The organism is uncultured Algoriphagus sp. (genome assembly GCF_963974365.1).
In the GTDB taxonomy this organism is placed as follows: domain Bacteria; phylum Bacteroidota; class Bacteroidia; order Cytophagales; family Cyclobacteriaceae; genus Algoriphagus.
Genome location: NZ_CAXBBX010000008.1, coordinates 230,686 through 277,286, shown reverse-complemented (window position 1 = coordinate 277,286; position 46,601 = coordinate 230,686). Strand labels below are relative to the sequence as shown.

Genomic DNA, 46,601 nt, shown 5'->3' with positions numbered 1-46,601 from the left:
GATCCTTTTCAACCTTTTTCAGAAATCCCTAATTTAGTCGGACACTAGTGATTTTAAACTTGTCAACTTTTCTCCACCCTTGGAATAGGTTCCGACATTTATACCAGAGGAAACAAATAAAAACCTGTCATCGCTCAATGGCTGGATAGTGGGAGGGTTAAAACCGATAGAATTTGGGCCTTCTTTTGAGAATTGATACCTATCTGTCAATTCCAATTTTTGTAAATCAACCTCGTTTATAGCTGTTTTATTATAGTCAAAATGGTAGAATTTCTGTTCGTCTAATGAAACTGAAGAAAACATCGAACCATTCGAAAGGTCAATAATATTATCTCCCGGATTCACCACCACAGTGTCTACTGAATAAGTCAGATTTTCCAGAATATTTTTAGCCTCAGTCGATTCGGATTCTTTGTCTCCACAGGCAGAAAGTAGAGCGAGAATAGAAATGGTCAGTAACTTTTTCATGGATTTAAAAATCAAAAGTGAACACTGCGAAGCCCAATTCATCCTCCACGTTTACATAAGCCCACAGTTTGCCGTCTTTGAAAAAATGGATAGAAAGATTGTTTTTCATGCCTTCAATCTTGGTTTCTCCTACTACATTGAAGTCTTTGTCATAGGCAAAAAGGTAATACTCATAGGTCTCTGGAGCATCCCTGCTTTCTCCAGAGAATGTCTTCATTCCTAGTCTCAAAAATAAATTCCGTGTCGCATCCCATTCTGGCTTCATATAGGAAATTTGAGATAAAACCTTCCTTATCTCTTCACTAAATTCCTTTTCAGAAGACACATTATTCTTGACTTCTCCAGTCAGGATATTAGGAACTACCTTATGGTTGACCTCAATAAACTTCATGCTGTTGCTCTCCTTATCAAATGAATAAATACTACTCATCGCAGTGCAGGAGATCAAAACCTTACCCTCGTGGGACACGATATCTACCGTCGGTGGGAAAGACATGGTATTACCATTTTCAGAGACTGTGATGGTGTACTTTTCAATAATTCCCATCTCAGGTGCAGGAATTTTCTCGGCGGTTTCAGATGCTACGTCTATTCTGTAAAGATTACTACCTTCCGAAATCTCAGCGCTAGGCCAGGAGAAGAATTGTTTTGCTTTAAAGTCGAAAGAAGCATTCCTGTAGAGCGTAAAAAAATCTTCTGCCAGATTAGTATCTATCCCAGCTGGTTTGGTTTTCAAGGATTCCAGTTTCTTTCCGTTCTTATCAAAAAGTGCAATATCCCCCACTCCCATTGCATATACCTGGTCGCTAGGGCCTATTTCCAAATTGATAACAAACCTGCCAATTCCATTTGGGCCTTCCTCCTCAAATTCAGTTTTACTGATCAACTTGAGGTTTTCCAAATCTACTTCTACAAGTTTCAAAGGTCTATTTTCGAAATAAAATAACCGCTTGTTATCTTCACTCAGATCTTGAGAGCGAAAGCCAGAGCCCATGTTGAATAAATCATCCCCCGGATCCACAACCAGTGTATCCATCGAATAAGTCATGTTTTCGAGGATGTTTCCTGGTTCAGCATTTTCGGAACCGCCTTTTTCACTGCATGCAGCGAAAATCAACAGGCAAAGAATAGTCAGTAGTTTTTTCATAGTTGTTTTTTAAAATCAAAAGTGAAAACCGCGAAGCCTAGCTCGTCTTCGACATTTACTTGGGACCAGAGCTTTCCATCTTTGAAAAAGCCAAATGGGGTTTTGGATAATCCTTTCAATCGAGTCTCACCGATTAGCTCCAAATCTTTGGAATAAGCCATAAAGAATATTTCATAATCCTTTGTCCAGCCTTCTTGATCAAACCCAATAGCTCTACTTGCAAACCTGAAATAGCGCTGAGACTTTTCATCCCAGATGAAGCTCCAGTAGCTGATTTTTTGGGTTAGCTTTTTTAATTCTTCCTCATACTCGGCTCTGCTCCCCACCTTGTTTTTTACCTCTCCTGTTTTTTCTAAGGGCACAAGCTCATGTGGAAATTCCCTATAAAAAAGGCTGTCTATGTCAGGGTCGTAGATGTAAGTGCCATTTCCCACAGTACAGGAAATAAGCACAAGCTCATCAAACTGTTGTAGGTGTAGAAATTCACCTTTTTGCTCGCTATCGCTTCTAACCAGGTATTTGTTAGCCCATTTAAACGCTGTGAGCTCCACCATCTTTTTCCTGTTTTCCAGTGAATCAATTACAGTGAAATAATAGTCTCTTGCTTCAATGTTCATCGGCAAAGAATACAAGTTGAGACGCTTTGAGTCCAGAATTACTCTATTTCCAAGGGAAAAAGGCTCGACAGGAAATCCTTCTACCAATTTGTCTTGATCAAGATTCCAAGTTTTGATTTTCAGGCCTCGGTCAGTAATAATAGAAGGTCGATGAAGGGTTGGGAAAAAGAAGCTACCATCAAAAAGCGCATAAAAGCCAAATGTAGGACCTGGACTATTTGGGCCATCTTTCTCTAGAGAAAAGGAACCTATTAAACTCAGTTGATCCAAATCGATTTTCTGGATTTTAAGGTTATTGGAAAAGTAAAAATAGCGGCCGTCTGGCGATGAAGAGGTATTATAACCGAAGGAAAAATCTAAAATTTCATCTCCACTATCCACCAGCACTGTATCGACCGTAAAGGTCATATTTTCAAGAATATTCTTGGGCTCCTCGATATTAGAAACTACCTCAGATTTAGACTTTTCATCACAGGCTAAAAATAGTGCAAGAGCTGAAATCGTAAGTAGTTTTCTCATGGGTTCAGTAGTTAAAAGTGAATACTGCGAAACCGAGCTCGTCTTCTACATTGACGTAAGACCAGAGCTTGCCGTCTTTGAAGAAACCAGCTTTAGGGATTGTTTCAAGATTATCCAGCTTCGTTTCTCCTTTAAGGGTTAGCTCCTTATCGTAGACGAACATGAAGTATTCATATTTTTTTGGGGAATCAACGTTGGCGCGAGGAATTCCTATGCTGGCAAACCGAAAGTAACGTTCTGTCTTTTCATCCCAATAGAAACCCCAATAGTCTATTTGGGTATGAAACTTTTCTCTTTCGGCTACTAGCTCCTTGGGGCTGTGCACTACATTTTTGACTGTAATGTCTTTCTTTAAGGGAGTTAATTCATGGGGAAACTCCTGAAACCATAAGCTGTCGAGCTCTGGATTGTAGATATAAATACCATTTCCTACGGTAGAGGAAATTAAAACTAGATCGTTTGGTTGCTCAAGTCTTACTTGTTCCCGTCTTCCATCGCCTCCATCTCTACCACTGTTATACTCAACTTTATATTTTTCTAATTTATCAAACTCCGGGAGTTCTACTGTTTTTTCTACATGACCGGAGGAATCTATCACAGCAAAATGTTTCCTCTCCATTTTAAACATAAGTGGCAATGAATAGAACTTATTTCGCTCGAAATCCACTTGAAGCTCATATAAAAGATTTAGACCGAGAGGGAAGTCTTTTAGAAGGTCCTCTTTATTAAACTCAATATTCCGAATTCTCTTTCCGGTCTTGGAAAAAACCGAAGTAGAACCTAATAAATCCTGAACCCAAAAATTTCCATTTGGAAGATTTTTAAAATGATATATGAACCTTCCTGTTCCATCAGGTCCTTCTTCTTCAAATGGATAATTGTTGACCAATTTTAAGGTGTTCAGGTCTATCTCATGAAGGATGAACCTTGAGCGATCAAAGAAGTAAAACAGGTTTTTACTTTGGGAAAGAGAAACATAAGTTGATCCTAAATGCTTCAGATTAATAATCTCATTACCAGGATCCACCACTACAGAATCCACAGAGTAAGTCAGGTTTTCGAGAATATTTTTCTGTTCTGTGGATTCGGATTCTTTCCCACCGCATGATGCAAGTAGGATTAGCAAGGAAATCGTAAGAAGCTTTTTCATTTGCTTAAAAATCAAAAGTGAATACTGCGAAACCGAGCTCGTCTTCTACATTGACATAGGAATAGAGCTTGCCTTCTTTGAAGAAATAGCTTCTGGGGAATTCCTTGTATTCCTCTAAGCGGGATTCTCCTAATAGGTTTAATTTCTCATCATAAACTAAGAGATACACCTCGTATTTTGCTGGATCTTCCCTTCTTTCACCCAAAAGAGACCGGCTTGCCAAACGGTAAAACCTTGAGGTAGATTGATCCCAATTCATTTCCCAATAGCTGATCTGTCCTGCAACTTTTCTATATTCTTCATACCATTCCTGAGATGAACTCACATCATTCTTGATATCACCTGATTTTTTGTTTGGTATAAGCTTATGTGGGAAGTCTAAATAACTAAGACTGTCTATCAATGCATCATACAAGTAAATTCCGCTTCCGACGGTACAAGTAATGATGAATTTATCTTTGAATTTGGTAAGATTATAGATCTCTGTAAAAGCAGCTCCACCATCGCCTTCTATTTGAGTGACGCGAAAATTTTGAGACTTCTCCATTTCCGTTAACGGCAGAATCTGAACAGATTGAGAAGTTGGATTTGTTATCGCAAATTCAAACTTGCCAGTAGTAATATCGCCCGGCAGTGAATAAAGTTTCTCAGTATTAGAATTCCAATTCATCTGATTGAGAATAGCAAAACCGTTGATAGATTCGGCTCCTACTAAATCACTCGGTTTTAGGTTGAAAGAACGAATCTGCTCTCCTTGCAAATTAAAAATTCCCAGATTCTGAAAACTAGTAATTAGAATAGACCCATCAGCTTGTAGTTGAAAAGAATTAACACGGCCGGTTCCATTAGGACCTACCTTCTCGAAAGGATAACTTTCTTTGAGAATCATTTGCTCCAAACCTATTTCTTGAAAAAAACTTCGATCAGAGTCGTACAGAAAAAGTGATTTCCCATCTACTGATCGATCAAAGCCCCCCATCCCATATTTCAGGTTGATAATTTCACCTTTGGAATCCACCACTACAGTATCCAGAGAGTAAGTCAGGTTTTCGAGAATATTGTCTGATTCAACTTTCTCAGAACTGCCTTTTTCAGTGCATGAAAAAAATAAAGGGAGCCAAAACAAAAGAAAGAGTTTTTTCATTCTTTAAAAGTTTAAGAATGAAAAATAAAGAAAATTAAGAATAAAACTTAGTTAAGATTTCTTAACATTTATGCTTTCAGGCACTTGAGTGCCTATGCTGTGCTTCTCTTATGTGTAAATTGCTGATCAGCTTTTTTAATCTGCGAAGATCAATGGAAAGCAATTGGTTAAAAACAACTCTTGTATCGCCCCATTCGGGGCTAAAAAAAATTATCGTTTTTATGCCCCGCACTGCGTACGGGGTCATGAATAGTTAGGCTCCTTCGGAGCTATTTCTAAGAATGGACCACTTTCATTACCTAGATTTGGGTAATACATTAATCGCCGAAATGCTACGTGGAAACTTTATTGTATGCAGTTAGTATAGAAATCAAGAACATTAAAATCAACCGAAATTCTCTTTCTCTTACTAAGGAAAAGATCCGAAGGATCGATACCATTCATAACCCTCGGCATAGCCGGGGGTACACAGATAAAAGCTATAAGGTAGCCCTGAAGGGGCAAAACTAATTTCTATTTCAAAAAGTACTTCTCATCGATCTCAATACCATGTTCAATCAAAATCCTTCGATACTCATCCTCAAAAGTCTCTGTTTTGTGATGCTCCTTTTGGCCCTTGATGTAGGTAATTATTCTATCTTTTTCATGAATAGAACAGGTAAAACATCCATATCCATCTGCCCAACCAGTAAACTTTGGATGTGCTTTTGCTTGCTTGACCCAAGCACTCGAGTACGCTTTTAAATCCTGCATAAAATCTGCAACAGCATTTGAAGGATGGATATCTATCAGCATATGAATATGGTTCTCAATGCCGTTAATTTGATAGAGTTTAGATTTTTTGTTCTTAACTATTCCCCACAAATAATTATAAACATCTTTTGAATCTGGATTCAAAGTAGGCTTATTCATTTTAGTGTGAAAAATGATGTGGTAAAACATCTTCCGGTATGAAGTCATGGTCTAAAAAGTTTATTTTAAGGAAGTTATAGATTTTCATCGAAGTGTCGCCCCATTCAGGGCTAAAAAAATCATCGGTATTCCACCCCGCACTGCGTACGGGGTCATGAATCATTAGGCTCCTTCGAAGCCATTCTTCGAAAGCAAGATTTTCATTCCGCAAAAATCCGAAAGATTGAAACTTTTCTTACGTGTCCACCATAGCGAAACCATCGGTGAAGCCGAGGGCAAGTAATGAATTATGAAGTTGAAATCCCGAACGGGGCGAAACTGATAACAAATGCTTTTAGCTCAATCTACCGACTCCATAAGCGTCCTGAATGGCATTGCTTTCTCCCCATACCTTGCCTGTGTTTCGTAGCGAAGAGCATTGGCAAATCTACTTTCATATTCGATTAATTTCTTAGTATTTTCTGCGAAAAACTGAATACTGTAATTTGTAATACTATCATCTGGGCTATTGAGCAGCCTGAAGAATTTATGCTCAACAAATAGCCCCGTGGCAAAAATAGCGGGGATATGAGTGTCTTTCATCCACTGGACAAAATCCTCTTCTATGTCGTTGGATACGGTAAATGTGATGTTGTAAAGAATCATATCAGGGGATTTTGGCAAGAATTTCGTTTTTTTGCAAACAGAGTTGAGATTCCAAAGTTAGGAATCCCAACACAAAAACTGAATTTCCTTCCAGCAAAGCTTCCCAAAATATGCATAAAATAGCCCAGGCGCCACCAGAGGCTCAGAATAAGCGATTGATTATTGCGAAAATTATAGTGGTCGCCTTATATGCAGTAGGTACGATTGGCTTGAGTCTGCCTGAGTATCGTGACTATTTCCTGATGCTTACTCCCGCCCAGTTGTTGCTGACCTTAGTATTACTCTTGGGATTTCACAAAGGATGGTCTGATGCTTTTCCTATTTTTGCGGCAGCAGCGTTTTGGATTGGCTTTGGAGCAGAACTGATAGGAATCCATACCGGATACATTTTCGGTGATTATGTCTATGGTGCGACGCTGGGACCCATGCTTTGGGAAGTTCCCATTATTATCGGAGTGAATTGGTTCGTGCTCGTTTATCTTACTGGAGCGGTATTTTACAAAGTAACTGACAATGATACTTACGCTGCCCTGCTTGGAGCTACGGCAATGACCGTCATCGACTACATCATGGAACCAGTCGCGGTTGCCTTGGATATGTGGTACTGGAAGTTTGAAATCATTCCTTCAGGCAACTACCTCACTTGGTTTGTAGTCGCATTTTTGATTCATTTGATTTATAGAAAAGGGAATTTTGAAAAGGGAAATCCACTGGCCGCCTTAATGCTAACTGCGATGATCCTTTTTTTCGCGATTCTTAATTTCACTTTGGGTGTTTAATTTTTCTGTAGAAAAAGCCATTTATTTTGATTTATCCTTAAACAAAAATTCACGACTTAGGTTAGTACTATGATGATTGAAGCGATAGGTTTTGGCATTTTGGGATTTGTCTTGATGGAGTTGTCAGGATGGGCAATTCACAAGTATCTAATGCATGGACCTCTTTGGATGATTCACAAAACACATCATGAGCATTCTGATTCATTTTTCGAGTTGAACGACCTGTTTTCACTGCTATTTGGGAGTATCGCCATAGGATTGATATTCGTGGGTGTGGGGGAATTAGATTATAGATTTTGGATGGGTATAGGGATCAGCACCTATGGCATGTTATATTTCTTTCTCCATGACGTATTGATTCACAGAAGATTGAAGTGGCTAAACAGACCAAAAAGTGCATTTTTGAAAGGGATCTTCAAAGCTCATCAAGCACATCATCACAGTAAGAAAAGGGATGGAGCAGTTTCCTTTGGACTTTTTATAGTGCCAAACAAGTATTTTAAAAAGCAAGAACCGTGAGCAACTACTCGATTAAAGACTTAGAGCAACTTTCTGGTATCAAAGCACATACACTTAGAATCTGGGAGCAGCGCTACAACCTACTCAATCCTAAAAGGACTGATACGAATATCCGTTTTTATGATGATGAGAATCTCAAGCTGATCCTGAATATTGCTATGCTGAATAACCATGGCATCAAAATCAGCAAGATAGCTGCCATGAGTAGTATGGAGATCAGCAAAGAGATCATACGCCTCACAGATCAATCCGTTGATCACAACGATCAAATCCAGGCCCTCACCATTTGCATGATAGAGATGGATGAGGATAGATTTGAGAAAGTTCTCACTTCTAGTATTATCAAATTGGGATTCGAAGACACTATTATAAAAGTGGTATATCCATTTCTTACCAAGATTGGGATTCTTTGGATGACTGGAGCCATCAATCCTGCCCAGGAGCACTTCATTTCCAACCTCATTCGCCAAAAGCTGATCGTCGCTATAGACGGGGAAGTAGGAAATAATTTTGGGAAAACCTTTATGCTTTTCCTTCCTGAGGGAGAGCTTCATGAGATTTCGCTTCTTTTTAGTTCTTACCTTATCAAAAAGCATGGCCATAAAGTGATCTATCTGGGACAAAATACGCCTAATGAAGATTTGCTTTCAGTTTATAATATGCAGCAGCCGGATTATTTATTCACCGTAATTACCTCCTCGCCTACACCAGATAAGGTTCAGGATTATTTGAATATGCTCGCTGCAGAATTTTCAAACACAACCGTTTTTGTCACAGGGCTACAAGGCGTAGAAAAAGCCTATTCTATTCCTTCAAACATCTGTTTGCTTACTTATGCCAAAGAAATCAAAAGATTCTTAGTTCGAATGGAAGAAGATATTGTTTAAAAATGAAAGTAAATAATTAAACAAAAGTATTCCTCGTGAATACTTTTTTTATGCCCAAAATTGAGCCAAAATAGCCACCAAACCCCATTTGAAGTTTATTTGACAATTTTTTGTTTATTTTTTCCAAAATTTAATTAAACAAAATCTTGTTATTTTGTTTAAACATTATTAGGTTTGTTTAAACAAAAAGACAAAGCCATGACTTCAGTCGAATTCAGTTACTCATTAAATCAGCTATCAGGCGTTCTAAAGCCTTTTGCGCTTAAATTGACCAGAGATATAGATGATGCAAATGACTTGCTTCAGGATACAATGGTGAAAGCCTATACGAATCAGGACAAATTTGCCGAGGGCACGAATCTCAAAGCTTGGCTTTATACGATTATGAAAAACACCTTCATTACCAACTATCAGAAAATGGTAAGAAGAGCGACTTTCGTAGACACCACTGACAATCTTCATTACATCAACTCGAGCGCTACTTTGATAGAAAATTCCGCATACGGGGAATTTGCAATTGATGATATCTACCAAGCTATAGACAAACTAGATGAGATATTCAGTACACCATTTTTGCTATATTATCGAGGATTCAAGTACCATGAGATTGCTGATAGACTAAGCATTCCGATAGGAACTGTAAAAAATAGAATTCATATTGCCCGAAAGTACCTTAAGCAAGATTTGATGGTATATAAGCACGTAAATTAAGCAAATGACCCAAAAACATGCGGTGGTAATAGGTTCTGGGTTTGCTGGCCTTTCAGCCGCAACTCATCTTGCTGCCAATAATTTTAACGTTACACTGCTGGAGAAAAATGATTCTCCGGGAGGACGGGCTAGAAAGTTTTCTAGCGAAGGTTTTACATTCGACATGGGCCCAAGCTGGTATTGGATGCCAGACGTGTTCGAAGAATACTTTTCACATTTCGGCAAAAAGCCCTCCGACTATTACGATTTGCTACGACTTGATCCATCCTACTCCGTGATCTACGGAGAAAATGATGTGATGGAAATTCCTGCAAATTTGCAGGATTTCAAAGCAATGCTGGAGCAGATCGAACCAGGGGCTGGAGCGCAGTTAGATAAATTTTTGGCACAAGCCAAGTACAAGTACCAGGTCGGAATTCACGATTTGGTCAAAAAACCAAGTCGATCACTTTTGGAATTCACTTCCCTTTCACTTCTGAAGGACGTGATGAGAATGGACATCCTTCAATCCATGTCTACTCATGTTCGGAAGTTTTTCAAATCGGAGAAGATAATTCGCTTAATGGAATTCCCAGTCCTTTTCCTTGGGGAAACTGCCGAAAACATTCCAGCGCTTTACAGCTTAATGAATTATGCAGACATCGCACTTGGCACTTGGTATCCCATGGGAGGAATGCATGAGATTATTAAGGGAATGGTTTCTTTGGCAGAGCAAAAAGGTGTCTACATCCGATATAATGCAGAGGTAGAAGAAATAGAAATAGAGCAAGGTGTCGCGAAGCGAATTAGACTAAAATCTGGTGAATTGGTGAATGCTGATGTGGTCATCGCAGGTGCAGATTACCATCACGTAGACAAGCAACTAATCAATCCAAAATATAGTAACTACTCTGAAGAATATTGGGACAAGCGAGTACTAGCACCCTCTAGCTTACTTTTCTATTTGGGAATCGATAAAAAACTGGCAAACCTCAAGCATCACAATCTATTCTTTGATGAACCGCTTGGTCCACATGCAGATGCGATCTATACTAATCCAAGATGGCCAGAAGCTCCGTTATTCTATGCATGCGTTCCTTCGGTCACAGATTCCAACGTTGCACCTGAAGGAATGGAGAATTTGTTTTTACTCATTCCACTTGCACCGGACTTGGAAGACTCAGAAGAGATACGGGAAAAATATTATGACCTAATTATGGACCGACTAGAAAAAATCACCAGCCAGGAGATACGTTCGCATGTGATTTTCAAACGGTCTTATGCTCATGCCGATTTTAAAGCAGATTATCATGCGTACAAAGGAAATGCATACGGCTTAGCGAATACGCTCAAGCAAACTGCTTTGCTCAAGCCTTCGCTGAAAAACAAAAAAGTGAGAAATCTGTTCTACACTGGTCAGCTTACAGTTCCTGGACCTGGCGTACCTCCATCCCTTATTTCTGGATATGTAGTCGCAAATGAGGTGATCAAAGAGACCGAAAATAAATAAAGTATATTTAACATCATGAATGCAAAGGAGTTATACGACCAAACAAGCCTAGATTGTGGCAAGCTGATCACTCAGCGCTACAGCACTAGCTTTACCCTTGGGATTCAGACGCTGGACAAGAAATTCCACGCGCCCATCTACGCTATTTATGGCTTTGTGCGCTATGCTGATGAAATCGTAGACACTTTTCATGAGCATGATAAGTCCAAATTACTGGCAAAATTCAGACAAGAAACCTATATAGCAATTGAAACCAAACTATCTCTAAATCCTGTACTGCACGGTTTTCAGATGATGGTCAATAAATATGAAATAGACCTAGACCTGATCGAGTCATTTTTCAAAAGCATGGCAATGGATCTAGACTTCAGCACATATAATGACAGCAGATACTTAGAGTACATCTATGGATCAGCCGAAGTAGTAGGATTGATGTGCCTGAAAGTATTTGTGGAGGGAGATGAGGCTCTATACCAACAATTAAAAAGTCCAGCCAGAATGCTAGGTTCTGCTTTCCAAAAAGTGAATTTTCTCCGTGACATCAAAAGTGATTTCGAAGAGCGCGGGCGGATTTACTTTCCTGGTGTTTCCTTTGAAAACTTTGACAAACCTGCCAAGGTGCTAATTGAGGAAGATATCCAGAAGGATTTTGATGAGGCACTTATAGGAATTGCTAATCTTCCTGATGGAGCAAAGCTAGGTGTGAAGGTAGCTTACCTGTATTACCAGAAATTATTTGACAAAATTAAGGGGCTTTCTGCCAGCAAAATCACGCACGAGCGCATTAGAATCCCTAACTCTCAGAAGTTCACCTTACTCATCGGAACCTATTTCGGAAGTAAATTGGGATTGAGTTGACCATGGAGAAGTATCTGTATTTAGCCGTAAATCTATTTGCTATTTCTTTTCCACTCATTCGCTCCTTCGAGCCTAAAATCAGGTACGCCAGCAAGTGGTTTGCGCTTTTTCCAGCCCTACTGCTCACAGGAGCATTCTTTTTGATTTGGGATCATTGGTTTACCGTAATAGGTATTTGGGAATTCAACCCAAGATATTTGCTAGGATTTTACATTTTTCAGCTTCCAATTGAGGAATGGCTCTTTTTCATCACAGTTCCTTTTGCCTGTATTTTCATCTATGAAGTGCTAATTTACTTTTTCCCAAAAGACATCTTCAAGCCGGCAGGAAAGCCTTTCATATTTGTCATGATTCCCCTTTTATTGCTATTGGCATTTTTGAATACCGATAAGATGTACACCGCTGTGAATTTTATAGTAGGTGCAGTTGCATTAGCGACTCATTGGTTGATTTTCAAAGACAAATACTTAGGCAGATTTCTATTTGCCTACCTCGTGCACCTCATTCCTTTTATACTTTGCAATGGCGTCCTAACAGGAGGTGTGACTTCTGAGCCAGTTGTGATTTATAATAATGCAGAAAATTTGGGGATAAGGATTTGGACTGTTCCTATCGAAGACACCGTATATTCTATGACACTTCTACTTATGAATGTGTCTTTCTTTGAATATTTCAGAAAGAGAAAAACAATTCGAGAAGCTTAAAGTTATCCAACTATGAAGAATCTTCACGTTCAGATTGATGTGCACTCAGGCTTTTGCTTTGGGGTGGTTTATGCCATCGAGATGGCCGAAGACATGTTGGAGGAAGACGGGCATTTATATTGTTTGGGTGACATCGTACATAACGATGAAGAGGTAAATCGTCTCAAACGAAAAGGCCTGAAAATTATTGACCATGAGGTATTAAAAGACCTTCGGGACGAAAAAGTCCTGATTCGTGCACACGGTGAGCCTCCTTCCACTTACGAACTAGCGATCAAAAACAACCTGACCTTAATTGACGCAAGTTGCCCGGTCGTTTTGAAACTTCAGCATAGAATTAAAAATTCCTTTGACAAAGGTGACTCCATTTATATCTATGGCAAGCAAGGACACGCAGAGGTGATTGGTTTGCTAGGGCAAACAAATAATAAAGCGATCGTATTTCAGGACATTTCTGAGTTGAATCTAGAAACACTCCCTAAGAACATCACGCTCTACAGTCAGACGACCAAAAGCACGGATAAATTCTATGAGATCAATGACGTGCTGAAGGAAAATGGAATTACCATCAATACCAATGACACGATATGTCGTCAAGTGTCCAATCGAGACAAAGAATTGCGGGACTTCGCTTCCAAATTTGACAAAATTGTTTTTGTAAGTGGCACAAAGTCTTCCAATGGTAAAGTGCTGTTTAATGTCTGCAAAGACACGAACCAAAACACCTTTTTCGTTTCTAATTCAGATCAAATCGAAGGTAGTTGGTTTGAAGAGAATGATCGTGTGGGAATCTGCGGAGCGACATCTACACCAATGTGGCTAATGGAACAAGTGAAGGAAAGGATCCTTACTTTTTGATAAAACATTGCCAACTTGCTGGAATGAATCCGGAAAACTCACGCTCATCGGTTGACCCAAAAGGGATTTTAATTGCTTTGACAATTATTGTACTCTGGTTTTCAAGCTTGATCTTCCTGTTAAATTACCCGATTTCATGGTCAAACCCATTGGTCTATTTGGCTATTCTGATTCAAATGCATTTGTATACTGGACTTTTTATCACTGCTCATGATGCGATGCATGGCTTAGTATCTTCGGACAAAAAAGTGAATAATACGATTGGCTGGTTTGCGGCATTACTTTTCTCTTATAATTTCTACGGAAAGCTATTTCCAAAACATCACGAGCATCACAGGTTTGTAGCAACAAGTCAGGATCCTGATTACCACGAATCTGACAATTTCCTAGCCTGGTATTTTAGCTTCATAAAGCAATACGTGTCCATCTGGCAAATCTTGTTGATGGCTATCACTTTCAACATTCTGAAGCTCTTTATACCTGTGGAAAACTTAATAATTTTCTGGATGCTCCCCGCCGTGTTATCCACCTTTCAACTTTTTTACTTTGGCACATATTTGCCACATAAGGGCGAAAGTGACAACAAGCATCATTCAAGCACCCAAGCCAAGAATCACTTATGGGCATTTTTAACCTGCTATTTCTTTGGATACCACTACGAGCATCATGATTCTCCAGGAACACCATGGTGGAGACTTTGGAAGATCAAAGAAAATCAATCTGTCAGCCAAGGCCATTCCTAACTACTCTTACCTGAAATACTAAATGAGGTCAATTCTATTCATATTCACTTTTTTCATTATTTCTACCCATGTTTTTTCCCAAGGAATAATTCGGGGGAAAATCACCAACCCAGTAAATAATGACGCTGTGGCCTTTGCCAATGTACTTATTTTGGGTACTGAACTTGGAGCGATATCAGATGAAAATGGATTTTATGAAATAACTGATGTCCCTCCAGGCTTGTACAACATACGCGCTAGCTTTGTAGGATTTAAAACAAAAACTCAGTTCGAAATTCAGGTAGCCTTATCCCGGCCAGTCCAGTTGGATTTTGAACTGTTAGAAGATGCCTCAGAGCTTTCGGAAGTGGTAGTCAGCTCTGAATTTTCTAGGTCCGAAGAAACGCCACTTTCTGTGCGAAGGCTCAATTCAAACGAAATAGAGCGCTATCCAGGTGGAAATCGTGATATTTCGAGGGTTATCCAATCCTTGCCGGGAGTGGCCAGCACACCTAGTTTTAGAAATGATATTTTGATTCGCGGCGGCGCACCGAACGAGAATAAGTTTTTCATCGATGAGATAGAGGTACCCGTGATCAATCACTTTGCCACGCAGGGTTCCTCTGGTGGACCCGTTGGAATTCTGAATGTCAATCTGATCAAAAACGTCGATCTGATTGCTGGAGGTTTTCCTGCCAATCGCATGGATGCGTTAAGTTCATTCTTTGAATTTCAGCTCAAAGAAGGACGCAGAGACAAAATGGCAACTCAGCTGACTGTCGGTGCATCCGAATTGACGCTTTCGAATGAAGGCCCGATTGGTGAAAAAACTACGTATCTGCTTTCGGCAAGGCGCTCGTATTTGCAGGGACTGTTCAAGCTAATTGGATTGCCATTTCTACCCACATTCAATGATTTTCAGCTGAAAACCACGACCAAAATCAATGACAAAACTGAACTAACCTTCATAGGCGTCGGAGCGATAGACAAGTTTGTTCTGAATGAAGATGTGCCGGATAATGAAAGCGAAGAAGATCGCGAAAATAGACTCTATCTTTTAGACGTTCTTCCTGTCCAAGATCAATGGAACTATGCAACTGGCGTGAAACTGAAGCGTTTTAGGGAGAATGGCTTTTGGACATTTGTGCTTAGTAGAAATATGCTGAACAATCACTCTACCAAGTATGCCGGAAATGATGAAAGCAGCGAGGACAACTTACTTTATGACTATCTTTCTCAGGAATCTGAAAATAAATTTCGCGCAGAAAACAGTATTTTTAAAAATGGCTTCACAGTAAAATACGGTGTAAATTACCAGTATTCGAGGTATTATATTTCCAATTTTGATCGATCTACGCTGTCAAATACCGGAGAAATTATATCGGTAGAGTCGACCTCGAAATTTAACTTCTACGGAGGATTTGTCTCAGCAAGTAAAAACTTTTACGACGAACGACTTTTAATCTCTGGAGGTGTAAGAGTTGATGGTGGAGATTTTGGAAAAACAGCCCAAAACCCATTCAATCAAGTAAGTCCGCGTGTTTCATTTTCTTATCAATTGAAACCAAATCTCTTTGCGACAGCTAATGCAGGTATATATTATCAAAAGCCTTCCTATACAGTTTTGGGCTATAAGGATAACAATGGAGAGCTGATTAACCAATTAAACGATGTGCGATATATTCAAAATTCGCAGCTAATTGCAGGAATTGAACTCCTCGTTCCGGAGAAAAATCGCCGATTTACGGCTGAGGCGTTTTATAAAAAATACAGTAAATACCCTTCCTCTATTCGTAATGGAATTTCTTTAGCAAATCTTGGAGCCGACTTTGGAGTGATAGGTAATGAGCCTGTAGAATCCAACTCGGATGGTAAAGCTTATGGATTGGAAATGCTTGCTCAGCAGCGTCTATTCACTAATTTCTATGGAATTGCTTCGGTCACTTTGGTCCGAAGTGAATTCACAAACCCAAACACGGAGGGTTATATCGCCTCATCATGGGACAACAGATTAATTGTTAGTCTAACAGCCGGCAAGCGATTTGGTAACAACTGGGAAATCGGTGCTAGATGGAGATTTTTAGGCGGGACCCCATATACACCTTATGACTACGAGGAATCAAGCCTCATCAGTAATTGGGATTTGAGAAATCAACCAGTCTTGGATTATTCCCAAATTAATGCAATTAGATTGAAAGGGTTTCACCAGCTGGATTTGAGATTGGACAAGAAATACTACTTCGAAAAATGGAATTTGAATTGGTATGTGGATATACAAAATGTCTATAACTTCAAGGCAGAACAACCTCCGTTACTTGTGCCGGTAAGAGATACGGAAGGAAATATTTTAGTGGATCCTTCAGACCCTAGTCGATACCAGTTGAGATACCTGAGCAATCCTGCGGGGTCCATACTTCCTACTGTAGGTATTATTGTTGAATTCTAAGCAATCAGAGAGTCTAGTAGTTTGATAATTCTGGAAGATTTTACATCCGGATCATCTACGCTATAGATGTAAAAAATCCATTGCTTCTGATCAGCAACTGACAGCTTATTGAACAGGTCCAACTTACCTGGATCATCATCGAGACATTCTATCAACTCTTGCGGGATTTTGTCGGGAATTTCCTCTCGATAAAATTTGATATCCACCTCATCTCCTACTTCTTTACCGATTGCTTTTCGAATAGGTTTGGCTACAGGCAGAAAAACAAATCCATTACCCATAAACTGGAGGAATTTGCCTTCAAACGTGTAATGATCAATAGCGCCTGACACTTTCATCATCCCAAATGATTGCCCCGTGACGATTAATTCTCCAGGGAACTTCACATAGATCCAGCCTCCTTTTCCAGGGAATTTCTCTAAGATGAATTTGCCTTCTAGAATAAGTTTCATAAAAAAAAGAGCAGGTTTTGCCTGCTCTCATTATTGAATTAATTACCAGTTACTCTTCCAAAAACATATCGAATGTTGAGGCCAAATACATCAGCAAAAAAGTCTGTGTCCTCTACAATTCGAAAAGTAGGTCTCCAATCTAGTCCAATAGCAATAGGAACATCAGGGAACGCATATTCAACGCCGATTTCACCTGCTGCACTGAGTCCAAATGGATCACCTAAAAACAAAGAAGGACCAGCACCGATGTAGTAGTCAAAATCACTGGTTCCTATGGGACGATAGATAAAATCCCAAAGCGCATCAATTCCTACTCCATTACCTCCAAAACTAACGTCAGCATGTATTCTACTGAACTGGCCTAGTTCAAAAACTCCATCCACAGCCACGTTGTTACCGGCAAAATTGCCAAATCTGATACCTAATTCTTGGGCATTACTTTGTAATGAAGCTGCTAAACCAAAAAACATTACAAGAGCTAAAATCTTAAAATATTTCATATTAAAAGGGATTAAATTATAATTGGAAAATATAGTTATACAAATATTAACTTTTTTATGAGATTATTCATTTGGTGCAAGATATTTATAAACAATTCCAGCAAGTACAGCTCCTACTATCGGTGCCAGCCAGAAAAGCCATAATTGCTGAAGATAGATACCTCCGGCAAAAATCGCCTGTGAAGTACTTCTAGCAGGATTTACTGAGGTATTTGTAACCGGAATACTAATTAAATGGATCAAAACTAGGGCTAAACCAATTGCTATTCCAGCAAATCCAGCTGGAGATTTAGGATAAGTAGAACCCAAAATAATGGTCAAAAACATGAAAGTCATCACCACTTCGGTGACTAATGCTGATACTAGATTATAGCCTCCAGGTGATGCTTCACCATAGCCATTGGAAGCAAAACCTCCTAGTTCGACGCCAGCTTTACCAGTGGCAATCAAGTACAAAATTGCTGCACCTCCCAGTCCACCCAACACTTGGGCAATTATATACCCAATAACATCCTTGCTATCAAATCTTCCTCCTATCCAAAGTCCTACAGTTACTGCAGGATTGAGATGGCAACCAGAGATATGACCTATAGCATAGGCCATTGTTAAAACAGTAAGGCCGAAAGCAAAAGATACTCCAACGAATCCAATTCCCAGCTCAGGGAAACCTGCCGCTAATACGGCACTACCGCAACCCCCTAGCACTAGCCAGAGTGTTCCAATAAATTCTGCTACAAGTTTTTTCATAAAAATGTGAGGTTAGTTGTGTACTGAATTTAAAAATATAATTTCAAAAAAATTAGAGTTTTAAAATTAATGTTTTGTTATCAGGGAATTAACCATGGATTTTACTCTCCTTTACTTTTTAGATAATTTTATCTCTCATAAAATAATTTGACTTTGGAAAGGGCCATTTACTACTTAAGCATTTTCAGAATAAGTTAACATTTGAGTTAACTCGTAGAATTGATGACAAAAATTTATCGATAGAGGCAAAATGGGAAGTGGTCAAAATCCAGTTTCGAGGCCCGCATACTACCTGTAAAAGAAAAATTAAACTCCTTCTATAAAATAATGTATCCCGAAACATATCAATTGGCCCAAAACGTGGAGGGAGAGACTACTTTGTTACTATTCCTCAAACTGCCAACAATTGATCTACCATGAAAATTTTTGAATGTGGAAATTGCGCTCACCCGCTGTATTTCGAAAACGATCACTGTGAAAAATGCGGACATCTGACTGGTTATTCCAGTATTACCTCCACAATGCTCACTTTTGATCCCAGCAAATTTCCTCTTATTTCTGATCGAAAAGGGAAGGCTTATAAATACTGCGAAAACAAAGATCTGGGAGTATGCAATTGGCTGATTCCAGCAGAGGAAGACCATGAGTTTTGCACGGCCTGTGAGCTCAATCGGACTATTCCAGATTTATCTGATGCAGAAAATTTTCCCAAATGGCAGAAGCTTGAGGTTGCAAAACACCGACTTGTCTATCAATTACTCAAACTTGAACTAGCCATCCCACCTCAGGAGACAAATCCCGAGATTGGGCTTTCCTTTGATTTTATTTCCCGGCAGGGAGACAATCAGATCATGACTGGCCATGCAAATGGCTTGATCACAATCTTGCTTTCTGAGGCGGATTCTGTCCATAGAGAGCAGATGAGAAAGCAAATGTCTGAACCTTATCGTACGTTAATCGGGCATTTTCGCCATGAAGTAGGTCATTACTTTTGGGATAGATTGGTGGCTACCAATGAAAAAAAACTCACAGAATTCAGAGAACTATTTGGTGATGACCGCTTAGATTATGGGGAAGCGCTAAAGAATTACTACCAAACGGGGGCTCCTGCAAATTGGCAAGAGCGATATATCAGCCAATATGCCAGCTCGCATGCTTGGGAGGATTGGGCTGAGACATGGGCACATTATTTACACATTATGGACATGGCCGAGACTGCTTATTACTATGGAATATCCGTTAATCCAAACGTGAAAGAAAAGAGTTTAAGCGGGTCATTCACTTTCGATCCCTATGAAAAAAGAGACTTTGAAAAAGTCTACCAAAGTTGGGCACCTATCTCATTTGCTATTAATAGTCTGAACAGAAGCATGGGAGTACCAGATGCGTATCCGTTTGTGGTAAGCTCTGCTGTGGTGACTAAAATGAAATTTATCCATACGCTCATTTTTAATCTCTGAGCAGGTATTTCTACTTTTTGAAAAAAAAGTAAACTGCTAAAATTAAGAATATAGAGCCAATAAGGTGATTCAGGCGGAAGGTCTCGGTTTTAAATGCGATTAGGGAAAAGATCATAAAGATTACTAGCGTGACTACTTCTTGAATCACTTTCAGTTGTACTAATGAAAATGGACCCCCATTTCCATCAAAACCAATTTTATTGGCTGGAACTTGGAAGCAATACTCGAAGAGCGCAATTCCCCACGAGATTAAGATAATCGATACCAAGCCAAGCTTGCTAAACCATTTCCATTCAGCAAACTTCAGATGGCCATACCATGCCAAAGTCATGAAGGTATTGGAAAGAATAAGCAGTACAATCGTGAGGAGGGCCTTCATTTGCGAGTAGTTATAACCGCGCGAATTTCCGCATTTTAACGATCGCTTGTATACAGTAGTTAGTCCAATTTTTTACCGTTTACTACCACATTTTTCACTTCAAACCCTTTTACAAAGTCTGGTTCGAAATCAGCTTTTGCTGCACGAATATTCAGATTTTCGAAGGTGAAGTCTGAAAGTCTATCGTGCTCTGTGATCGCTACATCAAAAAATATGTCGCATTCCAAGTCCATATTTTTCATAGTGATATGATCGGAGTAGGAAAGCGGTACTTCCTCTTTTCCTTTGAGATCAAAGAACTGAGTCCACGGCTTAACATAAATGAAGCTGCGAACTTTTCCCGTAATATTCTCCAGAGTTATGTATTCATAATGCTGCGGGGTGTCTGGGCGCATTTTCAGCCACAGTAATCTAACAGCATCCTGCACTTTGATATTCCGCATGATCACATTCTTGTTGTGAATCGATTCGCTTCCATTAGTTAGCGCACCATGGCAAAATCCAAATTCGCTGTCCTCTATGATGATATTCGTGTTTTCCCCGTTGTTTGGATCCTCATCTGCCCATGGACCTTTACCGCCCTTGAGCGCTATGGCATCATCATTCACGGCGAGATAGCATCCTTTGATCAACACGTTTGATACTACATCCAGATCAATGGCGTCGGTGCTTGGAGCCTTCACAGGTTCATGAGGCGAAGTGATCGTGAGATCCAGCAGTTTGATGTTTTTGCATTGATAGTAATGACTGCTCCAAAAACCTGCATTGATGAGGCTTACATCTTGAACTTGAACATCATTACTTTTCCAAATGAATACTAAGCGTGGTCTTGATACTTCCAGATTGGTACAGTTCGGATCCTCTTTTCTTCTTTGCCAGAAAGCCTCCCAGAATTTCAACCCATTTCCGTTGATTGTTCCATGTCCAGAAATTGTAAAACCATCGACTCCGTAGGCATTTACGAGAGCAGCATAATAGTCCAAGTTTTGACCTTCCATTCGTGAGGGAATCAAAGGATAATGAGCGATATCGTCCGAACCTTTCAATACCGCACCTTCTACTACATGCAAATGCGTATTAGGTTTGAAAAATAGAGCACCGCTTAAAAACGTGCCTTTTGGCACAATCACCACTCCACCAGTTTTCGCTGCTTGATCTATTACTGCTTGGATTTGCTGAGTTTGTAAAATGCTACTATCATTTATTACTCCGAAATCAGTCAACACATATTGCTTGCCTAAGTCTTCCAATTTGACTTTGGAATAGTCATGAAACCATGAAGATATTGGCGTTCCATCTGGCCAGTATTCAGTGGATGGCTGTTGAGCAAAGGCAGTCTGAAATAACAATAGCATATACAAACATGCCGAAAGTAGGGTCCGCATTTAGGGTTTATTTTTTAATTAGTTATCTAGAAACTGATAGTCAATTTACAAGATTAGTATAAAACCTGTCTTTGCTATCAGGTAGTGTCCTGTGAAAAGGTGCTTATTTGCTGCACACCTTGTCATTCAACTGTCGTAGGCGTCATTAGTCCTGCATGCTTAATACCAATGAAACTGCGTAAACAAAAAAAGCGACCGGGAATCTAATCTTAGTCGCTTTTTAGCTAGTCCATTTTCAGGCTAATCCTCTGAAGTGAACTCTAAATTTTTAGCAGAATCTTGATCGAGGTACCAGGTAAGTTCCTCACTAGATGGTTTAACCAAGGATGCTGGATAGTTGGCATAATCTCCTTCCAACATGACAATTTCTTTCACCTTATCCGCTTTGTTCGCTCCAGTGACAAGGAAGGCAACTGCTTTGGCGTTATTCACAATTTTTCCTGTAATCGTCACGCGCTTTTGCCCGGAATCCGGATGAACTGCGACCACGCAATTCTCTTTCGCGTCCCATAATTCAATATTGTAAGGAAAGATAGAAACCGTATGTCCATCATCTCCCATACCTAACATGACCAAGTCAAATTGTGGCAGACCATTCACAATTGGTAATTCCTCATTCAATACTTCGCTATATCGAATTGCTTCTTCCTCAGGGTCATTTTCTCCCAAAACCCGAAAGATATTTTCCTCCGGCATATCAATTTTGGACAATAAATGATCCACCGTCATTTTGTAATTGCTTTCAGAGTCAGTAGGAGGAACACAGCGCTCATCACCCCAGTAAAAATTGATGTTATCCCAAAAGATTTCCTCACCGAGCTCCTCAGCGATGTAATCAAAAATAACTTTTGGAGTGCTTCCACCCGAAAGGGCCACATGGATTTTTTCTCCAGTGTCAGACATGTCTTTGAGCATATATGCAAATTCTTCTGCCAAGCTTTCTTTCGAACTTGAAACGATGATATTCATTTTGGGATAGTTTTCTTAAAAATACATTAATTCAAGGCTTTCAACTTAGAGAATGCAGAAGCCAGTTTCGTCGGTAAGTCGATTGCCTGGATTTCTCCAACCGAAATGTCCATCGAACATGTCATCGGAATTCCTTGGTCCCCAAGTTCCTGCTGCATAGCCATAAGTTGGAACATCCTCATTTTGCCAGTATTTCAAAATTGGGTCCACGAACTTCCAGGCAGCTTCCACCTCATCTGCACGAGCATAGAGAGTTGCATCTCCTTGCATGGCATCCAGAAGCAATCTTTCGTAGGCATCCATAATCTCTGCAGAGTCAAGATCGGAATAGTAAAAATCCATATTTGCCTGCTCCACATGGAAGCCTAGGCCAGGGACTTTCACTCCAAATTTGATCAGAATTCCCTCGTCTGGCTGAATACGGATGATGATTTTGTTGTCTTTTTTATAGGCATCTTGGCTTTTGAAAACCTCATGCGCTGGAGACTTAAAGTGGATTACCACTTCAGTCACTTTTGTCGGCATATACTTAGCTGTTCGCACGTAAAATGGCACATCTTTCCAGCGCCAGTTGTCTACAAAAAACTTAACTGCAGCAAAAGTCTCTGTTTTAGAATCAGGATCAACTCCATCCTCTTCTCTATAGCCTTTTACTTTTTCACCGTTGATAGTCGAAGCTACATATTGGCCCTTCATGGTATGCTTTGAGAGCTCTTCATCACTTGTCATTATTCGAAGTGATTTCAGCGCCTTGACTTTTTCATCACGGATTTCTTCCGCACTCGAATTGATAGGCGGTTCCATCACGATCAGTGATACCACCTGAAGCAAATGGCTTTGGAACATATCCCGAAGTGCGCCAGACTTGTCATAATAGCCTCCACGCTTTTCTACACCTACAGTCTCAGCATTGGTAATTTCCACATGATGAATGTATCTGCGGTTCCAGGTAGGTTCGAATAGGGAATTGGAAAAACGAGTAACCAATAAGTTCTGGACAGTTTCCTTGCCCAAATAATGATCAATTCTATAGACTTGAGGTTCATTGAAATACTTGTGCAAACCTGCATTCAACTCCTGAGCAGTTGCCAGACTGTATCCAAATGGTTTCTCAACAATGATTCGTTTCCATCCATTTTCTTCCGTTGTAAGACCCGCTTCGCAAAGATTTTTGGCTATTACTTCGTACAAACTTGGAGGTGTAGAAAGGTAAAATATGTAATTATGGTCACAGCCTTTTTCTTCGTTCAGCTTTTTAATTCGTTTAGCTAAACCATTGTATTTGCTATCATAATCGTCTCCTAAGTCTTCATAAAATAGCTTTTCTGCAAAAGCTGAGATGTAGTCTTTTTCTTCCTTACTGATTTTATCCTTCAAAAACTCGCTTTCCTGAACTACTTTCTGACGGAATTCCTCATCCGTCATCGCACTTCGGCTAGCACCCAAAACCACGAAATTTTCTGGTAGATGCTTACCCTTATAGAGGTTATATATTGCCGGAACCAGTTTTCGTGCAGTCAAATCACCTGACGCGCCAAAAATTATAAGCATCTGGTTTTGTGTTTTTTTCATTTCTTGAGGCGTATTTTTATGGTTTTTGTATCAAAACCCTGCTTTGGGCGGTCACAAATTTATCAATCTTACTAGAAAGCCAACCTTCAATCCATTAATTTTGGAGGCAATAGACGCAAAAATAACCCATATTTATTTCTAACCTTGCAAGCTGGTAGGCTTAGAAGCAAATTTGAAAAACAACAGAAAGAAACGATGGAGTATAAAAATTACGATTTTGGATTAGTTGGCCTTGGAGTGATGGGGCGAAATTTTATTTTGAATGTTGCTGACAATAATTTCAGCGCCTTTGGATATGACTTAAGCGAAGCTCAGGTGAAGGCTATGGAAGTGGAAGCTGAAGGCATGGACAATGTGAAAGCTACTACGGATGTCAAGACTTTTATTCAGGCTTTATCCACTCCGAGGAAAATCATGCTTCTAGTGCCAGCTGGAAAAATCGTAGATAGTGCGATAGAAAACCTACTTCCGCTTTTAGACAAAGGTGATATCATTATAGATGGCGGAAATTCATTTTTCACGGACACAGATAGAAGAGAAGCTTATTTGAAAGAGAAAGGAATTCACTTCTTTGGATCTGGAGTTTCTGGTGGAGCTGAGGGTGCGAGAAAAGGCCCTAGCATCATGCCAGGTGGGGACAAAGAAGCTTACGAATATGTGAAGCCAATTTTCGAAGCAGTTTCTGCAAAATACAAAGGCGAACCATGCGTGGCTTACCTAGGTCCAAAATCAGCTGGTAACTATGTGAAGATGGTTCACAACGGCATAGAATACGCCATGATGCAGCTGACTTCAGAGATTTACGATTTGCTGAAAAAGTCCTGTGATCTATCGAATGAAGAACTTCACCAAGTTTACGACACGTGGAACAAAGGCCGTTTGCAATCATTTTTGGTAGAAATCACGGCTGAAATCTTTACTCAAAAAGATGAGTTGACTTCAGCTGATTTAGTGGATATGATTTTGGATAAAGCCAAGCAAAAAGGCACAGGTAAATGGACTTCTCAGAATGCGATGGATTTGGGAATCCCTGTTCCAACCATTGATATGGCGGTAAGTATGCGTGAGATTTCTGCCTTGAAAGACGAGCGAGTTCAGGCGGACGAATTGTATACTCGACCAGAAGTAGCTCATATCAAGAAAGAGGATTTAATCGCTCAAGCAGAACAGGCCTTATATTTCTCCTTTATCATCGCTTATGCACAAGGATTGCATCAGTTGATGTATGCTTCCAAAGATTACGGCTATGATCTGGACATGTCCACTATAGCGAAGATTTGGAGAGCAGGTTGTATCATCCGTGCAGGATTGTTGGCCGATATTGCGGAAGCTTACACTGCGGATAATTCCATTCCAAATTTGCTGCTTTCTCCTTCTTTCGTTCCTAAAGTACAAGGTACATTACCGGCAGTTCGTGAGGTAGTTGCTTTTGCTGCGAAAAACGGAATTCCTGTTCCGGGACTTTCTTCTGCATTGAGTTATTTTGATGCCTATACGTCTACAAAACTTCCTCTAAACTTGATCCAGGCTCAGCGTGATCACTTCGGATCACATACCTACGAGCGAACTGATCGGGAGGGAATTTTCCATACAGAATGGGGGAAATAGGAGTTGGCAGTGGTCAGTGATCAGTTTTCAGTCACAGTATGCAAAAGCTCGCTAAAAATATTGGCGAGCTTTTGTGTTTAGTCTATTTCAGAGTATTTCGTATTTTTAAGCATGGGAATTATCCAAACCAATATTGATAAGATCAATAAGCTTTGTGTCAGCCATAAAGTAGATAAACTCTATGTTTTTGGTTCTGTCGTATCTGATTCCTTTAATCCCAAAAGTGATATTGATCTACTGGTGTCCTTCCAAAAGATAGATTTATTCAATTATTTTGACAATTACCTAGATCTGAAAAATAAATTGGAGAAGCTGCTCAAACGAAAAGTTGACTTAGTCGAAGAACAAACACTAAAAAACCCAGTACTAATAAGGTCAATCGATCGCAATAAGCAGCAGATATATGGATGAGAGAATTGAAAAATGGCTATATGATATTCATTTTTCGATTCAGGAAATTGAGAGTTATTTCCCAGCTGAAGAAAAGAATTTTTTTGATTATAGGAAAAACTCAATGCGAAAAAGAGCTGTAGAGAGACATCTTGAAATAATTGGTGAAGCATTTAATCGCATTTTGAAAAGAGATCCTTCTTTTGAAGATAAAATCAAAACTGCAAGATCCATTGTTGGACTTAGAAATCAAGTAATTCATGCCTATGACAATATATCAGATGAAAACATCTGGTCGATTCTTATTAATCATTTACCGAAGCTAAAAGCTGACATTAAAGAGCTGTTGGCTGTATAAAAATTATGATAGTAGTAGCCGGAACTTGAATTTACTCATTCCAAGTACCTCGTTTTGTGCAAGATAGGTTTTAGAGATTGGTGGTTTCCAGCTTCTCCAAAAGCAGGACAACAGCAACAAAATTTCCCCTTGTGCTCTGCGAAACCTCTGTGCTCTCTGTGGTTAAAGCAACAAAAAAACCACCCGATCGCTCAGGAGGTTTTTGCATTTATATACCGGACTATAATTCTTAATAGATCACTTTTACCATGCTCGTGATGACAGAAGCCATACGGATGGATTCGAAGATTCTTTCTTCACTAGTTCCCAATTCGATTAGGTGATTCTCGTGAGAAGCCACGCACATCTGACAGCCATTCACAGCAGAAACTGCTGTTGAAATCAATTCGAAGAACTCTTTTCCTAACACAGGATTCATCATAATGTTCATGCGAAGTCTGGCTGGGATTTGACCGTACTTTTCCTTTTCTACAAAGTGGCGGAATCTGTACAGCACATTATTGCTGCTAAGCAATGAAGCACAAGCTACTGCTTCACCGATCTCGGCAATAGTAGCTTCGTTTTCCTCGGCTAATTTTCTAAAAAATACCTGAAGGGGATTGTTTGCCGCGTTAGCTGCAAGTGCCAAGCCCATCAAAGCAACTTCCTTTTGGTTTAGCTTATCGCCTTTAAGGATAGTCTTGAAGTTAAGTTTCAAATCTTTCACATATCTGGAATCAGCATCGCCCAGATTTCTCAAAGATTCATTGGTAAATTCTTCATTCAAGCCAACTACCTCTAATAGTTCGGCTACTGATTGATTAATATTTAATACTTCCATGGTGTCAGATTAAGGTTTGAAACAAGCAAAGGAGACCTTGAGACCTCCTTTGCTGCTATTAGGTTTGAGATCTGAATTAGTTCAGGTTCAATGTAGCTTCTCCTTTTTCCCAGTTACATGGGCAAAGCTCGTCAGTCTGAAGCGCATCAAGCACTCTCAATACTTCTTCTACATTTCTGCCTACAGAAAGATCGTATGCAGATACCCAACGAACGATTCCTTGAGGATCGATGATGAAAGTAGCTCTGTAAGCAATTTTCTCAGATGCTTCCAGGATACCAAGTTCTTCTGCAAGAGACTTAGAAGTATCCGCTAGCATAGGGAATTTAAGGTCACGAAGATCTTCGTGGTTATTTCTCCATGCCAAGTGAACGAATTCAGAATCAGTAGAAGCTCCTACCAAAACTGCATCTCTGTCTGCGAATTCACCTGCGTTCTTGTTGAATTCAGCGATTTCAGTTGGGCAAACAAAAGTAAAATCCTTTGGCCACCAGAACATCACCATCCATTTGCCATCGGCAGTGTGGATATTGTTGCTGATCGTCTGGAATTCTTGTCCTTTTTCTCTAGAAACTACTGCGGTTTTTTCGAAGGCTGGGAATTCAGCTCCCAAACCAAGCATACGGCTTGTCATAATATTGTAAGGTTTAGTTTTCAAAATTGTTACACAAAGTTGTCTTACATTTTCTCATTAATCAAATTAATAATTCTTATCTATTCATAACTTTAGGTTATATGACCATAGCCCAACTTGAATACATTGTAGCCCTGGACAATTTCAGGCATTTTGTCACTGCGGCAGAAAGCTGTAATGTCTCCCAGCCAAACCTGACAACACAGGTGAAAAAATTGGAAGAAGAGATAGGTGTCAAAATTTTCGATCGCGACACAAAACCACTCAGTCCGACAGTTGCTGGCAATTTGATACTGATGAAAGCCAGAAAAATTCTTAAAGAAGTTTCAGAATTAAAGGAATTCGTGCTCACGGAGAAGGAATCTTTGGAAGGTGAGTTTACCCTTGGTGTGATTCCCACTGTTTCTCCGTACCTGCTCCCTCTTTTTTTGCCTGAATTTGTAAAGTCAAATCCTCAGACCAAACTTAAAATTCGGGAAATGCAGACTGCGGAAATTATCCTGGAGCTTCAGCGAGGCACTTTGGATGTAGGGCTGCTTGCCACGCCCTTGGAGGAGAAATCAATTCGGGAAATTCCGCTGTTTTACGAACCATTTCTTCTCTACCTCCCTGAAGAGCATCCCTTTTTAAAAAGAAAGCATTTTATCCCTGCTATGCTCGATCCTAACCAGATTCTTGTGTTAGATGAAGGTCATTGTTTCAGAGATCAAATTCTTTCGATCTGCAATAGCAAAGCATCTAAAAATAATTTTGGATTTGAATTCCAAAGTGGATCCATTGAATCTCTGATGCGACTGGTTGATAAAGGAGTTGGCTACACACTCGTGCCGGAAATGGCAGTGTTAGAGAAGAAAGACTCAGAATTGCTAAGGAGATTTGACGCACCGGAGCCAGTGCGGGAAATCAGCTTGGTGGTAACCAAAAACTTCACTAAAAATGTACTTATTCAAGCGATCCGGAAGGCTATATTACTAGCTATTCCGGATCGTTTTCAGAAAGAAGATCAGTATAAAATGATTGATTTGAAGTAAAGATTACTCTGACCTTAAAGAGTCTACCGGGTTTGCCATAGCCGCGCTAAATGATCTAAAGCCCACAGTGATGAATGCAATGATAAATGTGATTCCAAGCCCTGTAAGAAATAGAACTGGTCCTAGTGAAATTTGGTAAGCGAACTCCTTTAATACCATATTCATTACAAACCAAGCTATCGGAGCGGCCAATGTAAACCCAAAAAGAATCAGCTTGAAGAACTCTTTGGAAAAGAGTAAAACTATACTTTCGGATGATGCTCCCAAGACTTTGCGAATGCCAATTTCTTTGGTTTTGTTGTTTGCCATAAAGGTGACAAGACCATAAAGACCAAGACAACCAATAAAAATGGCTACTGAAGAAAACAAGGCAAGCGTAGTTGACGTCTTTCTTTCGCCGTTATACAGATTGTAGACCTGATCGTCGAGGAAGGAATAACTGAAAATATATTCTGGATAGGCGGCTTCCCATTTTTCCTGGATCTGAGCAAGGTTCTGGTCGAAGCTGTTTCCTTCAATTTTGAGAGAAATACTATGAAAACCACTCAGATTATTAAGTAGGATTACCGGTTCCATTGGTTTGGAAAGTGAGGTAGTGCTGAAATCCTTTACTACTCCCTTTACTTCCAGGGTATTTCCCCAAAGATCAATTTGCTCACCGACCAAATCACTGTAATCCTCATATCCTACAGCTTTCGCTAAAGTCTCATTTACCACAAAGCCAGACATGGTATCCATATCAGAAAGGCCTGTACCTGCAAGCAGTTCCAATTCAAATAAGTCTATGTAATCGCCATCTACTTCCTTGATTTGGGTACTAATAGGCTCATCACTTCCCGGCAAAGTGAAACTGGTGCCAAGCACACCATTGGAAGATGGAGGAGCATTGTTTAGACTCACCATGGAAATTCCGGATAATCGCTGTAATTCACCTTTGAGTGTTCGCATCACACTTTGATTTTGAATGGTGTCCACTTGCTCATTCACAGGAATTGGCAGAGTTACAATGGCATCTTTCTGAAATCCAAGATCTATATTTTGCATGTATTGAAACTGGGAATACATGGCTAAAGTGGCGATAATGAAAAACTGGGAAATGAAAAACTGAACTACTACCAATGAACTTCGCATGGAGAAGCCCGTTTTTCTTTCAGAATTATTGGAAGAGTAAACTTTACCGCCTTTGCCAGACGAAATAATCCACGCTGGATACAATCCCGACAATAAAGTGACGATAATCATCACTCCCAAAAGGTAAATCCAAACTGAAAGGCCAAAGGATAATTGAAGGGAGATTTTCAAACCCAAATATGGATTAATGAATTTCAGGAGGAATTCTCCAAGGATTATTGAAAAGCCAGTAGCGATAAACGTCACTAAAAGTGTCTCACTCAGGAGTTGAAAAATGAGCTGAGTCCTAGAGCTTCCCAATATTTTTCTGATCCCGATTTCCTTGCTTCGTTTTACAGCTGCAGCGGTTGTCAGGTTTATAAAATTGATACAACAGCTTACGAGAAGTACCAAGCCGATCACAATGAAAGTGATTTTAGCAATGAAAGGCATTTTAGTATTGTAATTGCCAAATCGCATATCACTGTGCAGTGTACTGAGTGGTTGGATAAGGAAGTTTTTTCCTAAATCTGAGTTATCCTTTTCACCATAATATTTATCAGCGAATCCTGGCAATTGAGCTTCCAGATTTTCAATTGCAGCATTTTCCTTCAGCAAAAAATAGCAGTTGTCTGTATCTGAAATTCCACCCCATTCTCCTGCCTCTTTTTGCTTTTTAATAGTCGCATAGGAAAGCATTAGGTCAAATGGCAAGTCAGTTTTCAATGGATAATCTTCAATTACTCCGTTGATTTTAAAAACCTCATCATCGTACTTGATTACTTCGCCTACCGGATCTTCCTTTTGAAAATATTTTTCAGCCCAAGCATTTGATATCAAAGCGGTGTTTGGACTTTCTATACTTGAAGGGTCGCCAATCAAGAACCCCCTGTCAAAAATTTCAAAAAATGATGGTTCGGCAAAAGCCACGCCTGTTGGCTCTATAAGTTTGGTAAATGAACCATCAGGCTTTGAAAAGCCAATCATGGAGTTACGACGATAGGAAGTGAAAGTGGCCGCTTCTACTTGAGAGTCAAAATCTTCCTCAAATGCCGAAACCAAAATTGGAGGAATACCTTGGGTGAATGATTCTCCATTACTTGTTTTCTCAGAACTAACTACACGATAAATCCTGTCCTTATTTTCATGATAGCTGTCAAAATTTGACCCATTCTCTACGAGCAAAAAAAGTATTAACCCACCGGTAATGCCGAGAGTCAAACCTGCTATGTTAATGATGGTATTGCTCTTCTCACGTCGGAGAATTCTAAGGGCAGTTTTAAAGTAATTAGTGATGATCATAATGCTGACAGACTAGAATGTAGTGCTGTTTTTGCAAAGAGAAAGCCAATTGAAATCAGCGAATATGGCGTCTAATCAAGGGTAAATAAGAAGTCCGCGTTCGAACACGCAAAACTTTGTCCACCCACGGACAAAACCTTAGTAGCTATTGGAATGAGAAAATTAAAATGGTGTGAAACGGTCGAGATCTATCTTAACCGACTTTCAAGCGAAGTTCCCCTTGTCTTTTTACAACTTTCAATTCGAAGTATTGGTTGATAAAAGCTTTGCAATGGTTTTCAGCCCATTCAGCCCGAGACTCAGTATCAAAAAGTATGGTCATCCTCAGCATGGTTTTAACATACTGCTCATAAATCCCCAAATCCCGGACGTATGCGACAATTGCAGCCGACCAATCCTCCTGAAACTTCTCAAGATGAGTTCTTCCGTCAAAAAGCATTTCGAGCTGATTATCACCATGCTTGTAACGATAGATGCCACAAAGCTGACGGTAGATTAGGCGAACCCGCTCTCTAGGGAATTCGAAAGAATCAAGGATCTGTGCATAAGTCTCATCCATCAATTGGAGCGGATTATACAGGGAAGTATAGGATCGCTTCAATTCAAAAACCATCCGATCAATTAACTCCTCTTCAAGCACAGATTGCGCCTGACGAAGGATGTAATTTTTGTCTAATGGAAAGAGTTTTTGGATCATGCTGCGCAAAAATACGAAATTATATTTTTAGGATGATTTTAAATTATGCTTTTTGCCCAATGTTGGGTGCCCGATGCCCCGTGCCTTTCCGAAACTTCAACATTTTATGTTCCTTACTAAAAACCTTCTCCTTCCTCCAGAAGAAGAAACTACTTAGGCTGTATTCGACTTCGCTCAGGCAGACACCAGACATCCAACACCCGTCATCGGGCATCCGGCACCCAGCATCTCACCCCCAATCCGCCGGTCTTCTCGCCTCGTACTTTTCAATCTGATCGAGCAAATCCACAGGATCGTCGGAAACTATCAATAACTCATCTTGCTCAGGATACATAAATCCCTCCTCCATGGCATGGCTCAAAAAAGCTATAAGCTTATCGTAATACCCATTTACATTATAAAGTGCCAACGGCTTTTGGATGTAATGAAGTTGGTTCAGTGTCATGATCTCAAAAAGTTCTTCCAAAGTGCCTATCCCTCCGGGCATTGCAATAAATGCATCTCCGCGCTCAGCCATCAACCACTTTCGATCCCGCATGGTCTCCACAATAATCAACTCAGAACATCCTCGGTGGGCAACTTCTCGATCTACCAGCTTCTGGGGAATAATGCCGAGAACTTCCTTTCCAGCTCCAAGCATTTCGTCTGCGATCACACCCATCAAACCCACTCTTCCCGCTCCATATACCAGCGAGTGATCCCGTTTGATCATTTCCTGAGCAAGTGCTTTTGCTCCTTCCTCATAAACTGAACTTTCTCCTTTTCTGGATCCGCAATAAATGGTGATTTTCTTCATGACTTTGATCAAACGTGGAATTCGAAATTACATGTTTCTATTTTTTAATGCACAGGCATAAAGAAGGTTTTACAAAAGCTTAACGAGGTGAAAAGAAATTCCTGAATCATAAAAGAAATACTTTTTACAGATCGTGCCCTTGGCACTCAAATAGTTAACTTTCTATTTTACAAACCCAGAATTTCGCTTCGCTGTATTCAGGGCTTTTACTGGCTGTGCCCTTGGCACAAAAACAGGTAGTTTTTATCATCTTGCCAAAGGCAAGACCTTTAAAAGCCCAGAATTCTATTCTGGGTTTAAAATGCAGTAAAAATAATCTCAGAGTGCCAAAGGCACGATCGGTATTATCCTAACATGAGTAAGTACTTACAGTATTAATTCTTCTCCAAGGAAGTTGCCACTAATCATTATCCACTATTTTTGAGGTATGAAAATTTGCTTTGCTACAAACAACCCGAAGAAAATCGAAGAAGTAAAAGCTGCTCTTGGTGATAGCTTTCAAATAGTTTCATTGAAAGAAATTGGTTGCCTGGACGAGCTTCCCGAGACTGGGGACACGCTAGAGCATAACGCATTTCAGAAAGCGAAGTATGTCAAAGAGCATTTTGGTGTGGACTGCTTTGCAGATGACACAGGATTGGAAGTTGATGCATTGGAAGGCGAACCTGGCGTTTATTCTGGCAGATATGCTGGCGAACCTAGAAGTGACGAGCGAAACATTGATTTATTACTCAAAAACCTCGAAAACACTACACTGAGAACGGCTCGATTTAAGACGGTCATTGCGCTCTTGCTTGGTGAGGAAGAGTACAAATTTGAGGGAGTAGCTGAGGGAGAGATTTTGCGAAGCAGAACTGGAGCAGGAGGATTTGGATATGATCCTGTTTTTCTTCCGAAGGGCTATTCACGATCTTTTGCGGAGATGAATTTATCCGAAAAGAACAAAATCTCTCATCGCGGGAAAGCCGTCAGTGAGCTTATTTCCTTTTTGAGCCATATATAATTCTGTAAAAAGAACAAAATCACCTTAACTTTGCCTCATGCAAAAACCATTCATCGTCGGTATCACGGGAGGATCAGCTTCAGGGAAAACACTTTTTTTAGAGCGATTGCTAAGTTCTTTCGAGGATGGTGAGGTTTGTCTGATCTCTCAGGATAATTACTACAAGCCAAGAGAGATGCAGCCGATCGATGATCATGGAGTTCATAATTTTGACCGGCCGGAAAGTATAGATTTTGAAGAGTATGCCGCTGATATCCGTAAAATTCAGGCGGGAGAAACGGTTTACAGAGAGGAATACACTTTTAATAACGCAGCTAAAAAGCCAAAAATGTTAACTTTTTCTTCTGCTCCTGTGGTAGTTGTAGAAGGAATTTTTGTGTTGTATTACCCAGAATTGGCTAGTCTTCTAGACTTAAAAGTTTTTATAGATGCCAAAGATCACATCAAGCTAAAGCGAAGAATCATTCGTGATAAAGTGGAACGAGGATATGATTTGGATGATGTTCTTTATAGGTATGAGCAGCATGTGATGCCAACTTACGAGAAATACATCAAGCCATTTATGAACGATGCGGATCTGATCGTGCCTAATAATCATAATTTCGATAAAGCACTCGAGGTAATCCGCACCTACTTACGAGTTAGGACATCTTAATTCTTCTGATAATCCTCTGGTTTACACCATTTTGTTCTGAATTCACTATCCAAAATCAGAAATTCTGAGATGAGAAATGGTCAATTTAAATAATTGGCTATATTTGCGCCGCATGAAAGCAACTAAACGAAATAGCAACTTATTCCAACAGCGCATTACGGTGATGCTGGCTTTGCTGTTCTGTTTGTTTATTTCAAGCGTAGAATATGTTCCTGAGAATGTTGCAGTAGCTAAAGTCGAAAAACAAGACAAAGCTTCTTCAAATGATCAGGATCAAACATTTTTAAATGTGGCAGTGGATGCCGTTGTACCATTTGTGGTTCATGTATCCCACAGTTTACTTTACCTAATCCAGGATATTGTAAGATTTGATGGCGGCACATTCATCACCGAGTCCACCTCAGTTTTTCAACCAAATCAGCTCGTAGAAATACTTTTTGAGCGAATAATATCCACCAAAGGACCCTGATTCCAAGTACTTCCCGAATCATCCAATCGCTTACCTTTTTATAGGTTAAGCCATAAATCTGTATTTACAATCAATTAATAATTTCAATTTCTCATGCAAAACAAAGGTGTCATTGTGTTTTTGACAGTGATCGTTACAGCATTATGCTTGTACTATCTGTCATTCACATTTGTATCAAACAATATCCAAAAAGGGGCTCAGGAATATGCGACTGACGCATCTGGCAACGTGGATTTTTCGAAAAGACAAAGCTATCTGGATTCTATCTGGAGAGCTCCGGTTTACAGCTTTTTGGGAGCTGATTATACCTTCCAAGAGGTAAAGGAAACTGAACTTGGATTAGGTCTAGACCTTCAAGGCGGTATGCACGTGACTTTGGCAGTTTCTCCAGTAGAAATCGTAAAAGGACTTGCTGGTAATCCAAAAGATGTAGCTTTCAACAATGCAGTAGAAGAAGCTCGTGAAGAAGCTAAAACCTCTACTTCAAAGTATGTGGACTTGTTTTATGCTGCTTGGCAGAAAAATAGCCCTAATAAAAAGTTGAGCGGAATATTCGCAACAGCTGCGAATAGAGGTAGAATCTCTTTGGAATCTTCAGATTCTGAAATCCTTGACATCATCGACAACGAAATTGAGAACGCCATCGAGCGTTCATTCAATATCCTTAGAACACGTATCGATAGATTCGGTACTTCTCAACCAAACATTCAGAGAATCCAAGGTTCTGGCCGTATTCAGATAGAATTACCAGGTGTAGATAATCAGGAAAGAGTTAGAAACTTACTTCAAGGAGTAGCGAAACTACAGTTCTGGGAAGTAGCTGAGTCAAATGAAATTGGTGGTGCTTTAGAAGCTGTAAACAGTGCTTGGGTAGCTGCGAATGCATCTACAGAGCCAGCTGAAGCTGATACGGTATCTACAGAGAATCTTTCTGAGGAAGATTCTTTGAGAAACGCCCTAGAAAAGCAATTGGCTGAAATCGATCCTACAAGAGCAGGTGACAACTCTATTTCTCCCTTGTTCAGCTTGCTAAAGCCTAATTATGGTTTGGCATACGAACTGAAGGATACGATGGCGATCAACCGTATTTTGAAAAATGAGGATTACAAAGCCTTATTGCCTAGAGACATCAAATTGCTTTGGGCTGTTAAGCCTTTCGATGCTGAAGATGGAACTGAAGCTTTGGAGCTATTTGCAATCAAAACTGAAAGAGGAACTGACGAAGCGCCGCTTGAAGGTGACGTAGTGACTGATGCCCGTCAGGCTTTGGATCAAACTTCCAGACCTGCAGTATCCATGCAGATGAATGCTGATGGAGCTAGAAAATGGAGAAAATTAACCTCCGAGAATATCGGTAGAAGAATCGCTGTAGTACTGGATGACTATGTCTACACTGCTCCAGTAGTAAACGGTGAAATTCCATCAGGACAATCTGAGATCTCCGGTAATTTCACGCTACAAGAGGCGCAAGATTTGGCAAACATCCTGAAATCAGGTTCTCTTCCAGCGCCTACGCAAATCGTAGAAGAAAGCATCATCGGTCCAACCTTGGGTAGAGAAGCTTTGAATCAAGGATTGATCTCCATGGTTGCTGGTCTCGCTATTGTTGTGCTTTTCATGGTAGCCTATTATGCTAAAGGTGGCTTCGTTGCCATTGCAGCGTTGGTATTCAACATCTTCTTCATCCTAGGAATTCTAGCACAATTAGGAACGGCACTGACCTTGCCAGGTATAGCCGGTATTGTCTTGACTATAGGTATGTCCATTGATGCGAACGTATTGATTTTTGAGCGTATCAAAGAAGAGCTTCGCAATGGAGTAGGCCTATTGGCAGCGATCAATGCTGGTTACAGCAAGGCATTCTCTGCCATTCTCGATTCAAACGTAACTACCTTCCTGACAGGTGCTATTCTTTATGCACTAGGCCAAGGACCGGTAAAAGGCTTTGCAATTGTGTTGATGATCGGTATTGCTTCCTCCTTCTTCTCTGCTGTATTTATCACTAGAGTGATTGTATCATGGATGAGTAAGAAAGGTGATAAGAGCTCTATCAGCTTTGCAACGCCATTTGCTAAAAACGCATTGAGTGGATTGAATTTTGATTTCTTAGGCAAAAGAAAAGTTGCTTACTTGATCTCTTCAGCCATCATCGTTGTTGGTCTTGGTATCGCTGCAGTCAATGGATTGAAATTTGGAGTGGATTTCACAGGAGGTCGTTCTTACATCGTAGAGTTCAATGATGCAATTCCTGCTTCAGATTTGAAATCTGGTTTGGACAGAGAGTTTGACGGATCTGTGGAAGTGAAAACTTACGGTTCAAACAACGTATTGAAAGTGACAACTTCCTATTTGGTAAACGAAGATGATGCAGAATCTAACCTAGAAGTTGAAAGCAAAGTAAAAGAAGGAATCGCGTCTGTTACAGGCTTGGCCTTTACTGATGACGCTACTACTTTAGCTTCTGGACAGTTTGCAATCACAGGTTCTTCGAAAGTGGGAGCTACGGTGGCAGATGATATCAAAGCATCTTCTGCTGAAGCAATGATTGTAGCACTGATTGCGATCTTCTTATACATCTTGCTAAGATTCCGCAAGTGGCAGTTCTCCTTGGCATCTATCATTGCCTTGATTCACGATACACTATTTGTGATTGCAGCCTTTGCGATTGCTAGTGCATTTGGAGCTACCTTCGAGATCGATCAGGTATTTATCGCTGCCGTATTGACTGTAATTGGTTATTCTATTAACGATACCGTGATTGTATTTGACCGTATTCGTGAGAATATCGAAACTAGGGGCACCAATAAATTGGTGAAGGTATTCAATGACGCCATCAACCAGACGTTGGGTCGTACCTTGATCACTTCATTTACTACATTGATCGTAGTGATTGTATTACTGGTATTTGGTGGTGAAGTACTGAGAGGATTCTCTTTTGCGTTATTTATTGGTGTATTGGTAGGTACGTATTCTTCGATTTACATCGCTACTCCGATTGTAGTTGATTTGATGAAAAGAGAAATTGATAATGAGAATGCTACTAAAGAGGCCAAAAAGCTTGCTTAAGTATTCAAAATCCAATTTTATAAGGAGCGGGTGTAATACTCGCTCCTTTTTTTTGTCTTGACTTATATAATATGCTTATCTTTTGGGGAATAAATTCTACAGTTTAGTTACATCCAAAATTTAAAAATACTTTTCTATGAAAATTTCTAAAGAAGACTTTGAAAGCATGAAAGCCAAATATGACAAGGAAGTCAAAAAAGGCAAACCTGCCAAAGGAGCAAAAGGCAAAGATAAAGACAACCAATTAAATTGGGTCTTTATTAACCGAGCTACGCTAGAGGGATTATTAGCCAAAGCGGATGAAAATCCAACAGTAGGCGGAATTCAATTTTTTGTGACAGAATACACTGAGGATACTGCCAAGAAAGTTCATCCTAATCAAGCTGCAGCCTATGAAGGTCAACTCACCTTGGTGATGCGCGCTGCCAATCTCAAAGATAATCAGTTGATTTTTTTGGATGATGATACTGGAGGCTTTGAAGGAGGAGGTATGGAGTGTCCTTACTTATGTGAACCAGAACCTGACGGTAACTAAAACAAATAATGGTTAGCCAAATATTACAAGCTATTTTCCATTGGTTTACGTTCAGCACCAATTTGCTTTTGATCATAGGCGTGATATTTTTTATTAAACTACCAAAAAAAAAGAGGGTCAATACTAAGTATTGGCTCCCCTTTTTGATTTTAACATTCACGGTTATTTGTGAAGATTTCGGAATTTATACGAATTTCAATTTTGAATTTAAAAAAGCAGTGAATGCCTATCTGGGAAACACCGAATACCCCAAATTTAACCTTTGGTTTTTTAATATTGCTAGAAGGCAAATTGGCGTAATTCTTTATTTAGTATTGATTCAGTACTGGCTCCAGCCTGCACATAAAAAGTACATTAACTGGATGATTTATGGTTTTATAATACTAGCTGTTATCCTTCAGGTTTCAGGTATTGAACCCTTATATTTTAATCAGCCGATTATATCTGCCATTGGAGCTAATGTTATTTTGATTGGAAGTGGATTGTATTTTATCGAAATGATAACTCATGATCAATATTTGGAGAGCAATCCATTGAGGCTAGTGTCTTTTTGGCAGATGACAATCTTAATGTTCACCTTTTCATTGAATTACATTTCTTCGGTAGCCTTAATGTATCTTTATATTGTCAATCCTGTTTTAGGCAAGGCTTTACAAGAAATTTCCTATGGTATGTGGCTCTGTACCTTAGGAGTCCTAATCATGACTATTTCCTCACCATTTTTGCCTGGATTATTTGAAAAAGAGCCATCATATGGAACCAACTGAAGATCATATATATGTAATAATTTTTGCGACATTATTTCTAGCAGGAATGATGTCCACCTTTGTTATTTCCATGGTATTTATCCACAGACAGCGGCAGGCGCAAAACCGCCAAAAAATGGATCAGATCAAATCCGAACATGAGAAGACTTTGCTGAATATTGAGAATGAAATCCAGCAGGAGACGCTCACTCATATCGGAAGAGAGCTTCATGATAACATTGGACAATTACTTTCTCTTGCGAAGTTGAACTTTGGGTCTATCAAACCTGAAAAAATAGCCGAAGGAAGGGATATACTCGGTCAGGCAATTCAGGAAGTACGTGGACTGTCTAAGCAATTGAATCTGGATTGGGTGGAATCCATCAATATCAATGAATTCATCGAACAGCAATTAACTAGAATAAAAACTACAGGGTATTGTGAAACATCCCTGGAAGCCGAATTTGATCTTATCGAATTGCCCAAAGATCAAAAGCTTGTATTAATTCGAGTAATTCAAGAGTCTCTAAATAATGCAATCAAGCATGCTTCTCCTGATAAAATCCTAATCAAGCTCCATGAAAATGGGAAAGGCAAGCAAATTTTCATCAAAGATGATGGGAGAGGATTTGACTCTACTCAGCAAGCAAGTGGAAGTGGGATGTTCAACCTAAAGAAGAGAATGGAGACAATTGGAGGAGAATTTAATCTGACTTCGGCAGTCGGAAAAGGAACAGAAATCACTTTAACCTTGCCAAATTAGAATTTAGGGTATAATTTGAAGCTTTAATCTCCCCAAAATATAAATCTCCCTAACTCATGATCAGGATTGCCCTGGCCGATGACCATAAATTATTTGCAAAAGGAATAGAAGGAATTCTTGAGGAAGAACACGACCTGCTTGTTGTCGGTGTCTTTCCAAATGGCAAGGAGCTCTGTGACTACCTTGCAGACAATGAGGTCGATGTAGTACTTACTGATCTCAATATGCCAATCATGGATGGCTTTGGCGTATTGGATTATTGCAAAGAAAACTTCTCCCGCCTCAAGGTAATTGTGCTCTCCATGTACGATGAGGAGAAGATTTATAAAAAATGCATCGATCAGAGAGCTGATGCCTTTATCCTAAAAGATGCTGATCCGGATGAGTTAATTTTTACCATTCGTGAAGTTTTTGAAGGTCGCCACGTGCTGAATTTTGACCGGGTAAAAAAACAAGCCCTTCAAGGCGCATATTTTGATGCATTTCGCTCACGCTATAAACTTTCGCGTCGCGAAACAGAAATAATTCATCTGATCAAAGACGGAATTCAAAATAAGGAAATTGCTAAAATGCTCAATTTGAGCAAGCAAACTATAGAGACCCATCGCAAAAACATCCACTTGAAGCTGCAGGTAAGCTCCAGAATCGAGCTAGTCAACAAGGCTCACGAAATGAATATTTAATCATGAGTAATTCTATTAAAACTGCTATCGTAGGCTTCGGCTCTGTAGCTGAAAAAATGCACGCACCACTTATTGATGTGTGCCCTGATCTCGAATTGGTCGCTTCCGTGGAGCGACGTACCAATCGCTGTGAAGAACTATACTCAGGAGTGACTACCTATAGGAGTCTAAAAGAATTGCTTGATGCTGATGTTGCGGATTTGATAGTCATCACCACTCCTAATGAATATCATTTTCCGATGGCTATTCAGTGTCTGAATGCCGGTAAGCATGTCGTCGTAGACAAACCCGTGACGATTTTTTCTCACGAAGCCGAGGAGCTACATAAATTAGCTGAGGAGAAAGGATTAATTTGCTCTGTATTTCATAACCGCCGCTTCGATGGGGATTTCATGACCTTGCAGAAGTTAGTTCGAGAAGGAGATCTTGGCGATTTGGTTTATTTGGAATCACATTTTGATCGCTTTCGCCCTGAAGTATCTGAAAATTGGAGAGAAAAAGAAGTCCCTGGCAATGGAATCACATTCGACCTGGGCTCACATCTGATAGATCAGGTTGTATTACTATTTGGGCTTCCAAATTGGATTCAAGCAGATATTCGCAAGCAACGCACTGGCGCGGTAGCTGATGATTACTTTGATATTATTTTGGATTATGGGTCGCTGAAGGCTAAGGTGACTGCAGGGGCTCTGGTGAATGTCCCTACGCCTAAGTTTTTACTTTTAGGGAAAAATGGCTCCTATCAAAAGTTCGGTTTGGACGTGCAAGAGGCAGAATTTAAGCTAGGTAAAAAACCGGAAGGACCTGACTGGGGTGTGGAAACTGAGGAAAAGTGGGGGAAAGTTTTCCTCAGTGAGGAAACAAAAGCTTACGAAACAATCCCGGGAGATTATAGAATTCTTTACCAAAATGTAGCTGATGCTATTTCAAAAGGTACAACCCTTGCCATCACAATTCCGCAGACAATCAGCGTTTTGAAGATCATAGAGGCATCTTTTGAAAGTGCTAAGTCTGGAAATAGGATCTCAAAAGAAGAAGGAGGTTGGTAATGGATTCAAGTCTGGCTCTTTTTTAGGGTAAGACTAGGAAATATTTCTACCAACATGAAAAAAGTAATCTTAGTAGCATTTGTACTAGTAGCATTTATCTCAATTTCTCAAGCACAAGTATCCGTCGGTATCAATTTCCAGACTTCAGATACGTTTATCACCGTAGGCTCTGACCCTGACAATGAATTTTTTGGTGAAGCCAGATTAGGCATAGGGCATGATATAGGGCTAGAATTGATGGGGGGCTATAATTTCGTAAGAAAAAGCGAAGTCAATGCCTACGTAGGTGCAGGATTGGGCTTATTGGGAGATCATCACCACAAGCATCATGACGATCACAATGATATTTATGTGGCTATTCCCGTAGGCGTATTGATCACTCCATTTAATACAAAGAATTTAGGCTTTTTGATAGAAGCTGCACCAGTCATTGCCAATCACAACGACACTTATCTCAGAGGAGGAATTGGAGTAAAATATACCTTTAGATAAAAAAATAAAACCACCAACAACCAAAAAAGGTCAACTCATTGCTGGGTTGACCTTTTCAGTTTTAGAGAAGTCTTACTTGTTGTTTAGGAAAAAAGAGACACCGAGATTGATTGCAGATGCGTTGAGACCAATGTGAAAGCCATTTGAATTTACTTCCGATTTTTGGTTTTCTATTTCCCTATTCTCTCCTTCATGGATAAAACTTAACAAGTTTGATGATAGCTCGATTGCCATCCATTTTTTCGGAAAATAAGAAAGGCCGATGTTAAGATTACTTTCGAATTTATTGAATTTTTGCTCTGTCTCTTCCTGAGTTCCGGATGTATTCCCTGCGAAATGCTTCTCGTTAATCTTGCCGATACCAGCATCCAATTCGCCAAATGCTGAAAACCTTTCACTAAATGGAACATATTTTCGGACAAAAAAACCCACGATAAAGGAATTATTTTTATCCAAATATTCAAAGCCTGTTGTGGCTCCGTCTGAAATTTGAATTCTATCTGAAGTTGCTTTATAAGAATAGATTTGAAGGTAGGTGCCAATGACTAAACTATTATTTAAAGTATATCCTATCTGAGGGTTGAAAGTGAATTGATTGATTTGAATATCGTTTGTAGTAACTACCGAAGGATCATAAATTCTGGATTCCGAATCGTTTTTGTTATGGTTGTAGTTTACTCTTCCTCCCAAAAAAACACTACCCTTTTCGATTTGGGCATTTGCTGCAAAAGTGAAGAGTTGAAATACGAGTAAGCCAAGTACGAATTTTTTCATTGGTAAAGGATTTAGTTTAGGTTTCAGAGTTACACGATATCTATAGTTTTTTAGTTACAGCATATTCTTCCCAACCTTTAAGACTTTCATTTTTCTACGGGGATTCATTCATTTTCCCTATTTTTGCGCCTATGGCAAAAACAGCAACTCCTGCGGAAAACGCGCAATTGAAAGATATTATTTCCCATGCCAAAGAGTATGGATTTGTTTACCCTAGTTCTGAGATCTACGACGGCCTTCAGGCTGTTTATGATTATGGAGCTTATGGCGTAGAGTTGAAAAACAACCTGAAGCGCCTGTGGTGGGAGACTATGACACGGGTTCAGGATAATATTGTAGGGATCGATGCAGCGATTTTTATGCATCCTACCACCTGGAAGGCTTCCGGTCACGTGGATAGCTTTAACGATCCTATGATTGATAACAAGGACTCTAAGAAGCGCTACCGTGCGGATGTTTTGGTGGAAGAGCATGCTGCAGTTTTCGAAAGAGCTGGCGATATAGAAAAAGCAAATGCACTGACAGGCGCACTGGCAAGATTACTTGAGGCTGAGGATTTAGATGGCGTAAGAGATCTAATCACCAATGAAGGCATCAAATGTCCTATCAGCGGTACGTCCAACTGGACAGATGTTCGTCAGTTCAACCTGATGTTTTCTACTCAGGTAGGTTCTGTGGCTGAAGATTCCACTACAATTTACCTGAGACCAGAAACTGCTCAGGGTATCTTCGTGAACTTCCTGAATGTGCAGAAGACTGCCAGAATGAAAGTTCCTTTCGGGATTGCTCAGATTGGTAAAGCTTTCAGAAATGAAATCGTAGCCCGTCAGTTTATCTTCCGTATGCGTGAGTTTGAGCAAATGGAGATGCAATTCTTCGTGCGTCCTGGCACTGAGCTGGAATGGTACCAGAAATGGGCTGATATGCGTATGAAGTGGCATTTGGCACTTGGAACTCCTGCCGAAAAGTTGAGAAAGCATGATCACGAGAAGTTGGCTCACTATGCTAATGCTGCGATGGATATTGAGTTTGATTTCCCATTTGGCTTCAAAGAAGTAGAAGGAATTCACTCCAGAACTGATTTTGACTTGAAATCACATCAGGAATTCTCCAGAAAGAAGCAGCAGTATTTCGATCCGGAAGTGAATCAGAATTACATTCCTTATGTAATCGAGACTTCTATCGGCGCAGATCGTTTGTTCTTGTTGACCCTTTGCAATGCCTATACTGAAGAAAATACAGAAGAAAAGAGCAGAACTTACCTAAAACTTCATCCAGCTATTGCTCCAGTAAAAGCAGCTGTACTTCCTATTACGAAGAAAGACGGCTTGCCAGAAAAAGGAAAAGAGATCGTAGAACTATTGAAATACGATTTCAATATCATCTACGAAGATGCCGCATCTATAGGAAAGCGCTATGCACGTCAGGATTTGATCGGAACACCATTCTGTATTGCGGTCGATCATCAGACTCTTGAAGATAATACGGTGACGATTCGTCACAGAGATACGACAGAGCAGGAGCGAGTTCCAATCTCTGAACTCCACGGAAGAATCGCTGAAGCTACGAGCTTTAGAAGAGTATTTGAAAAGTTGTAAAAAACGAAAAGGCATAAAAATTCCCCTGAGAAATTTCTCAGGGGAATTTTATTTTTTACAGGCAATTATTATGGTCTAACGGGGCAGCCTGAATAAACAATAGTTTCAAGATCTCCTTTTAATGAATAAGGTCCTTCGTTGATATCTAAAGTCTCTGGATCATCAACCAACTCCTCTCCATCAATTGCTATAACTTTAGCATTTGTCCAAATATTTGCCTTACCATCTTTTGCAGTAGAAGGACCACAATGTGGGACTAATCCCTCAAATGCAAATGTGGTTGGTGATTCAGAAGAACAGCTAACAGGGCCTGTCCAATGAAAAACAGTTCCATTTCCTGTTACTCTATACGTTTTCCCATCAGCACCTGTATATGAACCGTTAGTTGGAATATCAATAGAAATCTGAGGAAAAGTAAAGTCAATAGAAATCTCAGTTTCCGAGCTGTAGCTATAAGCGAAGACTACGTCAACATCTGTAATTCCAATTATTGCATCATAGGAGAATGACTCATCATCACAGCTAGAGCAATCCTCTACAACCACATTAAACTCAATATTTTGAACGCCACCTTGTCCACCAACTTTCCATCTGAAAGTGTATGTTCCTACCGCATATCCAGCAAGGGATCCACTAACTCCTTTAGGTGCTTGAGGTTGTTGAAATACCTGAACCCATTCGCCATTTACAAGTTCTTGGACTTGTACTGTACGGGTACCTGTGAAGCCGGCACCTCCAAAAACGAATGTTATATTCTCTCCTAAACAAACTTTTTCAGTATAGGTCAAATTCAAATTGCCACTTTCAGAGATCTTGGCGTTTTCAAATCCATTTCCAGTAGTATATGGATTCAATTTGAATCCCGCCTGATCTGCCTTTTCCAAAGAATTAGTAAGATCTTCATTTTCGTAGGTAGCCATTTGGCTACAGGCTCCTAGGAGCATTGCTGAGGTCACCAACGCCAGCAATTTTGTGTTAAAAATTTTCATAGAATTTTTAGGGTTTATTTTGACTAAATATATATGTTTTTCAAACACAAAAAAAAGCCGTTAATAAAAATCACATAAAAATAGTATAACCTGTTTCCCTTTTATTTCAATTTTAAGATCTAAAATCCAAGAATAAAGTAATTTTATTCAATTGTACTTCTTGGAATGGACGTAAAAACGTGATTTTCAGCAAATTAACAGGAATTAGAATTGGAGTATAAAGGCATCCCAATAGGACTACTGATCAAAGGAAAAGATATTGACAAGGAAAGCTGAAACTTCTGAACTGAGGTGATAGGCTAATTGTCAGTACTAAAAATCACTTCTTCCCCATCGCTTCATAGATGATATCATGAATATCGGTGCGAATCCCCTCTTTTAGCAACTTGGTATTATTTGCATCAGGATATACACGATTGGAGAGAAAGACATAAATCAAGTTGTTTTTAGGATCAGCCCAAACGCAGGTACCCGTAAACCCAGTATGCCCGAAAGTGGATTTTGGCGCTAGATCACCAGCAGAGCCACCGCTGCCGACTTGGGTATTTGGCTTATCCCAACCCCAGCCTCTACGGCTTTGGCGCGATTGGTTTTTGGTAAATTCTTCGATTGTCTCTGGGCTAATCAAGTTTACATCCCCATAAAACCCTTTATTCAGCATCATCTGCATCATTACTGCCAGATCATTTGCTGTACCAAAAAGACCGGCATGTCCCGCTACTCCGCCGAACATGGCTGCACCTGGATCGTGAACATATCCTTGAACTTGTCTTTTTCTGAAGGTCAGATCATTCTCTGTAGGGGCGATGTTATCAATCGGCATTTTCATCGCTGGATTGAAAGTCATGGTGCTCAGCCCCAAAGGACCATAGAAGTTTTGATCCATAAAGTCTTCCAAAGGCTGGTTTACCACTCGCTCCACGACGGCCTGCATGAGATACATCGTAAGATCTGAGTAGACATAGGCATGTTTGCTCGCTCCTCTTGGGACAGG

General features: G+C 39.9%; 48 protein-coding genes (1 of these 48 running past the window's edge). 26 read left to right on the top strand and 22 right to left on the bottom strand.

The genetic code is table 11. The annotated features are described in order from the left end of the window. Nucleotides 1-33: 33 nt before the first annotated feature. The 7 genes from AACZ87_RS12895 to AACZ87_RS12865 form a co-directional block, all read right to left on the bottom strand. On the bottom strand, nucleotides 34-468 hold the full coding sequence (locus tag AACZ87_RS12895) for a DUF4221 family protein (protein ID WP_339867729.1): 435 nt from the start codon (nucleotides 466-468) through the stop codon (nucleotides 34-36). Nucleotides 469-472: 4 nt separating this feature from the next. Further along, on the bottom strand, nucleotides 473-1,615 hold the full coding sequence (locus AACZ87_RS12890; protein WP_339867728.1) for a DUF4221 family protein: 1,143 nt from the start codon (nucleotides 1,613-1,615) through the stop codon (nucleotides 473-475). Further along, the gene (locus AACZ87_RS12885; protein WP_339867726.1) at nucleotides 1,612-2,751 is read right to left on the bottom strand and encodes a DUF4221 family protein; all 1,140 of its coding nucleotides are present in this window, start codon (nucleotides 2,749-2,751) and stop codon (nucleotides 1,612-1,614) included. Before AACZ87_RS12885 ends, AACZ87_RS12890 begins: the two co-directional genes overlap by 4 nt. A 4-nt stretch (nucleotides 2,752-2,755) precedes the next feature. Further along, nucleotides 2,756-3,901: a DUF4221 family protein gene (locus AACZ87_RS12880; RefSeq protein WP_339867724.1), complete on the bottom strand. Its 1,146-nt coding sequence runs from the start codon at nucleotides 3,899-3,901 to the stop codon at nucleotides 2,756-2,758. A gap of 4 nt (nucleotides 3,902-3,905) precedes the next feature. Beyond that, nucleotides 3,906-5,045 (bottom strand): DUF4221 family protein, encoded by a 1,140-nt coding sequence (locus AACZ87_RS12875; protein ID WP_339867722.1) that lies wholly within the window; start codon nucleotides 5,043-5,045, stop codon nucleotides 3,906-3,908. 513 nt (nucleotides 5,046-5,558) lie between these two features. Then, a complete protein-coding gene (tnpA, locus tag AACZ87_RS12870; protein WP_339867721.1) occupies nucleotides 5,559-6,005 on the bottom strand; it encodes an IS200/IS605 family transposase in 447 nt (148 codons plus the stop codon). A gap of 291 nt (nucleotides 6,006-6,296) precedes the next feature. Beyond that, nucleotides 6,297-6,602 carry a DUF4286 family protein gene (locus AACZ87_RS12865; RefSeq protein WP_339867719.1) on the bottom strand — a complete coding sequence of 102 codons (306 nt, stop codon included), beginning with the start codon at nucleotides 6,600-6,602 and terminating at the stop codon, nucleotides 6,297-6,299. A gap of 110 nt (nucleotides 6,603-6,712) precedes the next feature. Between AACZ87_RS12865 and AACZ87_RS12860 the strand changes: the two genes are divergently transcribed. The 10 genes from AACZ87_RS12860 to AACZ87_RS12815 all read left to right on the top strand — a co-directional run bounded on the left by AACZ87_RS12860 (nucleotide 6,713) and on the right by AACZ87_RS12815 (nucleotide 16,575). Then, nucleotides 6,713-7,381, top strand: a complete 669-nt coding sequence (locus tag AACZ87_RS12860; RefSeq protein WP_339867717.1) for a carotenoid biosynthesis protein — start codon at nucleotides 6,713-6,715, stop codon at nucleotides 7,379-7,381. A gap of 72 nt (nucleotides 7,382-7,453) precedes the next feature. Beyond that, on the top strand, nucleotides 7,454-7,900 hold the full coding sequence (locus AACZ87_RS12855) for a sterol desaturase family protein (RefSeq protein ID WP_339867738.1): 447 nt from the start codon (nucleotides 7,454-7,456) through the stop codon (nucleotides 7,898-7,900). Next, nucleotides 7,897-8,787 (top strand): MerR family transcriptional regulator, encoded by an 891-nt coding sequence (locus AACZ87_RS12850; RefSeq protein ID WP_339867715.1) that lies wholly within the window; start codon nucleotides 7,897-7,899, stop codon nucleotides 8,785-8,787. The genes AACZ87_RS12855 and AACZ87_RS12850 overlap by 4 nt, the downstream gene beginning before the upstream one ends. 198 nt (nucleotides 8,788-8,985) lie before the next feature. Next, complete coding sequence (locus AACZ87_RS12845; protein WP_339867713.1) at nucleotides 8,986-9,498, top strand: RNA polymerase sigma factor; 513 nt, start codon at nucleotides 8,986-8,988, stop codon at nucleotides 9,496-9,498. Between the two features lie 4 nt (nucleotides 9,499-9,502). Then, on the top strand, nucleotides 9,503-10,987 hold the full coding sequence (gene crtI, locus AACZ87_RS12840) for a phytoene desaturase family protein (RefSeq protein ID WP_339867711.1): 1,485 nt from the start codon (nucleotides 9,503-9,505) through the stop codon (nucleotides 10,985-10,987). Between the two features lie 15 nt (nucleotides 10,988-11,002). Then, nucleotides 11,003-11,845, top strand: a complete 843-nt coding sequence (locus tag AACZ87_RS12835; protein WP_339867709.1) for a phytoene/squalene synthase family protein — start codon at nucleotides 11,003-11,005, stop codon at nucleotides 11,843-11,845. Nucleotides 11,846-11,847: 2 nt separating this feature from the next. Further along, nucleotides 11,848-12,549: a lycopene cyclase domain-containing protein gene (locus tag AACZ87_RS12830; protein ID WP_339867707.1), complete on the top strand. Its 702-nt coding sequence runs from the start codon at nucleotides 11,848-11,850 to the stop codon at nucleotides 12,547-12,549. A gap of 12 nt (nucleotides 12,550-12,561) precedes the next feature. After that, nucleotides 12,562-13,407, top strand: a complete 846-nt coding sequence (locus tag AACZ87_RS12825; RefSeq protein WP_339867705.1) for a 4-hydroxy-3-methylbut-2-enyl diphosphate reductase — start codon at nucleotides 12,562-12,564, stop codon at nucleotides 13,405-13,407. A 23-nt stretch (nucleotides 13,408-13,430) separates the two neighbouring features. Beyond that, nucleotides 13,431-14,150 carry a fatty acid desaturase gene (locus AACZ87_RS12820; RefSeq protein WP_339867703.1) on the top strand — a complete coding sequence of 240 codons (720 nt, stop codon included), beginning with the start codon at nucleotides 13,431-13,433 and terminating at the stop codon, nucleotides 14,148-14,150. A 22-nt stretch (nucleotides 14,151-14,172) separates the two neighbouring features. Beyond that, nucleotides 14,173-16,575: a TonB-dependent receptor gene (locus AACZ87_RS12815; protein ID WP_339867701.1), complete on the top strand. Its 2,403-nt coding sequence runs from the start codon at nucleotides 14,173-14,175 to the stop codon at nucleotides 16,573-16,575. Here AACZ87_RS12815 and AACZ87_RS12810 read toward each other — a convergent pair. The 3 genes from AACZ87_RS12810 to aqpZ form a co-directional block, all read right to left on the bottom strand. Beyond that, nucleotides 16,572-17,027 (bottom strand): DUF1905 domain-containing protein, encoded by a 456-nt coding sequence (locus tag AACZ87_RS12810; protein WP_339867699.1) that lies wholly within the window; start codon nucleotides 17,025-17,027, stop codon nucleotides 16,572-16,574. The genes AACZ87_RS12815 and AACZ87_RS12810 overlap by 4 nt on opposite strands. Before the next feature lie 38 nt (nucleotides 17,028-17,065). Continuing rightward, on the bottom strand, nucleotides 17,066-17,527 hold the full coding sequence (locus AACZ87_RS12805) for an outer membrane insertion C- signal (protein ID WP_339867698.1): 462 nt from the start codon (nucleotides 17,525-17,527) through the stop codon (nucleotides 17,066-17,068). Between the two features lie 63 nt (nucleotides 17,528-17,590). After that, nucleotides 17,591-18,274 carry an aquaporin Z gene (gene aqpZ / locus AACZ87_RS12800; protein WP_339867696.1) on the bottom strand — a complete coding sequence of 228 codons (684 nt, stop codon included), beginning with the start codon at nucleotides 18,272-18,274 and terminating at the stop codon, nucleotides 17,591-17,593. A 416-nt stretch (nucleotides 18,275-18,690) separates the two neighbouring features. Here aqpZ and AACZ87_RS12795 point away from each other — a divergent pair, with 416 nt between their 5' ends. Next, the gene (locus AACZ87_RS12795; RefSeq protein WP_339867695.1) at nucleotides 18,691-19,734 is read left to right on the top strand and encodes a putative zinc-binding peptidase; all 1,044 of its coding nucleotides are present in this window, start codon (nucleotides 18,691-18,693) and stop codon (nucleotides 19,732-19,734) included. Nucleotides 19,735-19,744: 10 nt separating this feature from the next. Here AACZ87_RS12795 and AACZ87_RS12790 read toward each other — a convergent pair whose 3' ends face one another. The 4 genes from AACZ87_RS12790 to zwf form a co-directional block, all read right to left on the bottom strand. Beyond that, entirely contained in the window at nucleotides 19,745-20,113 is a 369-nt protein-coding gene (locus AACZ87_RS12790) for a DMT family protein (RefSeq protein WP_283412158.1), read from the bottom strand. Between the two features lie 59 nt (nucleotides 20,114-20,172). After that, a complete protein-coding gene (locus AACZ87_RS12785) occupies nucleotides 20,173-21,498 on the bottom strand; it encodes a glycosyl hydrolase family 28 protein (protein WP_339867693.1) in 1,326 nt (441 codons plus the stop codon). 240 nt (nucleotides 21,499-21,738) lie between these two features. Beyond that, nucleotides 21,739-22,467, bottom strand: a complete 729-nt coding sequence (pgl, locus tag AACZ87_RS12780) for a 6-phosphogluconolactonase (protein ID WP_339867691.1) — start codon at nucleotides 22,465-22,467, stop codon at nucleotides 21,739-21,741. Between the two features lie 45 nt (nucleotides 22,468-22,512). Next, nucleotides 22,513-24,039, bottom strand: a complete 1,527-nt coding sequence (gene zwf, locus AACZ87_RS12775) for a glucose-6-phosphate dehydrogenase (protein ID WP_339867689.1) — start codon at nucleotides 24,037-24,039, stop codon at nucleotides 22,513-22,515. 195 nt (nucleotides 24,040-24,234) lie between these two features. Between zwf and gndA the strand changes: the two genes are divergently transcribed. From gndA to AACZ87_RS12760, 3 genes are all read left to right on the top strand, one after another. Continuing rightward, nucleotides 24,235-25,647: an NADP-dependent phosphogluconate dehydrogenase gene (gndA, locus tag AACZ87_RS12770; protein WP_339867687.1), complete on the top strand. Its 1,413-nt coding sequence runs from the start codon at nucleotides 24,235-24,237 to the stop codon at nucleotides 25,645-25,647. Between the two features lie 111 nt (nucleotides 25,648-25,758). Then, complete coding sequence (locus tag AACZ87_RS12765) at nucleotides 25,759-26,058, top strand: nucleotidyltransferase domain-containing protein (RefSeq protein WP_339867686.1); 300 nt, start codon at nucleotides 25,759-25,761, stop codon at nucleotides 26,056-26,058. Further along, nucleotides 26,051-26,395, top strand: coding sequence for a HepT-like ribonuclease domain-containing protein (locus tag AACZ87_RS12760; RefSeq protein WP_339867684.1), 345 nt, complete (start codon nucleotides 26,051-26,053; stop codon nucleotides 26,393-26,395). Before AACZ87_RS12765 ends, AACZ87_RS12760 begins: the two co-directional genes overlap by 8 nt. Before the next feature lie 229 nt (nucleotides 26,396-26,624). Here the strand turns inward: AACZ87_RS12760 and AACZ87_RS12755 are convergent, their stop codons facing one another. After that, a complete protein-coding gene (locus AACZ87_RS12755) occupies nucleotides 26,625-27,215 on the bottom strand; it encodes a carboxymuconolactone decarboxylase family protein (RefSeq protein WP_339867682.1) in 591 nt (196 codons plus the stop codon). Between the two features lie 76 nt (nucleotides 27,216-27,291). Beyond that, complete coding sequence (locus AACZ87_RS12750; RefSeq protein WP_339867681.1) at nucleotides 27,292-27,849, bottom strand: peroxiredoxin; 558 nt, start codon at nucleotides 27,847-27,849, stop codon at nucleotides 27,292-27,294. 101 nt (nucleotides 27,850-27,950) lie between these two features. Between AACZ87_RS12750 and AACZ87_RS12745 the strand changes: the two genes are divergently transcribed. Continuing rightward, complete coding sequence (locus AACZ87_RS12745; protein ID WP_339867680.1) at nucleotides 27,951-28,880, top strand: hydrogen peroxide-inducible genes activator; 930 nt, start codon at nucleotides 27,951-27,953, stop codon at nucleotides 28,878-28,880. A 3-nt stretch (nucleotides 28,881-28,883) separates the two neighbouring features. Here the strand turns inward: AACZ87_RS12745 and AACZ87_RS12740 are convergent, their stop codons facing one another. The 3 genes from AACZ87_RS12740 to AACZ87_RS12730 all read right to left on the bottom strand — a co-directional run bounded on the left by AACZ87_RS12740 (nucleotide 28,884) and on the right by AACZ87_RS12730 (nucleotide 32,785). Beyond that, entirely contained in the window at nucleotides 28,884-31,292 is a 2,409-nt protein-coding gene (locus AACZ87_RS12740) for an FtsX-like permease family protein (RefSeq protein ID WP_339867679.1), read from the bottom strand. Between the two features lie 193 nt (nucleotides 31,293-31,485). Further along, nucleotides 31,486-31,989 carry a hypothetical protein gene (locus tag AACZ87_RS12735; RefSeq protein WP_339867677.1) on the bottom strand — a complete coding sequence of 168 codons (504 nt, stop codon included), beginning with the start codon at nucleotides 31,987-31,989 and terminating at the stop codon, nucleotides 31,486-31,488. Between the two features lie 229 nt (nucleotides 31,990-32,218). After that, entirely contained in the window at nucleotides 32,219-32,785 is a 567-nt protein-coding gene (locus tag AACZ87_RS12730; protein ID WP_339867675.1) for a TIGR00730 family Rossman fold protein, read from the bottom strand. 427 nt (nucleotides 32,786-33,212) lie between these two features. Here AACZ87_RS12730 and AACZ87_RS12725 point away from each other — a divergent pair, with 427 nt between their 5' ends. From AACZ87_RS12725 to AACZ87_RS12680, 10 genes are all read left to right on the top strand, one after another. Further along, nucleotides 33,213-33,788, top strand: a complete 576-nt coding sequence (locus AACZ87_RS12725) for a non-canonical purine NTP diphosphatase (RefSeq protein ID WP_339867674.1) — start codon at nucleotides 33,213-33,215, stop codon at nucleotides 33,786-33,788. 37 nt (nucleotides 33,789-33,825) lie between these two features. After that, nucleotides 33,826-34,443, top strand: a complete 618-nt coding sequence (locus tag AACZ87_RS12720) for a uridine-cytidine kinase (RefSeq protein ID WP_339867672.1) — start codon at nucleotides 33,826-33,828, stop codon at nucleotides 34,441-34,443. Nucleotides 34,444-34,555: 112 nt separating this feature from the next. Next, nucleotides 34,556-34,912, top strand: a complete 357-nt coding sequence (locus AACZ87_RS12715; protein ID WP_339867670.1) for a hypothetical protein — start codon at nucleotides 34,556-34,558, stop codon at nucleotides 34,910-34,912. A 93-nt stretch (nucleotides 34,913-35,005) separates the two neighbouring features. Continuing rightward, nucleotides 35,006-37,978, top strand: a complete 2,973-nt coding sequence (gene secDF / locus AACZ87_RS12710) for a protein translocase subunit SecDF (RefSeq protein ID WP_339867667.1) — start codon at nucleotides 35,006-35,008, stop codon at nucleotides 37,976-37,978. Nucleotides 37,979-38,114: 136 nt separating this feature from the next. Continuing rightward, a complete protein-coding gene (locus AACZ87_RS12705; RefSeq protein WP_339867666.1) occupies nucleotides 38,115-38,513 on the top strand; it encodes a molecular chaperone DnaK in 399 nt (132 codons plus the stop codon). A 68-nt stretch (nucleotides 38,514-38,581) separates the two neighbouring features. Continuing rightward, nucleotides 38,582-39,280: a histidine kinase gene (locus AACZ87_RS12700; protein WP_339867664.1), complete on the top strand. Its 699-nt coding sequence runs from the start codon at nucleotides 38,582-38,584 to the stop codon at nucleotides 39,278-39,280. Continuing rightward, complete coding sequence (locus tag AACZ87_RS12695) at nucleotides 39,267-40,022, top strand: ATP-binding protein (RefSeq protein ID WP_339867662.1); 756 nt, start codon at nucleotides 39,267-39,269, stop codon at nucleotides 40,020-40,022. The genes AACZ87_RS12700 and AACZ87_RS12695 overlap by 14 nt, the downstream gene beginning before the upstream one ends. A 56-nt stretch (nucleotides 40,023-40,078) precedes the next feature. Next, nucleotides 40,079-40,705 (top strand): response regulator transcription factor, encoded by a 627-nt coding sequence (locus tag AACZ87_RS12690; protein ID WP_339867660.1) that lies wholly within the window; start codon nucleotides 40,079-40,081, stop codon nucleotides 40,703-40,705. Between the two features lie 2 nt (nucleotides 40,706-40,707). Continuing rightward, nucleotides 40,708-41,754: a Gfo/Idh/MocA family oxidoreductase gene (locus tag AACZ87_RS12685; RefSeq protein ID WP_339867658.1), complete on the top strand. Its 1,047-nt coding sequence runs from the start codon at nucleotides 40,708-40,710 to the stop codon at nucleotides 41,752-41,754. 54 nt (nucleotides 41,755-41,808) lie between these two features. Continuing rightward, nucleotides 41,809-42,246, top strand: a complete 438-nt coding sequence (locus AACZ87_RS12680; protein ID WP_339867657.1) for an outer membrane insertion C- signal — start codon at nucleotides 41,809-41,811, stop codon at nucleotides 42,244-42,246. A 72-nt stretch (nucleotides 42,247-42,318) separates the two neighbouring features. Here the strand turns inward: AACZ87_RS12680 and AACZ87_RS12675 are convergent, their stop codons facing one another. After that, the gene (locus tag AACZ87_RS12675; protein ID WP_339867656.1) at nucleotides 42,319-43,020 is read right to left on the bottom strand and encodes an outer membrane beta-barrel protein; all 702 of its coding nucleotides are present in this window, start codon (nucleotides 43,018-43,020) and stop codon (nucleotides 42,319-42,321) included. A 131-nt stretch (nucleotides 43,021-43,151) separates the two neighbouring features. Here AACZ87_RS12675 and AACZ87_RS12670 point away from each other — a divergent pair, with 131 nt between their 5' ends. Next, nucleotides 43,152-44,618 (top strand): glycine--tRNA ligase, encoded by a 1,467-nt coding sequence (locus AACZ87_RS12670; RefSeq protein WP_339867655.1) that lies wholly within the window; start codon nucleotides 43,152-43,154, stop codon nucleotides 44,616-44,618. Between the two features lie 68 nt (nucleotides 44,619-44,686). Here AACZ87_RS12670 and AACZ87_RS12665 read toward each other — a convergent pair whose 3' ends face one another. Both AACZ87_RS12665 and AACZ87_RS12660 read right to left on the bottom strand, forming a co-directional pair. Further along, nucleotides 44,687-45,607, bottom strand: coding sequence for a hypothetical protein (locus AACZ87_RS12665; RefSeq protein ID WP_339867654.1), 921 nt, complete (start codon nucleotides 45,605-45,607; stop codon nucleotides 44,687-44,689). A gap of 319 nt (nucleotides 45,608-45,926) precedes the next feature. After that, nucleotides 45,927-46,601: the final stretch of a glycoside hydrolase family 3 N-terminal domain-containing protein gene (locus AACZ87_RS12660; protein WP_339867653.1), read on the bottom strand. It continues 2,286 nt past the right edge of the window; only the last 675 of its 2,961 coding nucleotides appear in the window; the start codon falls outside the window, past its right edge; it ends in the stop codon at nucleotides 45,927-45,929.

Excerpts from the sequence above, each read along its gene's own strand:
- zwf (WP_339867689.1), bottom strand. The coding sequence starts at position 24,039 with ATGAAAAAAACACAAAACCAGATGCTTATAATTTTTGGCGCGTCAGGT.
- AACZ87_RS12760 (WP_339867684.1), top strand. The coding sequence starts at position 26,051 with ATGGATGAGAGAATTGAAAAATGGCTATATGATATTCATTTTTCGATT.
- tnpA (WP_339867721.1), bottom strand. The coding sequence starts at position 6,005 with ATGACTTCATACCGGAAGATGTTTTACCACATCATTTTTCACACTAAA.
- AACZ87_RS12855 (WP_339867738.1), top strand. The coding sequence starts at position 7,454 with ATGATTGAAGCGATAGGTTTTGGCATTTTGGGATTTGTCTTGATGGAG.
- AACZ87_RS12680 (WP_339867657.1), top strand. The coding sequence starts at position 41,809 with ATGAAAAAAGTAATCTTAGTAGCATTTGTACTAGTAGCATTTATCTCA.
- AACZ87_RS12745 (WP_339867680.1), top strand. The coding sequence starts at position 27,951 with ATGACCATAGCCCAACTTGAATACATTGTAGCCCTGGACAATTTCAGG.
- AACZ87_RS12860 (WP_339867717.1), top strand. The coding sequence starts at position 6,713 with ATGCATAAAATAGCCCAGGCGCCACCAGAGGCTCAGAATAAGCGATTG.
- AACZ87_RS12695 (WP_339867662.1), top strand. The coding sequence starts at position 39,267 with ATGGAACCAACTGAAGATCATATATATGTAATAATTTTTGCGACATTA.
- AACZ87_RS12810 (WP_339867699.1), bottom strand. The coding sequence starts at position 17,027 with ATGAAACTTATTCTAGAAGGCAAATTCATCTTAGAGAAATTCCCTGGA.
- AACZ87_RS12785 (WP_339867693.1), bottom strand. The coding sequence starts at position 21,498 with ATGCGGACCCTACTTTCGGCATGTTTGTATATGCTATTGTTATTTCAG.
- AACZ87_RS12845 (WP_339867713.1), top strand. The coding sequence starts at position 8,986 with ATGACTTCAGTCGAATTCAGTTACTCATTAAATCAGCTATCAGGCGTT.
- AACZ87_RS12885 (WP_339867726.1), bottom strand. The coding sequence starts at position 2,751 with ATGAGAAAACTACTTACGATTTCAGCTCTTGCACTATTTTTAGCCTGT.
- AACZ87_RS12665 (WP_339867654.1), bottom strand. The coding sequence starts at position 45,607 with ATGAAAATTTTTAACACAAAATTGCTGGCGTTGGTGACCTCAGCAATG.
- AACZ87_RS12815 (WP_339867701.1), top strand. The coding sequence starts at position 14,173 with ATGAGGTCAATTCTATTCATATTCACTTTTTTCATTATTTCTACCCAT.
- AACZ87_RS12895 (WP_339867729.1), bottom strand. The coding sequence starts at position 468 with ATGAAAAAGTTACTGACCATTTCTATTCTCGCTCTACTTTCTGCCTGT.
- AACZ87_RS12825 (WP_339867705.1), top strand. The coding sequence starts at position 12,562 with ATGAAGAATCTTCACGTTCAGATTGATGTGCACTCAGGCTTTTGCTTT.
- crtI (WP_339867711.1), top strand. The coding sequence starts at position 9,503 with ATGACCCAAAAACATGCGGTGGTAATAGGTTCTGGGTTTGCTGGCCTT.
- secDF (WP_339867667.1), top strand. The coding sequence starts at position 35,006 with ATGCAAAACAAAGGTGTCATTGTGTTTTTGACAGTGATCGTTACAGCA.
- AACZ87_RS12675 (WP_339867656.1), bottom strand. The coding sequence starts at position 43,020 with ATGAAAAAATTCGTACTTGGCTTACTCGTATTTCAACTCTTCACTTTT.
- AACZ87_RS12730 (WP_339867675.1), bottom strand. The coding sequence starts at position 32,785 with ATGAAGAAAATCACCATTTATTGCGGATCCAGAAAAGGAGAAAGTTCA.
- AACZ87_RS12720 (WP_339867672.1), top strand. The coding sequence starts at position 33,826 with ATGCAAAAACCATTCATCGTCGGTATCACGGGAGGATCAGCTTCAGGG.
- AACZ87_RS12790 (WP_283412158.1), bottom strand. The coding sequence starts at position 20,113 with ATGAAGGCCCTCCTCACGATTGTACTGCTTATTCTTTCCAATACCTTC.
- AACZ87_RS12865 (WP_339867719.1), bottom strand. The coding sequence starts at position 6,602 with ATGATTCTTTACAACATCACATTTACCGTATCCAACGACATAGAAGAG.
- AACZ87_RS12890 (WP_339867728.1), bottom strand. The coding sequence starts at position 1,615 with ATGAAAAAACTACTGACTATTCTTTGCCTGTTGATTTTCGCTGCATGC.
- AACZ87_RS12725 (WP_339867674.1), top strand. The coding sequence starts at position 33,213 with ATGAAAATTTGCTTTGCTACAAACAACCCGAAGAAAATCGAAGAAGTA.
- AACZ87_RS12820 (WP_339867703.1), top strand. The coding sequence starts at position 13,431 with ATGAATCCGGAAAACTCACGCTCATCGGTTGACCCAAAAGGGATTTTA.
- AACZ87_RS12685 (WP_339867658.1), top strand. The coding sequence starts at position 40,708 with ATGAGTAATTCTATTAAAACTGCTATCGTAGGCTTCGGCTCTGTAGCT.
- AACZ87_RS12690 (WP_339867660.1), top strand. The coding sequence starts at position 40,079 with ATGATCAGGATTGCCCTGGCCGATGACCATAAATTATTTGCAAAAGGA.
- AACZ87_RS12880 (WP_339867724.1), bottom strand. The coding sequence starts at position 3,901 with ATGAAAAAGCTTCTTACGATTTCCTTGCTAATCCTACTTGCATCATGC.
- AACZ87_RS12705 (WP_339867666.1), top strand. The coding sequence starts at position 38,115 with ATGAAAATTTCTAAAGAAGACTTTGAAAGCATGAAAGCCAAATATGAC.
- AACZ87_RS12670 (WP_339867655.1), top strand. The coding sequence starts at position 43,152 with ATGGCAAAAACAGCAACTCCTGCGGAAAACGCGCAATTGAAAGATATT.
- AACZ87_RS12740 (WP_339867679.1), bottom strand. The coding sequence starts at position 31,292 with ATGATCATCACTAATTACTTTAAAACTGCCCTTAGAATTCTCCGACGT.
- AACZ87_RS12805 (WP_339867698.1), bottom strand. The coding sequence starts at position 17,527 with ATGAAATATTTTAAGATTTTAGCTCTTGTAATGTTTTTTGGTTTAGCA.
- AACZ87_RS12875 (WP_339867722.1), bottom strand. The coding sequence starts at position 5,045 with ATGAAAAAACTCTTTCTTTTGTTTTGGCTCCCTTTATTTTTTTCATGC.
- pgl (WP_339867691.1), bottom strand. The coding sequence starts at position 22,467 with ATGAATATCATCGTTTCAAGTTCGAAAGAAAGCTTGGCAGAAGAATTT.
- AACZ87_RS12755 (WP_339867682.1), bottom strand. The coding sequence starts at position 27,215 with ATGGAAGTATTAAATATTAATCAATCAGTAGCCGAACTATTAGAGGTA.
- AACZ87_RS12750 (WP_339867681.1), bottom strand. The coding sequence starts at position 27,849 with ATGACAAGCCGTATGCTTGGTTTGGGAGCTGAATTCCCAGCCTTCGAA.
- aqpZ (WP_339867696.1), bottom strand. The coding sequence starts at position 18,274 with ATGAAAAAACTTGTAGCAGAATTTATTGGAACACTCTGGCTAGTGCTA.
- AACZ87_RS12830 (WP_339867707.1), top strand. The coding sequence starts at position 11,848 with ATGGAGAAGTATCTGTATTTAGCCGTAAATCTATTTGCTATTTCTTTT.
- AACZ87_RS12715 (WP_339867670.1), top strand. The coding sequence starts at position 34,556 with ATGAAAGCAACTAAACGAAATAGCAACTTATTCCAACAGCGCATTACG.
- AACZ87_RS12735 (WP_339867677.1), bottom strand. The coding sequence starts at position 31,989 with ATGATCCAAAAACTCTTTCCATTAGACAAAAATTACATCCTTCGTCAG.
- AACZ87_RS12765 (WP_339867686.1), top strand. The coding sequence starts at position 25,759 with ATGGGAATTATCCAAACCAATATTGATAAGATCAATAAGCTTTGTGTC.
- AACZ87_RS12795 (WP_339867695.1), top strand. The coding sequence starts at position 18,691 with ATGAAAATTTTTGAATGTGGAAATTGCGCTCACCCGCTGTATTTCGAA.
- AACZ87_RS12835 (WP_339867709.1), top strand. The coding sequence starts at position 11,003 with ATGAATGCAAAGGAGTTATACGACCAAACAAGCCTAGATTGTGGCAAG.
- gndA (WP_339867687.1), top strand. The coding sequence starts at position 24,235 with ATGGAGTATAAAAATTACGATTTTGGATTAGTTGGCCTTGGAGTGATG.